Here is a 57,671-nt window from a genome sequence, read left to right on the forward strand (position 1 = left end):
CCCTTCGCGCCATTCAGCATCCATAGAGGGTGTTTGAAACGTGTTTTGTCAGGAGGAGCCGCCGGTTGAGCATACGGCGAATAGCAGCGATATCGATGAGCGTCTCTCCGACGTTGCACCCTTCGCGGTTCTTAGAGGAGCTTAGTCGGGTATTGTTATCGCTGAGCGGAATTACTTATCTGTTGGAAAGGCTCGCACACCAGATAGGGTGAGCGTACAGCCGCGGGCGTGATCCAGCTACCTCGGGAAGTCTTAGACTGTGCTGTGAGGATTTTCTGCCCATGATCCACATGGCCAATTACTATTGGTACTTCGTCGGCGCGGAAACACAGAACTGTCTGTGTTGAGTGAAATGAGATCCCGTCCTTTAAGCGCTGTCTTCCGTACATTGTGGGGGTTTGGTTTGTGTGAAAAACCAGCTTACTTATCATGTACACCTTACATATTGGGTTCCCATACTCGCCTTCATTCTTTAATAGGAGATCTCCGACCTTCAAGCGAAATTCAGCAGACTGTGCGGCGTGGAGCTCCTCCATCTTTAATTTGAGCTGCGCCTTTATGAGCCCTACTTCCTGTCTCATGTCGTCAATTTTGCACACGGCGGACTCCTTAATCTGAGAGTAGGCAGGCCGGCGCGGCGAGGCGTACGAGATATCTCGCACATCAGAGTGGCCGACTCCGACATCGTCAAGCGTCGCCCACCTACCTACCCGGCGAAGGTATCATGTGGCTTATGGCGCTTGTATGTTCAATACTGAACATGACGTCCGATTCTTTCCGGCCTTCTCAAGAACCGCAAGCAATCTCCAGCTGCTCATGAACAGCAAACCATTAGGGAATGGCACGATGTAAAGATGCATGTCTGGCGACAGGAGAAGGGTTTGGTCTGCTCTAGGTTTGCATAGCCTGCCAGTAGAGGTGATCGTTTTCTTTCGCTTCAAGTTCTTGCTCAGTCGGCATAGAGGCAACTGTCGAAAAGCAGAAGAGGCAGATCGAATCGGCCATTCCGTTTTCGTTCAAGCTGGGGGCAAAACTCTTATGGCGTTCGAGCAGGACCGGGCATGGTTCCCTCCGTTCTTCACCCATACATTTTCTCGGACGAGGATGTGCTTGAAGAGTAGATCTGGGATTGTCCGCGCCGTCTGGGCATTTCTGACCACGACCCTTCGTCCGTGGCTCCTTGCCCTGCGTCCTGCGGTCCGCCGCCCAATCCCGTCCTTTCCGGGTCCGTGACAATCTTGCGAACCGACACACTTGGTGCCGCTGATGTTTCAACAATCGACAATCAGGGCATCTTGAACAGCATTAGCTCGAATCGTGCGTTATATTAAGTGACGATCGAAAGCCAACTTGTGCGCTTTGTCGTATGTAGGAGTGTTTGAATTGCACAATCATTGCATAGAACTACAAGTTTCCATCGCCAAGGGGGGTGCCTATGCGAGCTTCAAAGATATCGGCGTCAGGGATCAGTAGTGAGGTGGTACCTCACTTGGACAAATTAATTGACATTTATGGTCGAATGCTTCATTTCATTGCCGCACCTAACCGACTGTTACCATTGATCGAGGAGGCGGATGCCACCGTAAGAGCTACGCTGAGTTTGTTGGTGTACAGAATCAGGCCAAAGCATGGCTATCTTCTGAAGTATCAACGATCATTCGCACACCTACCCGTGGTCGGCCCGCAGAGCAGGGCTAACGAAGATCTACCTTGCACCTCCAGACATGCGGATTTAAGAGCCCCGGCAATCACACGGCCTTCATCCTGTTCTGAGGTTGTCTCTCTTGCCCACCCATCTGCAATGAGTGAGCTAACAAAATAACTGAGGGCTAGTGACGAACGAAGTTCATGAGATCTGCTTCGGTTGGAAGAAGGGACCTATGGAGCCGGACCATCTTAGATCCGACTGTCGCTTTCAGAATTCTCATCTCTTACTTCGGGTCGTCGATTCCTGTGTTTCTCGGTTGCACGTTAAGTGCAGCAAATTCCTCCGCGACACTGCCACTCGTACCAAAGCTTGGTATGTTGCCGAAACTGTTCCATTCAACAGCGTTTCGCGGCGCTCCATCGCTTCTTCCGTTGCCTGAAGATGCGGGAACCTTACGTTCACTCAGATCTTCCAACTGCTGCACCCAATATAGATCAATCTCTTCAAGAAATGCATTCCCTGAGTGGCCTCTTGGCTATTCACTTGGCGATCGCTATAGCAGCGAGGAAGAAGGATGTATCACCCGGAGGCACTGGCGGTTTGAATTGGCATAAGTACACTCCTTGGCCGGTGAATATATCCACCTTACCGTTGATCGCGTCAGTCACGTAAATATTGTCCCGGTCGTCCAGCGTAAACCCAAAAGAACTTCTTAGCAATTGACCATTGATCACGCCGAATTTAATTTGCCTTTGATAATTGCCATCGGCATCCAATACCTGGATCCGGTTGCCATCGTAATCGAGGATATAAAGATCGCCACCTGAATCGACGGCAAATCCCCTTGGAATGTCGTTAAACTCCCCATTTCCGGAGCCTGCACGGAGAAAGAAACCCGAAAGATACTTCCCTGTGTTGTCGTACTTGGTAACTGAGGACTCTCCCAAAAGATAGACATTATCGTTCGAGTCTATGGTGATGTATTCTGGGACATTCTCAATGCCAACCACCGGGCAATTGGATATTTCCTCCGACGCGTTAAACGTCGTGCAGATAACATTTAAAAAGGTTCCTGAGGCGTTGAACTCCTGTACGCCTAGGACCGGATTCGTGGCCCACACATTTCCGCGACTATCCGTTGAGACCGCGCCACTCAACAAATAGAGATATCCGTACCCAAGTTGACCAAAATCAGCAGCAGGGCACAGGCCGATCTGCCCAATGTAATTACCCTTGCCGTCAAACCTATCTATCTGACATGCGGGTCCATTGGCTTTTGTGTATACTCCGGTCGCATCGACAGCTATATTTCCTAACCGGTGGTCGGTAAAGTCGTCATGAGTGAACTGACCCTTGTAGACACCGTACTCGTCGAATATTTCCACCAGCTCGTTCCCGTCGAAAACATATATGTCGCCCTTGACAGGATTGGAATAAGTGACGGCAGGCCCTGCGGCGCCATGGAGGCTTATCGTCGATCGTGGTCCTTTGTCCGGAATCAGGGTCAGAATGTCGTCATGTTCGCCAACCGCAGCCGGATCAAACTCAATCTGCAGAATGCAGCTATAGGGTGCCGATACGCCTGAGAAGCAGGTACTCTCCGGGTCGCTCACCACCTTATAACTCGGCCCGTTGATGCTTGTTTTGAGGACGGTGTATGAATGCCCTACGTTAGTGATCGTCACCGGGAGGATGGTTTTCGTGCCATAAGGAATAGTCCCAAATTGCAGCGGAACGTTCTCCTCGTCGCCGACCCCGGTCGCTATGCCCCTGAGCTTGACGGTTGAGGGTGCCGCGCCATGGCTTGGCGTAAGTGTCAGAATGTCGTCGTGTATCCCCAGGGTCGCAGGAGTGAATTCCACGGGAAGAACGCAACTCTGACCGGCGGTGATGCCTGCCAAGCAGGTATTCGCGTTCGTCTTGAGCACTTTGTAGCTGGGACCGTTCACTGAAGTGCCGATCGTGACATTACCCGTAACGCCCACATTGGTGATCGTCAGCGGAAGCACCGCTGTCTGGCCAAACGCAATCGACCCGAACTGAAGTGCAGTCTGCGCCCCGGCGCTGACGGTGCCGGCAAACCCTTGTAGGCTGGCAGACAAAGTCAACCCGCCTAACAATGCTGGACGCAACTTGCGAAAAACGGAGACCGCCAAAAACCACAAAGATTGTTTCATGTCGAGAATCTTTCTATCCGCGAGTAGGTAGCATGATGGCACAGTTAGCCGCAAATATGTCAAAATCGTTGAGCAATTCTTTGACGTTGGGAGAGCCGGTGACATTCGTGGCTACGTTCACTGCGGCTCCGGTCCAACTTCGACGGGGGTCGGTGACCTTCAAGAATGGGGCTGCCTCGGTAGGAACCGCTCCGCTGGTGAAGAGAGTGGCGACCTTCTCGCTGAGCGGGCTTAGCCTTTACGGACATAGCATCACCGCCTAACGAATACTGCAAGCGCGGTGGGATTCACTCAGGAGGTGACGGAGTAGCGCTTACGTCCTCTTGGGATTTTCGTTCTCGATTGCAAAAGCTGACGATGGTGCGAGCGCATGAGACTACGACAACTAGCTCTGCAACACGACGCCACATATCTCTAAGTGACAGGCCATGTACATTAAGGGTGGTTGGGGCAGTGTTCGAGCACCGCCCCATTTGGCCAATTGCTGACTACGCGTAGGTTGGCGTGACCTCCTGTGATGTCGCGTCGTCTTCCGGGTCTTCGGCCTTGGCTACGCGGTCAATCTGCGAAGCATAGACCTCGTACCGAATGAGCCTGAGGGTTTCGCCGCCAATGGTTTTCTCCCATTTGCTGGTTCGCAGCTCGCCTTCGAGATACACGCGATCGCCCTTCTTGAGCTTGGCCGCAAACCTTGAGAGTTTGTTGAAGACGACGATGTTGTGCCACTCCGTGCGGCTTTGGCGTTGGCCCGCCTTGTCGATCCAGCGGGCAGTGGTGGCAATACTGAAGGTGATGGGAGCGTCGGGGTTCTTGTCTTTGGCGGCATCAGCGCCGAGATAACCCATCAGAACTACACGGTTAAGATCGCTAATCATGGTTGTTCATTCTCCTGACTTGGTGTGGCTTACATTTTGTTGGCAGTCGAGACTGCGGTTTACTTGGCGCGTTGAGCACTGAGGTTGTGATCCTCAGCGAGGATCATTCCCGGAACCCGTGTTGCATGGCCCACGGATTTGAGTCCGGTCGGTTGCTGTTGCTTTTTGCGTGTCGTGGAACACGGCATGTGCAGACATGCCGAACGCCACCTGGCGAAGGCGGGGGTAGCAAACGGAAAGGTCTTCGAGCGCAGCTTTTTGGGGGGACCGCGCCTGCGCACGTTGCAGGCGTGGGGGAGCCAAAACCCGTAGGGCGAATTGGCCTTGAAGAGCGCGAGGGGCTGGCCCATTAGGGGCTTGTCTACCGAATACGGCGCGGGTCACGCGCCATGATTAAATGTTCTTTACCTCTTGGAACTACAAGTGAGGGTTTGGCAACGACTTTGAAGCAAATGCGAAGTCAGGAGGTCTCGCGGCGCCGTTAGCAAGATTGATTGAGCTAGGCTTCGCAGAAGCCGTTGGCAATGGCGTGGTGAGAGGGAGTCAGATGCTCTTTCTGAAACGGCCAGCGGGAGCACGAAGATGACACAATTACAAACGACCCAGATCGTCTCGCATCCGAAGCTCTCATCATGGCTTTGAGTTCTGCCCGCGCCCAAAGGCACCCATGCAGGGCCTTTCTATTCCGTCCGCAACGCCTGCATGGGATCGATAGAAGCCGCGCGCCGTGCAGGCACAAACGCCGCTATAAGTCCGCACACTACCAGCAACACTGAAACCGTCACGACAGTGAATGGATCGTGCTGGCCCACGCCAAACAGAAATGACTTGAGCAGCCGCGTTGCTATCCATGTGCACGCAAGTCCAAGGCCCACTCCCAAAACGACCATCACCGAAGCGTTTCTCAGGATGAGCAGCATCACATCGCGCCGCGCCGCTCCCAGTGCCATGCGTATACCCACCTCGCGCGTGCGCCGATTCACTGAGAACCTCATTAACCCCGACAATCCCACCAGCGCCATGATCAACGCAATCCCTGCAAACACCGTCAGCAGCGAGGTCTGAAAACGCCGCCGGGCGGTGGCGATCGACACCATATCTCCCATCGTGAGAACATTTGTCGCCGCAATCTTCGGGTCGATCGATCTTAGCGTCACCCGGATCTCATTCGCGACGGTCGCGGGCGGAAGAGTCGATCGCACGGCCACGCTCGCATCCCCCGCATCGTAGCTCGCGTGGTACATCTGCCGCTGTGGCTCCTCTTCAAGGCTGGTGTGGCGCACATCGGTGACAACTCCCACGACGGTCCACCAGCGCGCCCGCTTCGGATCGCCGGTGATGCGGCCTCCAATCGGGTTACGGTTCGGGAAAAACGTCTCCGCAAATTTCTGATTGATGATCACTGGCCGATTGGCCGTGGCGGAGGCGTCAGCATCCGTAAAGTATCGCCCGGCAACCAGAGGAATGTTCATCGCCGCAAAGTAATGCGGCGTAACATCGCGGCCTTCCGTCTGCTGATGATCCTTGTTGTCGAACCCGTCTACGTAGATGAAATCAAGGCTCTCCGAATTGGTCAGCGGCAGGTAATTCACTGATCCCGCCGCCTGCACACCAGGCAATGCCTCAAGCTTCGCCATCAGGTCCTTGTAAAACGCGACATGCTGCTCGGGCTTGCTGTAACGCTGGTCCAGACTCACATGGAACGTCACCGCAGACCGAGTAAACCCTGTGTCCACTGACTCCACATTGATATAGCTGCGGATCAGCAGCCCTGCTCCCGCCAGCAGCACCACAACCATTGCCGTCTGCGCAACAATCAACGCGCTCTGCAACCGGCTGTGCCCGGCGGAGCTTGCGCGTACGGCGTGCGATTTCAGAAACTCCGTCAATTCCATCCGCGAAGTGCCGATCGCAGGCATCAGTCCCGCCACCAAGCTCGTCAAAAGCGACCCACCGATGGCAACCAGAAATACCCGTGTATCGAGAGACGCTTCATTCAGCCGAGGAATATTTCCGGGATCGAGCTTCGGCAGCAACCGAAGAAAGAGCACCGCCAGCACAATGCCCACTGCACATCCGCCAACACCAACCAGCATCGATTCGGTCAACAACTGCCGGACCATGCGGCCGCGCCCGGCGCCCAGGGCGGCGCGTACACCCAGTTCGCGGCCTCTTTCGGCGGCGCGCGCCAGCAGGAGGTTGGCCACATTGCCACAGGCAATCAGCAACACCAGGCCAACTGCAGCCAGCAGCAATCGCATCAGCGGACGCACGGGCCCAATGGAGATCCCAGTGAAACTCTCGACCAGCGCACCCCATTCGCGTGTGAGACCAGCGTCAGCATCTCTGGGATCAGCCTCGTATTCTTTATCAAGCCGGGCCATAATGCCGGCCATCTCCGCCTGCGCCTGATGAATGGACACACCGGAACGGAGCCGCGCAAACGAAACATTGTTCCCAATGCCTCGGGAAGTTCTGGCTTGTGCATTAAGAGCAAGAGGCACCCAGATTTGCGTTGACTTGATATCAGAATCTCCATACGGAAGATCCGACTTAAACGGATACTCAAACTCCGGCGGCATCACTCCAACGATCTGATAATTCGCTCCGTCAAGCTGAATGGAGCGGTTTAGCGCATCTGGTCTTGCTCCGAACATTGAGACCCAAAGCGAATGGCTGATTACGGCAACCTTGGTATTTGCCTGCAGATTGTCTTCTCCGGCAAAGGTGCGGCCAAGTTCGGGCATCGATTGCAGGGTCGAGAAAAAGTCCGCATCCACCCGTGCGCCACCGATACGCTGCGTTGTGCCCTGCTGCGCCACGCTGAATTGAGCTTGTTCGAAGTTGCTCATATCCACGTACGACTTGGCTTCGCGCTTAAGATCGTAGAAGTCACCGTAGCTGGGGCAAATGACCTCCGCAGGAATCTTGAGGCTCGGATTCGGCGAAAACAGATAAACCAGGTGCTCAGGGTCTCCGTACGGTAGCGATCGAATCAGCACCGCGTTCACCAAACTGAAGATGGCCGTGCACGCGCCGACGCCGAGGGCAAGCGTAAGGACCGCGGGTATGGTGAAGCCGGGACTCTTCCTCAAGGTGCGCAGGCCATAGCGCAGGTCCTGCATCGTCTGTTCGATCCATAACAGAGAGCGCTCGTCGCGATGTGCCTGTTTTGCCTGCTCCACGCCGCCGTAAGCACGTCGCGAGGCCAGCCGTGCTTCTTCTGGCGACATGCCACGACGTTCGAAGTCGTCGGTGAGGAGGGTGAGGTGCGATGCGACTTCACGCGCAAGGTCCTCTTCGGCGCTCTTGTTGTCGAGGAGACTACGGAGCCGCGCGATGACTCTTCTCCATCCCGCCATAGTTACTGTTCCTCCGCGAGCAGCTTTTCAACCACGCCGGCCATCTGGCGCCAGCGTTCGGTTTCCTCATCGAGCGCCTTTAACCCCGCCTTGGTGAGGGTGTAATACTTCGCTTCGCGGCCGTTTTCCGTCCTGCCCCAGGAACCCTGGGTCCAGCCGTGTTGCTCAATCCGGATGAGAGCCGGATAGATGGTGCCCTGGTTCAGATTTAGGGCGTCGTCCGAGACCTGCTGGAGCCTGCTGGCGATGCCATAGGCATGCTGTGGACCCATTGTGGCAAGAGTGCGGAGGATCATGAGGTCGAGAGTGCCTTGCAAGATCTGGATGGGCATTTTCTTCACTTGGCATTCAAGTGAACATGTTAGGCACTTGGATGTCAAGTGGAAACCGCTGGACTAGTCCGTGCCAGCACCTTCAGCATCCTGCTAATATGTTTGACCATGGCGACCGTCACCCAGTTTTGGGAGCCCCACAACGACTCGGATGGACTTTATCAGGCAGACTCAACAGCCGAATGGACATGGCAGCTTGGAGACAACCAATACTTCTGGAGCTACGCCATCAGGCCGTACCAAGCTGACATGAAGGTTGAGATCACTCGTCAGTGGACAACTTCAGATAACAATCTGACCCAAGTTCAGCATTTCCTTGTGACCGTCTCCGGCTTCGCCAGATCTGAGGACGATAACGGCGGCTTGCTGCAGTTCACCGCCATAAAGGTTCAAGAGCCATGAAGCTTATCGCATTGCACGACAGAAACGGGAAGATTTTTGCGGCAGCGAAGTATTCCGCCGCTAATGCCGGTCCCATACCCATTGCTGGAGAAGGAACAGAAGTTACGGAGATTAACCTCAAGCCCGAACACGCCCAGCTAAAGCTCTATCATCTATGCCAGCGATTCCGCGTACATGCTGAGAGTCATCAGCTGGTTGAGCACGGCACTGGCCAGACCTAATTTATTCCCGCTTGGAACTCGACCCGGCCTCATTCTCTCGTTAGGGTTCTGTCGCAATCGAACGGTTTGCTATTCTTTGCACTGACGTGAGGCGTTGGCGAACGACGAGAAAGCCCTCTTTCGGGATTGGGAGATGGTGAAGCAGCCGATCGTTCTCCGCCTGCAACCTGTCAATTTTCGCTTGCAAGTCTGTTTCTGACATTCTGTTCTCCTATCTGACAACTTTGAAGTGTGCGGCGAAGGGGATCATCCGAAACATGCTGATTCCCGAAATTCTCCACAGCTCATTTGCGAGCCTTCGGAAACAGAACTTTGGATAGTCGATCGCGCCCGGTGTGCGGAGCCGTCCTAGATTGTTGGCGAATGATTCCGCTATCCGGCGAAACATCAATTCGTTCCGCCAGCGCGGCCTTTGAAAGTGGGGCAGGATAAGCGTACAAATACTTACACTGAAGTCATTAAGTGCGGATGGACGCGGTTACACGAATCCTGAAGTCTTTTGGAATCAACGAAGTTCTTCCACTAACGTACGATTTTCTGCATTTGGTGTGGTGAGCCCCTTTAGAGCGTGGGTATATAGCTGATCAATTCGAGTCGCATCGGACCTTCGAGAGCGGCAATCTCTGTGAGATTTTGTCCTGCGATGCCCTGGAGATCACCGTACATCCCGGATGTGGTTTCAAGCACCGCCAGAAGTTCAGTATCCCGCTTAGCCCATTGCTTGTTCATCCACTTACGTTCCCTGTCGAGATCGCCGCGCATCTCCGTAAACTTTTCGGCGATGCACTCGATCCGGTGCTTGAACCGTGGGCCGGTTAGATAGGCATAAATCAATTGCGCTTTTGTTTGCTGGCCTTCGCTCGAGCGGCGGACACCAGCGAGTTCAATGACGCTCACGCGAAGAGCATTGGCGACCGGGAGGATGCAGCCCAGGCTCGACACCCAAATGCCCTCCATATGGTCGAAATGGGTAACATCCTTCGGCATCGTTTGAGACACAATGACGGCCAGATCGGCATGAGCCGCCCGTTGGTCTCCTTTGAGCTTGAAGAGCCAGGAGTCCGACCAGGCTTTGGTCCGCTTCGATTCCCACAGAATCTTTCCGCAAAGCTGGCCGGATTGATCGCGGACGTGCTGCAGTACGTCTCCACCGAACTCACCCTTGGCGACCGGTTCAATGAGGTCGAAAGGGAATTGAGCGCGCAGCTGATGTTCGAGAGCAAGCTCCAAAGATTCCCCCTGGGCCTGCTGGGAACTCTGTTCTGCCTTTCGCTTGAGACTTTCGATTTGAGTGACAAGTTCTGCGATTTTATTGTCGCGGTCCTGCACCCTCAGGCCGAGATCGGATTGTGCTTCGGCCAGCGCTTTCGTCCGTTCTTCCGACCGCGCCGCCGCAATCCCTTTCTGCAAATTCAGTTCAAGTTCACGCTCTTTGTCCTCGAGCTGCTGCTGCTTTTTCAGTAGCTCCGTTTCCGCTGCCTGGGCCCGCGCCAGTCTGCTGTACAGATCGTGGATTCGTTCTCTCTGGAGAGCGGCAGTTTGCCGCTCCGTACGGAGCTCGTCCTGGACCTGTTGCCGGGCACGGGCGAGCTGCTGTTCCGCGATCTTTTCTCGCGCGCCGGCGAGCTCTTTGGCGATTCCATCCTGCACCGCTGTAACGACTACTTGTTCCTGTTTTCTGGCTGCCTCCTCCAACTCCGCAGCCCTCCGTTCGTTGGCTTCTTGCTGTGCGGCCAAGGACCGTTTCTCCGCCTGAAACGCTTCTCCTGATCGGCGAGCTGCTGTTCATATTGCGCGCGCGTTGCTGCGACCAGGGGAGCGGCCAGCGACTCAGTGAGCGGAATCGACTCACCGCATTTGGGACATGTCAGTGCCGAATCAGTGTTCATTTGCATCTCAGGGGAGCCCTCTAAGCTAGTTTAGCTTCGCTTTCTCTTCTCCCTGCTCTCGAATGCGAAAGGAGGTACCTTGGAAGCAAAGGCAAGGGCCGCTACGCGTCGGTAGAAAGAAGAGCTGACACGCCACCCTCTTCAGAAAAATCCCAGATCAAGGATGGCTAAGGTGCTAATTGTCTCTGACGGAGCTCCATTTGCGTATTATTGCATTCTTTATTCTTGATTCACGAATAAAGAATGCATAATAATAATATAAGTTCATGCTCCACTCATTCGACATTGCATTGTTGCTGAAACTGACGCTTACAGGAGCTGCAGAGTCGTCATTCCAGAAACTTGCTTCGGACCTTCACGTCGCCAGTTCCGAGGTGCACGGGGCGGTTAAGAGAGCCCGGCTGTCTGGGCTGATGCAACACGATGGGCCCAAAAAGGTAAACCGCTCAGCGCTCCTGGAGCTTTTGAGCCATGGTATGAGGTACGTGTATCCGGCGGTACGGGGAGAGCTGACGAGGGGGGTGGCAACTTCTTTCGCAGCCGAGCCATTGCGAAGTGTCATTCGCGATAGCGGAGCTGAATTGCCTGTGTGGCCTTATGTGCTGGGGAAGGTGCGCGGCTATTCCTTTGAGCCACTGTATAAACACGCTGCCCAAGCGGCTCTAGCCGACCCTGCGTTTTACGAGCTCCTTAGCCTTGTCGACGCTTTGCGGGATGGACGAGTTCGCGAGCGAAAGATTGCCCTGGACATGATGAGCGAGAGGTTACTGGAAAATGGCTAGCAATCTGCTCCTGCTAGAGGAAGCCGCTGCAAAGTTGAAACATTTGCTGCCTGAGGTCGTCTTCGTGGGAGGATCGACGCTCGATCTCATCGTGACCGATCAGGGCTCCGCTCCGATTCGATCCACATACGATGTCGACGTGATCGTTGCGGCCGACTACGCCGATTACTCGGCCTTCTGTGATCGATTGCGAGACATTGGCTTTGATAACGACACACGTCCAGGGGCTCCCCTTTGTCGTTTTCTCAACGGCGACCTGATGCTCGATGTCATGTCGACAGAAGAAGGCGCGCTCGGCTTTTCGAACCGTTGGTATGGAGGGGCGATCCAGACTGCGATGCCGGCGTCTCTGCCCAGCGGTAAAGTGATCCGGTTGATTACGGCCCCCTTCTTTCTGGGAACCAAGATGGAGGCGTTCTACGATCGTGGCGAGAACGACTTCTACATGAGCCACGACCTGGAAGACTTCATTGCTGTTGTCGAGGGGAGAGAGCAGTTGCTTGAAGAGCTTGCCGGAGCCCCGGCCGATCTCCGCGAATATTTGGGGGAAGCAATCGGCAAACTTTTAAGGAACGAGCGGTTTCTAGAGGCGCTGCCGGGATATGTTCCGGGTGATTCGATCAGTCAACGCAGAATCCCGATCATCATTGAGCGCTTACGAAAGATGAGCGAATCCTGACGGAGCCCACTTACGGGCACTCAGGTGCGCATAGTTGCCATACCCCGAATCGACAATAATTGATTAAGCTACGCCCTGTTTAGTAGGTATTCGGTGATAATTGCAGCTTCATGGTGTTTTCTCAGGGGAGTCATGCCCGATCTTGTCAAAGTGTTCCTGCTTCCCACTATAGAGTGCCGATCTCTAGATCTACTCGTCAAAAAGCTAAACCAAGCCCAGTCCGTATTCCTTTTCCTTCAAATCAAACCTCCTGGCGATCGACGGTTTCATCCAAAAGCCGTTCATAGATTGAGCGTCACAGAGCACACGCCGAATGGTCATGGAGAACAAGAGATTCTCAACTCCTACATCGGACACCGTGACTGGGCTCAGCAGATGGAGAGCTATCTCTTGGAGAATGGAAAGGTATGTACAGGTCAGGAATTCAATCGCACAAAGGATTTAGCCATTGCAGTTGGAGCTGGCGTGTATGTGTGGGATGATCCGGAAATGGTATATACATACTCTCGGGAGGACGACGGCTATACCTGTCTTTCCGATATTCATTTAAAAATCAATTCAGTGACAGCACCTCGAGAAGCCGATCCGCCAGATCACACCTTCTCTGCTTACGGAATTATCTCGTTTGTGCCATATGAGTGCCTCTTTCAGCACCCCTTTTATGAGGAGAGCGACATCAACAGAGCCAGCATAGGCCGATACTTGGTCACCAACATTGCCCACTTCTTAGCGGCACGAGCGTTCTGGTCCACTCTTGCGAGAGATCACTCAGTGAATAACTGTCTTATGGAGACAAACTGGGGAGGCGGAGACTATATCGGCCCGTACCTGACGGCTGGACTTTGCAGCGAGTGCATCGAGATCGTTGAGAGTAGACCTCTTGAGGAACGTTTGTCATATCGCTTAAAGGCACGAGCACCGAACGACATATACATCGCACTCAGACAGATTTGCGCCGTGCCAGCTCAGTGGGACATCTCTTTACGAATTGTAAATATTCTTGGCTCTAAAGTGATTCCATTCCTTTTCATAGGGATTGGCGTGGGTCTTTTTACTAACCTTTTAGCAGGTTACGGACGGTCGGACTTCAGGACCTCTCTGGGACACGATCTAGGCCAATATGCGTGGCAACACATGCTTGCTGTTACAACCGCGCTTGCAGCTATAGCGGCGATCCCGGTATGCCGCCTTGCGTTGAGTCTAATGAGGCGTACTTTGCCGTAAATTGGTCTTTCTAGCTGAATTCGATCCATGCGACATGGGCGAGATCCGCGTCTTTTACGAAGGGCGGCCCGGTTCCCTGCCCCGGCGAACAGCGTCGGTACCAGAACCCCGCCCTGTATTCCCGAGCTGGAGGATGCCGCCCATGGTCACCAGTCCCGATGCATTTCGAACGTTCCGTCGTTATTGATCTGTCGGAACTTGTAACGTCTTCCGCTGAAATAGACGGCAATGATATTTCGAAATTTGAGCTGATCCAAAATGACGGCCGGTGTGCCGACCAGCTTTCCCGCCAGGACCTCTGGAAAGTCAACCTGCGGCGAGGGTCCAACGTCCATCTCTGCCGTGAGTTTGTGAGGCACACTAGGCAGCTCTTCGCCGTCCTCGTTGGGGTCGTCCAGCCAGATCACTGTAAAAGGATGTTCCATGTGGGCCAACCTAATCCAGCCTAACAATAAATAAGCTACTACAACATAACGTCCTTTATGTTGTAGTGGCTGTGATCGGAAGACAGTAGCTTCCCGACCCTCCATTTCACCCCTTTCGCGGGTAGCTCTCCCGGTGCTCTCACCATTAGGGGCTTGTCTACCAAATACGGCGCGGCCACGCGCCATATTGGATAACAGATACCAATATCCAGCAGGAGTTGTAGTGTTGAACGCGTATTTCATGAAAGGTTTAGCGATTCGACAATGAGGGCAGCGGAGTAAATCGAGTTGAAGAGCACTTTGCGTAACCATGCTGTCTGTTGACCGCTCCCCGTTTAACTAAAGTGCAAGAATACCGCCTCATCGCTTTTTGACAGGCGCGTCGTTCGGGTGAACCCAGCACACGCCAGCCCGGGCGCCATTGCCCGGGAGCGGAACCGGCTCAACATCAAAACCAGCCGTTTGGGAACTTCCCTCTTCAAATTCTGATGACCCTGCTTGTTCTTGCAGCGATCACATCTCTCTCCTTGGGGAACTACGCCGCCGAGAACGGTCAAGCCTAGTGGAAGGGTCCTGGAGGCGGTGGTTCTTCCTTCTCGAGGCCCGTGCTTGTGTTGACCGTCGCATAACTTTTCGGCAGTGTAGCTGAGATAGAGCTCTAAGCGACAGATGGAGGCTTAAAACGTATGGCAAATATCACCTCAAGCTACAACTGCAAGGGCCTAGAAGACAGGCACTACATTATCGGGCGCTCCCCTCACGGCGGCGATATATTCCGAAACGCGGTCGGGCTGGAGATCTCCCGGTTCCCGAGCAAAGAGCGTCTCTGCATGCCAGGGTCTAAGACCACGCAGGGCCGTCCAGACACTCGCAAGAACGCGCCCGTCCGTATTGCCTTCCACCACGCTAACGGCGTCGGCACCCTCAACTAATTTAAAGCTTTCGCGGCTCAATGGCTGGCCTACAGATTCCCCTGTCAACGCTTCGCCCTGCACCTCGCGATGCACAACGCATGACTCGGGGCCAGTGTGGTTTGCTATTCCTTCACTGCACAGGACTCTCACCTGCTACTCCTTGCCGATCTCCCGGCGCACTAGCGTACGTAAATTTCCCTTTCTTGAGCTGTCCCCTAACTACGGGCTAAACCGGAATGGAGATCTTGAAGATGGAGCCGCTTCGACCAGGGCGAGCGCTGCTCCGCATTCTAATCGTTCCGCGATGGCGCTCAACAATCCTCCTCGAGATAGCCAAGCCGAGGCCTGTGCCTCGATCCTCCTTGGTTGTGAAGAAAGGCTGGAAGACACTATCCACGTGCTCATCCGGAATGCCGTGCCCGTTGTCAGCGACAATAAGGTGCACCTCGCCCCGCCGCTTCCTGAAACGGAGACACAGGGTGCCAGCTGGCGGGAGAGCATCGAGAGCATTGTGGATCAGATTGGAGAGAACCTGAAGCATCTCACCCGTATAAACAGGGGCGACGACCTCGTTGGGAAGGTCTTTCACCAGCCGCACTTGTTTAGCCTCGATCGTTTGCTGATGTATCCGCAATGCGGCCTCGGCCAACTTAATCAGGTTCACCGATCGGGGGCTAATGGAGGCCCTTGCAAAGCCAAGGGTACTATCAGCAATGTCGAGTGCGATGGCCATCTGCTCATCTGCCAGGGCGGAGTATTTGCGGACTTTGTCAGGATTGTCTGCTTCTATCGATGTCAGGTAGGTGAGGTTCCTCAGAGATTCGAGAGGGTTTCTAATGTCGTGCATCACTTCGAGTGCGAGTTGTCCGGCCGTTGCCCGTTCTTCGGACTTCCGCAAAGCTTCGGTGGCTATTGCCAGTTTGTGCTGCAGGTCGAGAATGATGGGGTCATGCATAGTCGATCTCCAGTGGGATGCGCTGGAGAGAACGCCGTATGGAAGGCGCTACGACCGGAGGAAGAATCCTCCGCAGACCAGTGTTGCCTTCTGCCTCGGTGCAAGCATACGCCACAATGCTGCATCCCTGACAGAAGAAGGGATTTTAAGACTTCATGGGATCGGGACGCGGCCAACAAACATTAGTAAAGGGTACTAGTAGCGTTTGAAGTATTTCCATCGCCACCCATGAGCCGATTCACGGCCGCAACCAACGCCCCCGGACCGGCGGAAGTATGAAAAATCTCTTCAGGGTTTCCCTCTACCGGTGGGAAAGACCACGCAGCTAAAAGAAGCTTCTTCATATGTGGTCGTAATTCTTCGGCTTTAGCGATGGCCTTTGCACGCTGCTCTGGGGAAAGCGTGTGACACAGAATGGAAAGACCCACCTTTTCAGAGCAGAGGATTCGCGCAGCCTCCGCAAGTTCCATTGCAGTCGACACTTTATATCCGGCACTTTGCAGCATTAAGCTGCGGGTTTCCAGTAAAGTAGCATCACGTCCATAAATCAGGACGTTTCCGAAGATGGACATCTGGGGGCTCTCGATTTGAAACTGCTTCGGAATATTAAACCTAATGAAATCAATGTCGTATGTCAGACATTGGAGTATTATCAAACTGGGCAGTTACCAATCTGCCAATTCCAATCAGGCGTGACCTGCTACCGTTGATCCGGACGGCGGTCCTTTGCGATCTGAAGCAAAGGGACCGCCATGTTTGTTCAGTCTTCCAATCTTCTTCTTTCTTCGCTCTCGGCCGAATGTAGGGACGCGCTGTTAGCGAACTGCACCGCTGTACCGTTGCCCATCAAGACTCCTCTTTACGACGCGAACAGAACCCCGGTCTATGCCTACTTCATGACTTCAGGAATAGCTTCCGTAGTCGCTTCGACGCAGAGTGGTGCCACTGTCGAAGTGGGCGTGATCGGGCACGAAGGCATAGTGGGAAGCTTTCATATCCTCGGACCGGCACCTGTCTCGACAGTATCCTTCATTCAACTGGAAGGCACCGGCCTCAAAATTCCCTTGATTGAATTGCGAAAAGCATTTCGTTCCTCTGAAGAGATTCGGGATCGTATCCTCGAATTTATTCAGGAGCAGGCACTGACGGTAAGCCAGATTGCGGGCTGCAACCGCTTTCACGAATTCGACCAGCGACTGGCTCGTTGGCTACTGATGGCCCAGGATCGTACCAAATCGAGCGTTCTCAACTTCACGCAAGAGTTTCTGGCCATGATGTTGGGCGCCCAGCGGACAACGGTCACATCGGTAGCAGGCGGCTTGCAGGAACGCGGGCTGATCGAATATCGCCGCGGCCACGTCCGAATTCTCGACCGGGAAAGGCTTGAGGCGGCCGCGTGCGACTGCTACCAGATCACCAAACAGCTGCACGCCAATCTATACAAGAGAGCAGTGCCTGATTGCGCGATCAGCTTACACGCCTGACGCACGCCCGTCACTGACAACCAATAAAAGTGCCCGAGAAAACGCCGGAGCTGGCAATTGTGCGCCAAATAGCGGTTGAGCCCCGAGTGTGGAGGCAGGTCCACCCGTGACGGCCACTCTGCGAGCTATGGTTATGGAAAGAGCCACCATTTTCCTGTGGTGTGCTGTCGTTCGAAGGATAATACTCGGGAGTGCGGACATGGACGATGTTAACGCCGATTTGTGACCTATGCCCACACGCCAGTGAACACAGGTGAAGCAGGTGAGCGAAAGTTTTAAAATGCGACATCGCGCACTCCTGGAAGAACTTCGTCTTTCCCGGAGAATCTTCGATTCGGTTTCGAACGGGATTACGATCTCCGATGCGACCAAAGCAGATCTTCCGCTGACCTACGTCAATCCAGCCTTTGAGCGGATGACGGGTTATCTCGCACAGGAGGTGTCTGGGCGCAATTGCAGATTCCTTCAGGGCAACGACCATGAGCAGGAGGGGTTGACAAAGATTAGGCAAGCCATCCGCGAGGAGAGGAGGAGCGGGTCCTGCTGAAAAACTACCGCAAAGATGGCACTCCGTTCTGGAATGAGTTGTATATGTCGCCGATCCGAGACGCCGACGGCTGTCTAATTCACTTCGTCGGAATTCAAAACGATGTGACGACTCAGGTCGAGTCTGCTTTAAAACTCAACCATCTAGCCCACCATGATGCTCTAACCGGGTTGGCAAACCGGGGACTTCTGGTCGAACAACTGCAGCAATCGCTGTTGAGAGCCCGACGTAGCGGAGGCGCCATCGCTGTCCTTTTCTTCGATCTCGATAATTTCAAGCATGTGAATGATGTGTTAGGCCATGACACAGGTGACCAACTACTCCAGATCGTGGCGGAACGTCTGAAGTCGGAGACACGGGCCGGAGAGACAGTAGCGCGGCTAGGGGGAGACGAATTCGTTGTCGTCTTGGAAAACTTTTCCGATCAACGACAGCCGCCCGAGGTGATGGATCGGCTGGCCCGCAGAGTAAGTGAACCGGTCGACCTGCTCGGTCAAACATTTCGCCCGTCGGCGAGCGTAGGCATGGCGCTCTTTCCTCAAGACGGAGACACCCCGGAAATCCTGCTAAAAGTCGCGGACTTCAAGATGTACATCGCTAAGCACAATACTCGGAAGGTTCAACCGACGAAGAGATCGCGAGCCAAGCGTTAAAGACCTTATATGTGCCAGAGATTAATATGTGCCAGAGATTAGGAATTGCTCTCGGCATTGTCCGCCTATGATCGAAGGGCCACCGCAGTCCAACAAATTCAGCGACGTCCCCATTAAACTCCTCTACATCGAAGTCTCTTCTGCGACGATTGCGTTTACTAAGCTCCTGCTCAAAATTCCCCATTTTCTTCGAGCGCCTACAGATACCCGACGGCCCTGGACTATTGTCAGGGATCGCGTTGAACGCGAACTGCCGGCTTCGACTTCTCTCAAAACATCGGGCTAGACGTCATGTTTGCTGGTAGCCTTCATAGGTAGACAATTTGTATGCGCATGAGTGGCCAGCCCTATTCCCCGCGGAGAAGAATGTACCTGATCGCTCAGTTGCTACATAGGTTCCGCGTCTGGATGGAGGGCTCTGTTGCAAGATTAAAGTCAAGACGCAGAGCGTTCGAGGCGTTTCCCCGCCGTGGGTCAAGCAGTCTGAAGTGTGGGTTTTTCATCGATGAGCGCGACGGCCTCCGCGAGAGCACAAGCGCCAATGCCGAAAGCGCGTTCGACGATGCGCACCTCGCCGCAGATGTCACGCGTGAGATTGAAGACTGCCGCCTGGCCCTTCCGTAAGGCACGCATTACCTCAAACCCTCTGATCGTCGCATAAGCAGTCTTCAGTGTCTTAAAACCTCGTACTGGACGGATGAGTTGCTTCAGCTTGCCATGATCGGCCTCGATGACGTTGTTCAAGTACTTGACCTGTCGATGCATCGTTGTCTGAGGACATTTGCCTTCGGCCTTCAGTTCTGAGATCGCAACACCATAGGCCGTCGCTTTGTCCGTGTTGATCACCGTTGGCTTCTCCCAGTCCTTCAAACCGTTCAGGGCCTTGCCGAGGAAGCGTTTAGCCGCTTTGGCGTTCCGTGTTGGCGAAAGATAGAAATCGATCGTTTCCCCCTGCTTGTCCAACGCCCGGTAGAGATAGGTCCACTGGCCGCGAACTTTCACGTACGTCTCATCGACTCGCCAGCTCGTGGATTGTGGGCGCCGCCACTGCCAGCGCAGCCGTTTCTCTATCTCAGGCGCATACCTTTGAACCCAGCGGTAGATGGTGGAATGATCGACGCTCACGCCACGTTCGCCCATCATCTGCTCGATGTCCCGATAGCTGATGCCATACCGACAGTACCAACGCACCGCCCAAAGGATGACCGCTCCTTCAAATTGACGCCATTTAAAATCTGACATGTCTAAGCTCCGCTCGCGTTCAGCTCATTCTCACGACACATCCGACACTTTGCAACAGAGCCGCAGCAACCCAGCGGCCCTTGGAACCACCGTAAAGTTCACCGCCACGGCGACTCTTGTGTATGGTGGAACCCCAGTCGGCGATGTCAGCTTCAGCGTCGACGGGCCTGTCGTGGCCCATATACCGGTCGATGCCTCCGGGCAAGCCGTCTTCTCGACGAGCACACTGTCTGCCGGGCAACATACGATTACTGCGCGCTTCCCCGAAGATACCGACAGTTACTCGAGCAGTAGCGCTACTTTAGTTGAGACCATCACCGGAGGGCAGGTAGCCACACCAATCTTCCCCAGACTCGGAGGAACCTATCATCCCGGAGACAAGTTCGCTATCGAGGATCCAACGCCGGGCGCGACTATCTACTACACAGTCGACGGAACGATGCCAACCCAGCCTCTACGCGGTACACCAGCCCGATCCTCATTTCCACCACTACGACGATTAAAGCGATCGCCATTCTGAGCGGGGACACCAACAGCGCGGTGGCCACGGCGACTTACACAATCGTGCCTGCCGCAGTCACAACCACAACCTCGCTGACTTCCTCCACGAATCCCTCAACCCTGGGCGACGCGGTGATGTTCACAGCGACCGTAACCGCAACTTCCGGGCCGACTCCCACGGGGTCGGTCACCTTCAAGAACGGCAGTGTGGTGCTTGGAACCGTCCCGCTAACCGGCGGTGTGGAGTCGATCAGGACCTCCAACCTTACTGTTGGCGGCAATACAATCGCCGCCATCTACACCGGCAACGCGACCGACGCGGCCAGTGCGGCCACCATCACTCAGGAGGTTGCTCAATAACCGCGTTTCACAACAACGACGAATGACTACGGCCAGAGCAGATAGAACGATCTCTGGCCATAGTTGTCACTTTCAGAATTATTTGGCGTAATATCTCGGCGCTATTTGATTTGGCGTGCTCGACGCAGCCATCGAAGCAAGCCCCACCCAGATCAATAAGCGTAGGAGCCCACGATGCTTGCATAATCAACTGCTTACGGCAGTCAGAGCTATTCGCCATCATGCGGATCGTGGCCGTTCCGGCGCATCACCTCTTTGTAAACTCCCCGATGCGCCAAATAGCTCCGAAAAACAGCGCCATTTATCGATCAAAGCTACAGTCCGTACCTCACCAACCTAAGTCTTATGCCAAGCCAAAATAAACGAGTCGGCAATCGAGGCCATTCCAATCCAGATAAGGGGGCCGCCAAGGGACATTCTTGCCACTGGAACGGCGACGCAAGAGTGACTGGAGAAATACTGACAAAGAGTCACCCCCGCGATTAACTGCGTCAACTGGAACCAAGTTGGCGATGGCGACCTGAGAACACAACATTGAAAGCCGTACTTACGACGCGGCCGGTAACATGATCAAAGACGGGTATCATAGCTACACTTACGACGCGGAGGGCAACATTTTGACGGTCGATGGCGGCTCAACCGCGTCCTACACCTACGACGCACTGAACCGAAGGGTGAGCGTGGCGACGCCAGCTGGAACCAGTGAATATTCCTACGACTATGCGGGAAGGCGCATCTCCACCTGGAATGCAGCCACGAACAATGGCACCGATGGCCGCATGTATTGGGACGGGCAGCAGATCGCCTTTCGTTCCTCCGACGACGCTACCTACTTTGAGAACCAGGATTATATCGGCACCGAGCGCATCCGGACTGACCATAACGGCACGACTTCTGCAACCTACAAGTCTCTGCCCTGGGGTGATGGCTACGTAGCCAGTATCCTCAATACCGAGGCCGATGTAGACAACTTTCACTTCGCCGACATGGAGCAGGACAGCAACGACGCCGGCGCACCTATGTCCGAACACGCTCAGTTCCGTAACTACTCCTTCTACCAGGGACGCTGGCTCTCGCCTGATCCTTACGACGGCTCCTACGACTTCACCAACCCGCAGAGCCTGAATCGCTATGCCTATGTCTTGAACAATCCCCTGAGCCTCATCGACCCCAGCGGATTGGATGACTGTACATGGGACGATAGTACGAACACTTTAACTGGCGTTCAAGAGCCATGGCAGTGTCAAGAATACGGAAACTGTCCAGGCTATGGTAACGGAAACGGCTACACTGGCAACTGACCTTGCCCTCAGAATGCGTATCCCATAGCGGTTAGGAAATTCGTAGTCGTCGAGGCTGTGGGAAAGTTGGAAAGCGTTCTTTGCTTTCCTGCTTTTCCATAGCCTGTTTTCTTTCGCCCTACCGGTCAGGCTGCGAAGGCTTGCGGGTTGTCTTGCCATCGTTGTTCCAACTGCATCGGACTGATGTAGTTCAGCGTCGAGTGCAGTCGTGTCCGGTTATACCAGAGCATCCAATCGAGAGTTTCGTCCTTGGCCTGCCGGATGGTTTCGAAGCACATCCCATGGAGCCGCTCGACCTTGAGCGAACCGAACAGCGTCTCCGAACAGGCGTTGTCCCAGCAGTTGCCCTTGCGGCTCATCGAAGGCGTGATGCCGTACTCGTTGAGTACCTGGCTGAACTCGTGGCCGGCATACTGGCTGCCGCGATCACTGTGAAAGATCAGCCCCGCGTCCTTGCCCGGCGAGCGTTGGAACCACGCCATCTCCAGCGCGTCGACGACGATCTCGCTTCTCATGTCGCCGCGCATGGACCAGCCCACAATCCGGCGGCTGAACAGGTCTATCACGACAGCCAGATACAGCCATCCTTCGTTGGTTGGAATATAGGTCACATCACCCGCCCATGCCCGGTTCGGCATGTGCGCGGTGAAGTTGCGATCGAGCAGGTTGGGAGCTACCGGCAAGCCATGCCGGCTGTTGGTGGTGATGCGAAAACGCCGTTTGCCACGGGCGCGAGTGCCATGTTGCTGCATCAGTCGCTGCACCCGCAACTTGCCCACGCGAACACCCTGACGGAGTAACTGTCGCCACACGCGCGGCCATCCATAAGCTCCCCGGTTGGCCGCAAATACGGCGCGGATATGCACCAGCAGCGCCGCATCGCTCAGATGGCGGCGCTGGGCTATCTGCTTGCGCCCGCTTCTCATGCTGGTGGTAACCGGACACGCTCACCTGGAGCACGCGGCACTGCACTGAGATCGGCCAGACAAGCCGGTGGTGTTGAATAAAGGCGTACCTCACTTCTGCCCCCTGGCAAAGTACGCCGTCGCTTTTCCCAGGATGTCGCGCTCCATCGTTACCCGCGCCAACTCGGCCCGCAAACGGCTGATCTCCATCTGCTCGGCCGACACCTGCGCCTTGCCTGGCGCCCCCTGCAGACTGCCGGCACGATGCGCCTTCAGCCAGTTGCTCAGAGTCTGCTCCACCAAGCCCAACGTCCGCGCTACCGACGCCGGACTCTGGCCCGACTCAACCAGTCGGATCGCTTCCTGCTTGAACTCAAGCGTGTACCGCCCGCGCTTCGACTTCGTCATCTTCGCTTCCCCTTCGCATTACATCAGGTCGCCAAGGGATACGTTTTGCGGGGGCAAGGTCAGACCTCCTGTAGTCGGAAGTCCATTTACGGCGGTGCCATGCCTGCAGATCCACAGTGCCCCATTGCCTCTAAGTCTTCGGTCTGCGAAACTCGACAGGTCTATGAAGAATGTGTCGGGCCGGGTCCTCTTATCGGCCAGTGATCTCAGCAATCATCTAGCGTGTACCCATGCGACACGGATGGATCTAAAAGTCGCCTCGGGGGTTTGTGAACCTCCGAAATGGCAGTCGCCCGATCTGTGGGTACTACAAGAAAGGGGAAGGCTGCACGAAGAAACATACATACGACATCTGAAAGATCAAGGCCTCTCCGTACACGACCTAAGAGTGACCGTAGCTGACGCAGTTGCTGCTGAGGCGACTCGCATTTCGATGGAATCCGGAGCTGAGGTCATTGTGCAGCCCACCTTTGTTTCAGATCTTTGGTACGGACGCGCTGACATCCTCCGGCGCGTGGGCACCTCTAGCACCTTAGGACCGTGGTCATACGAGGTTTATGACTGCAAGCTGAGTACGGAGACAAAACCTGGAACCATCCTTCAACTTTCGATGTATTCAGAAATGGTTGGTGCGATTCAGGGGATCGTCCCTGAATCGATGTACGTGGTTCCGCCTAACGACGACTTTAAGGCAGAAAAGTACCGAACACTTGACTTCGCGGCTTACTATCGATCGATCAAGGCGAGCCTCGAAAAAGCTGTCGATAGAAGCAAAGCGAAGGCAGCAACTTATCCCGAGCCCGTTGAGCACTGTGAAATATGTGCCTGGTTTTCGGTCTGTGACACGCATCGCAGGGCTGATGACCATCTCTCATTGGTCGCTGGGCTGAGCAAGCTGCACCGAAAGCAGTTGAGATTATGGGACATTCAGGCAGTGGCTGAGCTCGCCGTGATGCCCCTTCCGCTGAGAGAGAGGCCTAAGTACAGCTCAAAGGAGTCAGTCATTCGGGTGAGGGAACAAGCCCGCATTCAGTTGGAAGGCCGAGATCAAAAGAAGCCAGTTCATGAGCTGCTTCCCCTATGTGAAGATCATGGTTTTTGTGGCCTGCCCGAGCCATCGCGAGGAGACATGTTCTTTGATTTAGAGAGCGACCCTTACGTTGGAAAGTCTGGCAGGGAATACCTATTCGGATTTACCCGCAACGGTGAGGACGGCCAACCTGTATATGAGGTCAGATGGGGCCTAACGGCGGATGAGGAGAAGAGCGCCTTCGAATGGTTTGTGGATAGCGTTGTGGAGCAGCGCAAGTCCTACCCAGATTTGCATGTCTACCACTTCACCGCTTACGAACCGTCTGCCTTGAAGAGATTGATGGGCAAGTATGCGACACGGGAAGACCAAATAGATCAGCTGTTGCGAGCGCGTATTTTCGTCGACCTTCATACGATCGTGAAACGCTCTATGCGTGCTAGCGTTGAGGGCTACTCCTTGAAGGCTTTAGAGGCTTTTCATGGGTACAAACGTGTCGTGCCGTTGGAGAATGCCCGTGTAGCAATGCGCGCATTGCAGCATGGGCTAGAGCTTGGTGCAATCGATCTAGTAAACATAGCCGAGCGAGAGGTGGTTATGGGCTACAACACCGATGATTGCCTTTCAACACAATCCTTGCGTGATTGGCTGGAACGCGAGCGACAGCGACTTTTGATCGCGGGAGCTGTCATTCCTCGTCCAAAGAGACAGGAATCAATCGCTCCGGATGCACTTAAGGAGAACCAGCTTCGCGTCAATCGGCTCATCCAGGAGCTCACACGCGGAATACCTACAGACCCGACACTGCATACGGCTGAGCAAGCCGGTCTCCGGCTTTTAGCGGACCTGCTTGATTGGCATCGGCGCGAGAGCAAAGTCGCCTGGTGGGAATTCTTCCGGCTTCAGGAGCTGACGGAAGAGGAGCTATTGGATGAGAAGGGGGCTATATCGGGCCTCGAGTTTGTGACGCGCCTCGCCGAATCCCGCGGTGTTCCAACGGATCGATACAAATTTGACCGTCAAGAAACTGAGATCCGTGCCGGCGATAAGCTGCTTCAGAAAGACGAGAAGATTGGTGAAGTCGTGGCGATCAACCTTGCCACTCGCACATTAGACATCAAGAAGACTCGAAAAACTGCCGATGTTCACCCGGGCTCAGTTTTTGCTGACTGTACCCCTATAAATACGAAGACACTCGCGGATTCACTGATCCGATTGGCGGAATGCGTAACTTTCGATGGAATTGATGCGCCCGGCCCTCTTAGGGCGGCCCGAGATCTACTCTTACGTCATTCGCCTCGAATAAGCGGTCCCAGCGGCCCACTCCGCTTGCAAGGAGAGCCTGCACTTGACGCAGGGAAGCGACTTGTCGGATTACTGCAGCATTCCGTTCTGCCGATACAGGGTCCTCCTGGTGCTGGAAAGACCTTCACTGGGGCAAGCATGATCATCGATCTCGTTAGGCAAGGTAAGCGGGTTGGAGTCACAGCTACAAGCCACGCGGTCATTACGACCTTGCTCAGCGAGGTTGTGAGGGCAGCCGCGAAGGAGAACGTACAGGACCTTGTATGCCTTCAGAAATTCACAGATGCCCCCGATGTTCTGACACCGGGAATCGATGTGACGACGGACAATGCAGAAGCCCGTTTGGCGATACGTGAAGGCTGCCATGTATTAGGCGGAACAGCCTGGTTGTGGTCATCTACGGAATTTACGGCAGCCGTCGACGTGTTGTTTGTCGATGAAGCTGGTCAGATGGCTTTAGCTAACGTTCTCGCTGCAGCGCAAGCAGCTAAGAGCCTGGTTCTTCTCGGAGATCCCCAACAGCTTGAGCAGCCTCTCAAGGGAACTCACCCGGAAGGAGCAGAGAAATCGGCTCTTGAACATTTACTCGGGGGAGAGAAGACCATCGCCTTAGGCAAAGGCCTTTTCCTTGAAGAGACCTGGCGCTTGCATCCGACGCTCTGTGCATTTACGTCCGAGGTCTTCTACGAAGGCCGACTTCGATCGCGGGACGGTCTTGAGAAGCAACGCCTGCTTGGTCACCCTTGGTTGGGGGAATCGGGTTTATGGTTCGTCCCCGTGGAGCATGAGGGCAACCGAAATAGCTCGGTGGAAGAGTTGGAGAAGACTGCGGAGATAGTTGAAGGGCTGTTAGCACCTGAAGTCGGCTGGAACGATGGAAAATCGAACACGCGGCAATTACGAATAGACGATATTTTGATCGTTGCTCCATACAATGCACAAGTGGCCGACCTTGCTGAGCGGCTTCCTGAAGGCAGCAGAATCGGTACCGTAGATAAATTTCAGGGACAACAAGCACCCATCGTCATCTATTCACTGGCAACGTCTTCTCAAGAGGATGCTCCACGGGGGATGGAATTTCTTTATAGCCTCAACCGGCTTAATGTCGCCACCTCACGCGCGCAGGCGGTAGTGATTGTGTTGGGAAATCCGCGCCTACTCCAGCCAGACTGTCGCGCTCCCAGGCAGATGCAACTTGCCAATGCTCTGTGTAGATATGTAGAGCTGGCCACTCATGCATGAAGCGGCATCGACCATTTCAGCCTTAAGAGCGTCGGCCATGTATTGGGGCTCTGTTGCAAGATTGAAGTTATGGGCGGAAAGAGTCTGAGACGTTTTCACATTCGTAGGTCAAGCAGTTTGAAGTAGAAGTCTTTCATCGATGAGCCCTACCGCCTCTGCAAGAGCACAAGGGCCAATGCCGAAAGCGCGTTCGACGATGCGCGCCTCACCCAAGATGTCACGCGTGAGATTGAAGACTGCCGCCTGACCCTTCCGTAAAGCACGCATCACCTCAAAACCTTTGATCGTCGCATAGGCAGTCTTCAGCGTCTTGAAGCCCCGCACTGGACGAATGAGTTGTTTCAGCTTGCCATGATCGGCCTCGATGACGTTGTTCAAATACTTGACCTGCCGATGCGTCGTTGTCTGGGGACATTTGCCTTCTGCCTTCAGTTCTGCAATCGCAATACCATAGGCCGGCGCTTTATCCGTGTTGATGACCTCCGGCTTCTCCAAGCCCTTCAAGCTGCGTAATGCCTTGCCAAGGAAGCGTTTTGCCGCTTGGGCGTTTCGTGTTGGGGAGAGATAGAAGTCGATCGTCTCCCCATGCTTGCCGAGCGCCCGGTATAGGTAGGTCCATCGACCGCGAACTTTTACGTACGTTTCGTCGACTCGCCAGCTCGTCGATTGCGGGCGCCGCCACTGCCAGCGCAGCCGCTTCTCCATCTCAGGCGCATATCTTTGAACCCAGCGGTAGATCGTGGAATGATCAACGCTCACGCCGCGTTCGCCCATCATCTGCTTGGTATCCCGATAACTGATGCCATAGCGACAGTACCAACGCACCGCCCAAAGGATGACCGCTCCTTCAAATTGACGCCATCTGAAATCTGACATGTCTCGCTCCGCTCGCCTTCAGCTCATTCTCACGACACATCCCCAACTTTGCAATAGAGCCCTTCCACTGACAGGGGGATACATGCGCCGAAGCGAGCCTAAGCAAGCAGGTCTACCTGCTGTCAACCCGCGCCAGCACTAGAGCAACTCCATCCGGAGAGGACCTCACATATTGAAGACTTCGAAACGTCTCATAACTCGACACGTAGAAGCTTAGCTGGTCGCACGATCCCATCAGGCGGGGGCGACGCAGTACCGCCATCGGAGAGGAAGAAGGCGACCTTCCCATACTCTCCTGGGGCTCGACTCCATGCGCCACTCGAAGGTCCAATGAGTTCTTCGTCAAAAGGATCCCCTGCTACGCTCTGTGTGAATCCGCTGTTCTCGGCAGGATCCATCGAGACTCGGTCAATTGTGTTTTGGCGGTGGGTTGCAAGGTATATGACGCCAGCATCCTCGTCAATACAGAAGTCATCTCCCATCCTACCGGCGACAACCAGTTCGGGCTCTCCTGCAGGATCGTGCGTGCTTGGATCAACCGGTATACGCATGAAGAGCTTTTTGGCAGTCGCAGTGTAGTAAAGATGATTCGTCTTCGCCGCGAAACGTACACCATTGACACCCGGCTGTTCGGGTTTGAGTTGGCCGGGATAGTAATCGATGCTTTCGTGCTTCATCCAAACACGGCCGTCGGGGCCCCTCCACCTGGTGGCAGATCAATGCGCCAGATCAGGCTCGCGAAGGAATCTGCTATCAGCAACACCCCAGGCGCGATTAGGCAGCTGCCATTCAAACCCCGGGCCAAAGCGGGGAGCTGCAGCACCATCTCCGGTTGGACCGACGCCCCTACACGCCAGTTGCGCAGATCCAGTCGGTGGAGATATGCCTCGTGCGTGGTGTAGAAGTTCCCGGTAGCGATGTAGAAAATGTCCGGCTCAACTTCTGTAATGCCGCATACCACTTCAGCAAAAGTGAACAACAATACCGGCGTGACTGTTTGCTCTCCAGTCACCGATGGAACAAACCACAATTCATGATGGTTCGCGACCGTGACTAGGATCGAGTTGTCTTGGCGGACAGCAAGATTCTCCAGAAAGTATTTGTGCGGGAAATATGCGACTGTCGAGAGTTTAGCTCCATTTATCTTTCCTGGTGGCATTGTAAGAATCTCCATGGAGCGAAGGCGACTACTAAATCTTACGATGCGATGCGCAGTGAGCACGCTTCCCCAGTCGCTATAGCATAAGCGCAATCTCGTTTTGCTCTGCGAGAACGCGCAACAGGACCTGCCTGAGCATCTATGCTTTGGAACTCGCCTACACAGAAGCGCGGCTTGAGCTCCAGTCGCCGTTAGGTAGAGGCTGTTCCGCATCGACGCTCTGGCGTTGACCACAGGAGGATGTATGGCAGAAACACCTGATTTTGGGACCTTCGGCCGTTTTCAGGAAACGCCAATCGGCGAAATGTCGCCGGACATGAAAGATGCCTATGATTTCACGATGAAGCTCCGCGGGGTTGTACCCGGCCCTCATAAAATTTGGCTAGCAAACCCGAAGTTATCCAAGACAATCGTTCCGACCGGATACTACTACCAACAGGAGTCTACGCTCACCAAGGCTGAGATCGAAATCGTAACAAACATCATCAATGGGCAGTGGCGGGCGGCATACGGCAACTATGAACATGAACAAATCGGTGAGAAGCAAGGCCACCTCGAACCCAAGAGCGTAGAGGCCCTCATTGCCGGCTTGCCAACAACTTTTGCGGACTCGCGAGAGCAGTCCGTTTATGAGCTCGCTCTAGCGCTTGCCAGTCATCGCGTCGTTCCAACTGGGCTGTATAAGCGATGCAAGGATCTCCTGGGCGACGCCGGCATTGTTGACGTCACGGTGCTCATGGGTTGGTTCACGATGGTTTCTCTAACTCTGATGGCCTTCGACGTACCTTCGAATGCTGTCGGTCTCGATCAGTAAGGAGAGCGTGTGTCTAAGACTAATGATGGTCTTGGGGGCCGGATTGCGTTGTCAGAACCGACTGGGCTGACGGCTAGCCAGCAGAGCCTCTACAAGGAAATCAGCGAAACTGCTGTTCCTTGGGCCGACGCCTCCGGTTTTGTAGCGAAGATGGAGGACGGCCGTCTTATCGGGCCCTTCAATATTGTTTTAGAAAGTCCAGAACTCGGAGGTGCTTTTCTAAAGTTCCAGAATGCAGAACAGAGCATGACAAGCTTGCCGGAGCGAGTGCGTCAAATTGTGATCCTCACCGTTGGATCTGTCTGGAAGGCGCCATACGAGTTGTATGCTCATGCTGCTGTCGCGCGAACCGCGGGGCTCCAGGAGAATACCATTAAGGAGCTTGCAAAGGGTGAGGTTGCAACCGGTCTGCCGAAAGAAGAACAGTTGGCCCAGCAGTTTACAAAGCAACTCGCGCTGGAGCGAACCGTCTCACAGGAAGTATTCGATCGAGCCAAGGATGCGTTCGGAGTCCGAGGTCTCGTCGATATGGTTTTTCTTGCAGGGTGTTACGAAACCGTATGCTCGCTGTTAAACACGTTTGCTGTTCCCGTGCCCGGCAGCGAGCCTGGCAAGCAAATCGGGAAACAGGTGAGCGGATGAGCACGGGGGACTTCGACTTGATTAGTCGCGCCTACGCCCACAGAGACTATCGATATTCCTAAATACGTCCTCGGTTGCTTTGTCATCAGGTGAGACAAAAGCCAGCGTGCTTTCCGGCAGCGCCGGGTAGAGTGCGCGGATTGAGCGCAGTCGAAGAGTCCCGAACCTGGGGTGTGCAATGTCAAACGACAACGGGTCAAGCGATGCTGTCTGTTGCTCATTCCAGAAACGTCGAAATGTAGTACTGCTTTCGAGCAAAGTGGCGATCAGCAACTCGAATCCCGGCTCACCGATATGTTTGGCATAGCGCACCCTTAGCAAACCTACACCGCTGCGCAGGACACGTTCGTCATAGAAGCCGATTCTCGCGGGGTCCATAAAGTTCCTCCAAGCGAGATTGCGGCCGAAAGGTGATGGCGACTCAGACCAGTCGTAGATCACGTCGGCCAATTGATTGAAGGCGAGACAGTCAAAGCGTTCGTTCCAGAGCATCGCTGGTCCTGAAGTGAAGCCATCGAGCAAACGCTGTACGTCTCGGAGTTCCTCGCCCCTACCTTGTTCAGTCTTCGCGATCTCTTTACCGGCTAAGGACCGAAAATAAGCAGTATCCGAGTGCGAAAGACGCAAGGCCTGCGCTATGCGCTCTATGACCTCCTTGGAGACTTGGGTATCCCGGCTTTGTTCAAGCCACGTATACCAAGCCAACCCAACTTGAGCCAAGGAGGCAACTTCCTCTCGCCGCAGTCCAGGGGTCCTCCGCCGCAGTCCCCCTGCCAAGCCTACTGTTTCCGGCTGGATCATCGACCGTCGTGTACGAAGGAATCTCGCCAACTCGACCTTCCGGGCGTTGTCGTCCACTGCCAGATACTCCTAGTACTAGGATACGCCATACTCTTGTCGTGGGATGAAGTTCTGCAATACGGTAGTAGAGGTCCTTGGGTGAGGGAATTTGCCTCACCGAACAACGGATCAAGCCGAAACCCACCAGTGAAGGTCTTAATGCTAGACCTTAATGATGTGCGGGTGTTCACGGTCGTAGCGCGCAAGGGAACGTTTAGCGCCGCGGGCAGAGAGCTACGCCTTCCGACATCGACCATCGCACGTGCGACAACCAGATTGGAAAAGCATTTGGAGGTGCTTCTCCTGAGGAGAAGTCCAAAGGGGGTTTCGCTCACGGATGCAGGCACAGAGTTTCTTGTCAGCTGTAATCAAGCCCTTCGGACGATCAGGATTGGAAGCGAAACGTTACAGGAACGGCGCGTCAATCCCCGCGGTCTCATCAGGGTATGTAGTCCCATCGTTTTAGCTAATGGTCTGCTAGTCCAGATACTCCCTGACTTCTTGCACAAGTTCCCAGAAATCCGTATTGCGATCGAGACGTACACAGATGACTTCGAGCGAGAGCCAAGGGATGACGTGGACGTATTCTTCAAGATCGTGCCGCCGAGAGACTCAGTGAGGCGTATGCGGAAGTTTCCCAGTACCCTGCGAGGTTTGTTCGCGAGTAGGGAGTATGTTCAGCGTGTTGGGAAGCCGGATCGCCCCGGCGAACTGCTCGCACATGCTTGCATTGGCGCAGAGACGTGGCAATTGACGAACGGCTCGTCTCAAGTTACCGAAGTAGCCCCGACATTCCGGGTCACTACTTGCGATCCAGTCGTCATGTGCGATCTGGTGTTACGGGGTCTGGGCATTGCGATCCTACCGCTCTATATGGCTAGACAACCAGCAATTTTTCGGCGGCTCGTTCCGCTATTGCCTCAGTGGCATCCGAGACCTGCCATAATCTCGGCCCTATACTTCGGTCCAGCTGCGTTGGCGCCTAAGATCAAAGTCTTCTTGGACTTCGTGGGAGAGATCCTTGGTACAGACCGGGATCCACGTGTCAGAGATGCGCCCTTTGAGGGATTGTTCGGAAAACCCGACGAAGCGTAGCCCTGTGCCATCAGCTGGCCACAGTATACGTTTCATGCGTTGCTGTAGGGGAGTAAACGCCGGGCATGCCGTCCGATTGGAACCTCCCTCCGACCACGTGCAATGTCTCGCCAATAAATCCGGCAGCGAATCCATGACGGGTGATCTGTACGTGTGGGAGAGTCGCCCACGTTTGTGCAGAGGGGTCGTATAACTCAAATGCCCAGAATGACTCCTTAATCTTTGCTGTCTCGTACTCACCACCCGTGACATAGATGCGCCCGTTATAGGCAGCTCCATTTACGTCCCCACGGTTAGTGGGCGCGCGGCCCACGAGACTCCAGATGTCTTGTTCGGGATCGTACATCTCGATCAGATCAGTGATGGAAGCCATATTCACGAAGACTAAACCGATTCTGCCGTTGAGAGCATAAATTTTTCCTCCGACAGCAGCCGCCAAGTAGTGATTTCGAGGCGTCGGCATAGATTCCCTTTGTCTCCATGTGTCGGTTCTAGGATTGTATTCGTCGACGAATCCCGTAACGGTCTGGCCGCCGGGAGTCGCGAGGGGGATCGGCTTTGCAGTGCTGCCATCCACACTTGAACTGACTCCACCAACAACGTAGATTTTGTCCCCTACTGTCACCGCATAGCCGGCGCCATGTGGACGTGGTAGGGGGAGCAAGACGCTTGTATGTGTTGGCGCCGGGAGTGTACTCCCATGAACCATCCGTTGGTTGCCACGACATCTTTGGTTGGCCGCCGAGAGTAAATCCTCCGAAGATGTAAATCTTCCCGTCGTGCGCGGATGCCATGAGGTGATGTGCAGGCATGGGCATGTCACGCAGCGTTGACCAGTGTGAACCTTCAGAGTCGAATCGAAACGCGGCTCCATATGGGACTTCCCCAGCAGCATCGTTCAGACCGCCAAACACATACAAGCTCCGGTCCACAGTAACGCCTGCCACTTCCCCCATTGCCTTGGGCATGGGAGGGGCCATCTGCCACTTTTCCTCCAGTAGCCATTTGGCTTCGCGCCACGTCAGGTAGTGAAGCATAGAGACCCGCGCAGACTCCCGTAAACAGAGCACCGGCGGCGTGTGTATCTCGTCATCTGCGAACCCATCCCTCTGTTCTGAGTAAAGATGAAAGCGAGCTATTTGCGGCTGCCATCGCGGAGTGAATCGGGGAGGGCAACGGCTTGCATTCCTACCCTTTGAAACAAAGCCGTCATCTGCTGATCAGTCCCCGATTGCTTGAGGTCTGCAGGCGGGAGCACTCGAGACTTCGCAGGGACTCCGAATTCGGTAATGACGCGCTCGAAGCCTCCTGGTAGGTAAAAATTGAGAAGTCTTGCTTGATGCGAGTCCACTCGAAAACTATGAACACACCTAGCAGGAATGTATGCGAGAGCTCCGGCCTTAGCATTCAATCTCGTTCCTCCTGCGATCATCGTGAGTTCGCCCTCGATTACATAGATCACCTCATCCTGCTCATGAGTATGTGGCGGTGGGCCCGCGTCCTTCGGGCAAAATTCTTCCATCAGTGAGTAGGAGCCTCCCGTCTGTTCGGCTGTCGCGAGAATGGTCCACAGAACGCCCTGTGACCAGTAGGCCCGAGCGTTGTTCACATTGACCCCGTAAGGCTTGATTGGATTGACGGTGCTCGGCTTCGTCACCATGTTCTCTTTGGTTGGGGGATCCGCAAACGGCAGGGCCACGCCAGCGATTTGGCCGAATTCGCGCGAGCACTCCTCAACCATCCATCGAGGAGGCATTGGAGTCGATCCTGGTACCGGCGGTTTACGCTCTGCTGCAGGCATAGCAAGGCTCATGAGCAGCATTTCGAATCCACCAGGAGTGTAGAAATTTAGAAGACGCGAGTTGGGGGCATCCACAGTGAAGCTGTGTTCGACAAGCCGGGGCACCGAAACCAGAGTACCCGGCCCGGCTTTTACCGTCTCGCCACCGGCATTGAACGTGCAATGACCTTCAAGAACGTAGAGCCCCTCGTCCGAAGGGTGACTGTGAGTAGGAGGACCACCAATACCTGTTCCGCACACCTGCTCCATGAAGCAGAAGTTGCCATTTGTCAGGAAACTGCCCGCCAAGGGCATCCAGAGATTATCGATGAGCCAAAAAGCTGGGCTGTTTTCATTGGTGAGTACATATGGTGAAATCGGCTCGTTCACTCGGTCCTTTCGTACCCACCTTCAGGATTCGTCTCAATTAGCAGCCAAATGTGGCGCTTAGGCGAGCTCATGGATAATCACTTGAAGTGCAACATAGGTTGCTAAAAACTAGAGTCGCGCTCACTGGAATACGTAATTCATCTTACATCCCAATGCTGGACAGTAGGAGAAGCAAGTTGACGCCACCACCGGTGACCTAGGTGAGAACATGAAGAAACTGAGGACTCTCAGGAAGCTCTTTTCTTGCGAAACAGATTTGCGGGCACGCAACAGCGGGTGAACTACCCAGCAAATCGCAATGGATGATGTGCCCGTCGCGTTGCGCATAGGCGCCTTACTTTCGCTTTTGTTGAGCGATCTGGTCGGCTGCATTTCCCTGCGCGCCTGGGCAGGAACAATTAGGTGGAATTGGCTGAAGGCCCCGCATCCTTATCCTGGGCAGAGCAACCATACGAGTTTAAGGATCATCTTTATGACGACCGTCTGTTCACGCCTCCAGATGGGCGCGCGCCTTTGCGATCTCTGAACTTGTGGATGACACCAGTCTAGAGAAGATCATGCATTGGAACGCGGATCGGCTTTTTCAAAGCTTACCTACAATTAGCCGATCTTAACCCAATGTTGGGATAGATCGTCGCCCGTCCACCAGCACAGTGAAGACGCTTCTTTCAATCGAGCCTTTCTGGAGATAAGCCGATGACATAGCAGTGTTCCACGATCACGAGGCGACATTGCTCTGCCCCGAGGATTGTCAGTGAATTTGCAACATCGCGAAATTGGGATAAGCTTCCACGATGTATAGTTCCTGACCATGCGTCGAGCTCAATTAGGGAAGCTGTATGAATAGTGCCAAAGAAGAAGTATCCAGTCAGGCAATAGCCACCGAGTTGGAGCGGCTCTGCGAGAGCGCGACCTTTAGAAACTCCCCTCGCCTATGCCGCTTCCTGCGTTATACAGTTGAATCGGCGATGCGGGGCGAAGGCGAGAAGCTCAAGGAATATGTGATCGGGACGGACGTCTACGATCGTCGCCATCCGTATTATCCAAGCCAGGACTCGATCGTACGTACCGAAGCAAAGCGGCTCCGCAATAAACTCAAAGAATATTACGATACCGAGGGATTAGAGGACGAGGTCCTCATCTACTATCGCACCGGAAACTACCAGCCGATCTTTCGGCGGAGCGAACGTCGTTCAGACACGACCAAAATGCCAGCCGAAAAGACGGCGGCAGCCCCGAACGAAACGTCTCCGGGCGTCACCATTGCGGTTCTCCCTTTTAGGCATCAAAAAGGGGATAGTGAAGCCGCGGCTATCGCTGCCGGCATCACGGATGATCTCATCTTTCTCATTACCTCGACGGATGGGTGTCGCGTCATGGCCTCGCAATCTGTTGCTCTGGTACATTCGCGCACTTCAGACGTGGCGCTCTTGAGCAGCGTTCTCAACGTTGATCAGGTCATCACCGGCAGCGTTCGCAAAGATGCAACGCATGTTCGGGTTTCCGTAACAGGTGTTCATCCCTCCGGGCTTGAAACCTGGTCAGAAAGGTTCGACTTTACCACCAACAAGAACGACCTTATGATTTTGGAAGAGCAGACCGCGTCGGCCATTATGGCACGAATTGGACCCCACGAATCTGTCTTGCGCCATATGCAGGCGAGAGTCCCGACAGTCTGTCTCTCAACCTTCCCTGAGATACTCAGCGCGGAAGCAGCGATGGATCAAGGTACATCTGCGTCGCTGCGGAGCGCAATCTTCAAGTTTAAGAACTTAGCTGCGCGCCAGCCTCAATCTGCGCGTATTCAATGTGGGATGACTCAGTGCTACTACTCTTTGGCTCTACTTGGAGAGAGATTAACACCAGAGGAATTGCAAGAAGCAAAGATCGCAGCCGTAAGGGCCCTGCAGCTCGATCCAGAAATGGGAGAAGCTCATGCTGCGATGGGTTGCTCTCACCTCCTGGAGCTCAACGGCGAGGGGGCAGAAGAAGCATTTCGACATGCCCTCACCTTGAGAGAAAGTCCGAACATCCGCCAAGCGTATGCCGACCAGCTAATGACCCTCGGTCGATTCGAAGATGCTGCGATCCAGCTTACAAATTCCCGTCGTGTGGATCCATTCTCCCATCGTCAGCGAGTTTCGACAGCGCGGTTGCGCTATTTGACTTGGCATCCGAACGACGAACCCGATGTTCTTCGAGAAGAGATTCAGTACGGCCCTGCTCCTACGCAGGTGCTTCTTTTCGAGGCGGAACTGTTGCTTCGCAAGGGGAGGGAGGCCGATGCAGCTAATTTGGCTGACACGATCCTGCGGAACTCAGATCCAAGCTCCGCCATGCTGTCAGACTTAGCCGCAATCCTGGCCCTTGCGGGGTTAACAGACAAAGCTCGAGAACTGGTTGATCGTTTTCAGCTACTGAGCCAAGATGCCTTGGTGAGCAGTACGTATCAGGCTCGGCTTTGCATGGCCCTCCGTGACCGGGAAGCCTGCCGCAGTTTTCTCAAAGTTGCTGTCGCTCAACAGGAGCCGCAACTTTGCTGGCTGGCAATTGACCCTAAACTCCAAGACCTTCGAGGCGATTCCATCATTAGCCACGCCAACCAAGTTTCGCGAGGGCCAGGCACCGGCTGGGCTAACAGTTAGCTAGCCTTACCTCACTCCATTGATGCACTAGGAAATGACATGATCCTTGGTAAGCAAGGGGGATTGCCATCTGTGAGCGTAAAGCCGCGAAGCTTCATTATCCCAGTGTTGATCTTAGTTGCGGCTGGCGCTCTGTTCGCGATCATCGCGCGGCGTTGGGTGTATTGGCAGTCGAGCGCGGCGACCGAGAAGACCGACGATGCGTATGTGCGGGCCAACATCGTGCCATTGAGCACACGCATCTCTGACACGTTGCACGATTTGAACGTTAATGACTATCAGACCGTTCGTGCCGGTCAATTGGTGGCAAAACTCGACGATAAAGATTACCGGTCTGAGCTTGACCAAGCTGAGTCGAGTCTCGACGCCGCTAACGCCGCCCTGCAGGACAATCAAGTCCAGAAGCAGGTGCAGAGAGCTTCAATCGCTGCCGCTCAGCAACAGGTGGAGGAGGCTGTCAGCGCCGAGTCTACGGCAGCGGCCAACGTCGCAACTGCCAATTCGGAGGTAGTTCGAGCCGATGAGGAGCGTCAGCGGCAGGAGGCTCTCTACGCGGAGAACGCGGCAACACGCCAGACGCTTGAAAAGGCAGTCGCAGACAGCCGCCGCGCCCACGCGAATTTGGATGGGGCGGAAAGCGACCGGATGAAAGCGGCTGCGACGGTTCAGCAAGCTCGTGCGACGGTGCTGGGAGATGAACGAACCTTGAAACTGCTGAACAGCAAGGATGAAGACTATAGGGCTAGCATCCGCGAAAGGGCGGCTGCAGTTGACACAGCGCAGGTGCAGTTGAATTATACGAAAATCTACGCGCCGGCAGACGGGCGGGTGGGGGAACGAAAAGTCTTCCCGGGCCAGCTCGTTTCACCCGGACTTGAAGTGATCTCGCTCGTGGAAGGGGTCACATGGATTGAAGCTAACTACCAAGAGACACAGTTGGCCGGCATGCGTGTTGGCGACGCGGCAGACATTCACATCGATGCGATGCCTTCTTACTCCTTCCATGGCCATGTGATGGAGATTGCCCCCACCAGTGGTGCGGCTGGGTCGCTACTTCCCCCTGAAAACGCGACAGGAAACTTCACCAAGGTAGTGCAGCGGCTACCGGTTAAGGTGGCAATCGATTCGGGAAGCGTTTCGGCAAACCAGCTGCAGCCCGGCCTGTCAGCAGAGGTCTACATACACGCTTCTGGGGCAAGACATTGAGCACGTCGCGCAGCGGGAACAATCCGGCGGAGGATGTACCGGAGGCAACTGCGTCGCGGCAAGCGGCGGAAGATCGCCACGCACAGTCAGAAAGATCACAGCCACAGCAGGATACGGAGCCGAAGCAGGGCGATGAGCAGTCTCAGGAGCAGAAACGGGTTCCATGGCTTGGTATCGCCGCGGTTATGCTCGGCCTGAGCACCTCTGTCCTTCTAGGACAATTTATAAGCATAGGCCTGGCGGATATTGAAGGAGCTCAGCACCTGAGCAAAGATCAGGGTGCTTGGCTTGCGGCGGTCTACAACGCGGGGCAGATGTTCATTGGACCCATGACGGTCTACATTGGCGGGCTTCTGGGTCCTCGAAAGGTGCTGCTGGTCGCAGCGCCGACCGTGGCAATCTCAGCTTTGTTACTCGGTCTGACAACGTCTTATCCGATTATGCTCACGCTCTTAGCCATTGCAGGCCTGGGCTGTGGCAGCTTCTATCCACTCACCCTGACCTTTGTAGCGAGAAGCCTTCCGAGGCCCTTGTTTCTCTTCGGCATCGCCGCGTATGGCTTCGACGTGGTGAGTTCTCTCCACGTCGCCGCCCTGCTGGAAGGTTGGTACATGCAGTATCTTTCGTGGCATTGGATCTACTGGCAGCCGGCTCTTATGGCGCTGGGTATGTGGGCCCTGGTACAAGCCGGAATTCCGTCCGATCCTACGTCCAGCGTCGACACTGCAAAGCTTCGGCCCTCATGGCAAAGCTTCGTTTATGCAAGTCTTGGATTGGTGTGTCTATTTCTTCTTCTCAGTCAAGGGGTACGACTGAACTGGGGGACCTCAGGCGGAGTAGCTGCGCTAGCGGCGGCGGGCGCGTTTCTGCTGCTTGCGTCCCTGATCAGCCATCTCTTGCAGCCAAACCCGCTCGTTGATCTTCGTTTCATTTTCCGGCGCAATATCCTGCTGCTCAGCATCTGCCTGTGCGTCCTCCGGTTCAGTCTGCTGTCTTCCGCGCAGCTTGTACCGACGTTCCTTTCCACCGCGCAACACTTTATTCCTTTACAGACCGGGTCGGTGTTGGCCTGGGTCGCCTTGCCTTCGCTTCTCTGCGGAGTGCTGGCCGCCGTCTTCATGAAGTATGTGGACCCACGCCTCTTGCTGGCCTTTGGTTTTCTGCTCACCGGTTCAGCTTGCCTTTGGGATAACGAACTCACCTCGCTATGGTCGCGGCAAAACTTTTTCCCAACCGAGCTTCTCATCGGAGTGGGCGCAGCCATCTCGGTCGTCAGCCTGGTGGGCTGCATCGTGTTGGAAATTGTGAATTCCGGTGCGGTCAAGCAACCGATCGATACGTTGACCTTCGTGGCATGGTTCCATACCGTTCGGCTGTTCGGTGGTGAGATCGTATCGACGCTTATGGGATACCTCCTCTTCGCGCGCTTTCGCTTTCATTTCAGCAGGCTGGCCGACCTCGTCAATACGAGTCGTGCCGCGACAGCGACGCAGTTGCTTGGCATGACCAGGACCATTGCCATGCAGAGTCCGAGCGCAGGATCGTCCCTGGCGCTAACCGGGGCGCTGTTGGCGAACCGCGCTGAGAGGCAAACCGTAACCCTTACGATTGAAGACGCCTACATCCTCGAAGCCCTGGTGATTGCGATAGCCCTGGTATTAGTAGCGTTGATCGGACGCGAGCCGCTTCAATTTAAGGACTTGCTGAAGGATGAGCAATAGAGATGCCTATGCTGCCGGAGAACGGATGGATGTATCAACTGAAGGAATTCACTTGCAGGCCTGTGCCTTGCTTGTCCCTCACTCTCTGCTGTTTGGGCCTCGTAGGGCTCCTACTGCTGTCTCCTCCTGCCGACGGACAATCGAAGGCGATCAATCCGGAAAACATACCGGCCGCTCAGGCCCCCGCGGCAGAGCGTGAGCTTACGCTGAATCAAGCGATCGACCTTGCCCTGGAACACAACGGCGAACTCGAAGTGGCGAAGCTCGACGTGCAACACTTCGAAGCACTGAAAGCGAAAGCTCGAGCACAGTACCTGCCAAAGTTGACCAATAACTCTGATGCCACGTATCTCACCGAACGGGAGGGAGTGGTTTTGCCACGCGCGTCGCTCGGAGTCTTCCCGGCTACAGGACCTATACCAGCAGAGACCATAATCATCGATCAGGGGGCGCATCTCACCTATGCCAGCCGAACCTATCTCAACCAGCCAACTCTGCAGCTCTTTGCAACGCACGCCATGAACCACTCGGCAAAGATGGATGTCGAAACAGCGCGGCTCAACGTCGAGGATAAAAGCGAGAACACAGCCATCCAGGTCCGCCAACTGTACTATCAGGTCCTAGACGCAGAGTCTCAGGTTCGAGCCGCTGAGGAGGAAGTCGCTACTTTTCAGAAGAGCGACCAGGAAGCAGGGGCCGAGGTTCGAGAAGGCTCCGCGTTGCCAGTCAAAGAACTCGTCGTTCTTGCCAACCTGCTGCAAGCAGAAAGTGCGGCGTTGAAGACTCGCAACGCAGAAAGGGACGATCGGCTTGAGTTAAACAACGTCATGGGAGTTCCGCTTAATAGCCGTTTCCGGCTGGTCAATCTAAAAGCGGCCGAGCTCAGCGTCGACGCGCTTCCAACCCGTGACGAAGCTGTACGACTAGCGTTTGCTGGACAACCTGAGGTGCTTATCGCCGAGAAGAAAGTCGAGAAAGCTAAGGCTGAGGTGCGAGTAGCTGAGGACGCGTTTATCCCGGACCTGACTATCAGCACGCATCACAGTTACCAAGTCGGAATTGCGCTCCTCGTGCGCAACTACGGGGTCTTTCAGGGTGAGTTTAGCTACAACCTCTTTAACGGCGGAGCCACGCGAGCGCAAGTGCGCAGCCAGAAGTCACTGCTCGCTGAAGCACAGCAGAATCTCGCCAACGTGCGCGCGTCAACGACAGTCTCCATCGAGACAGCTTACGACAATGTAGAGAATGCGCAGCTTGATCTCACGGCTAAGCAACAGGCTGTCCTCGCGCGTGGTGAAGGGGTGCGAGTCGCCGATTCGAGCTATGCACATGGCGAGATATTGGCCTCTGAGCGGGACATGACACACGCTCAGCTTGCAGAGGCGGAGGTGTCTGAGCGTGAGGCAGAGTTGAACCTTTCATTGGCGCGCAGCCAGGTAAAACGAGTTCTAGGTGAAATACCACGGTAGGTAGGAGCCGGGTGCCGCATTGAGGCGGATGCCTACAGAGAAGGTTCGAAAGGAAGTGTATTGCATGAGCAACCGGCAGAACGGTCCATCATCGAGAAGACTAAACGTATTCGATTCTGAATCTGTCTGCTTCAGAGGAACAGCACGATGGTAGATCTTAAGAAGATCAGGGTCATAGCATTGGCAGAGATAGTCGCCCAAGGAGATCTGGTTGGCCTTCTACATTCGTTAGAGGTGAAGGTTTACCTGGCGGAGAAACTTACCGACCTTCCGAGGGTGCCACCTGCGCCTGGGTTCAGAGACATCATCTTGCTTCCAGCTGAATGCCCTGATGGGGAGGCCTGGATCATAAATGGTGTCTTAAGCCAGTACATGAGTCGTCCGGCATTTCTTGTGTATGGGCGAACTGTTGACTTCGCTCGATGGTCCGGTGTACTCGATTCCGGAGGAACAGACCTCATCACATTCCCCTTCAATGCCGAAACTCTGAGGACAGCCCTTGAACGTGCCGCAGAAAAGACTGCCACTGTCGTCGCGCAAGAGTAGCCGCTGATCCTCAGCTGAGTTCTTCCGCTTGAGCAGTTTGGCTAATCCAGGGATCTCGTTGGTAAGAGCAATCGGTTACGAAGGTCGTCTGGTGCTAACAGTTAGATAACCCACATGATGTGGAATAGACAGGAACTCCGTGGCATCATAGGTTAAATTCGTGATGGCTGAACCATGCATGCTTTTCCAAATGTGCTGTTTTGTAGCTAACTACGAGCTTGCGCCTAAGACGCTACAGAAGTATTGCGGCAAGACAAATAGAGCCTGAGGATCCTATGCGTGACCAAGCACGCTTGACAACGGAGCGGTCGTCATTGTTGAGGGCATGATTGGAGCAGAATTCCTTGAATTCGCTCCAGATCTGGTAGCGCACTTCAAACATCGAAGCTCAAATATTTCGCCTGGATCCGCACAAACCAACTGAGATGACCGTCTCTAAGAAAACCGACTGATGATCAATGACGCTAGGAGCGGCGTCCGAGCGTTGGCATCATAATCCTCGTGAAGCGCACGATCGCATGGAGAGCCTTTAGGCGAAAGCTCACCGCGAAGTAACAACTGGAAAACTCGGTCTATGACATTGATGACCCCGTCCTAGATGAACTTGTTCATTTAAGTTTGGCGAGGACCACAATACAAGCGCCCGACCAAGAACTCTTGCCGGAGGTCACCGATGGAGTGGACTGTAAACCGATCATCCCGACACTCTTTGAGCTGAGATGAAAGTGTTTTTCGATATAGTCCCTCACTTGAATAGCCCGCTCACGCGATTCAATAACCTGATCGGACGATGACTGTGCCTTTGAATAGCCTTCGACCACAATGGGCGAGTTTAGGATGGTCGCTCCTTCTTGCCCCACAAAGGCGTCGATCTGTTGCCGCCCAGCCCCAGTCAGCACTTGCCGTCCACCCGAGTCAATCGCAAAAGCATCCGCTTCTGGAAGCCAGGCGCGGGCTTTCGTCTGAACCCGAAAGTAAGCGCTATTTCTGTAGTCTTCGGGGGTCAGATCTTCAAGCGAATAGAAGCCACGCTTTTTGAAGAACCCGCGAAAGAAGAACTCATGTTTCAGAGCCTCAGTGTCGTCGGCCATATTGCTGGTAGCCGTGTTGACGTTTGCGAGTGTCCCCTGGAGATTCTCGCCTGCTGTACGGCCTGCGGCATCGGGTCCCAGGGCCTCACTCAAGTTGATGTTGAGCTGCTTGGACGACTCATCGATTTGCGCCGATGCATCGCGAATGTTGTCCATGGACTGATCTGCTTTGCCGACCAGGTCGCGCGACTGGAGATCAGTGACCATCTGACTTGCCCGGACAGACACTCCTTCCAGGGTGGCCGTTGCCTGACGTGTGTTGGCCATCGTTCCCTTTAGGTCGTCGGTGATATGCTGGTCCGTGATTAAGGCGCCCACCGGGCCATGCCCCTCCCGTATGCCGGTCACGATCCCATTCGTGTTGTTGACGGTATGGGTGATCGCGTCGAGCGCATTATCCAGGCGAGCACGGACGTCTCCCATGGTCGCATCAGCCTGATCTATCGTGCCGCTTACTTTCTGCATAATGGCAGAGAGTTCGAGTGGCTCTCTGCTCTGCAACGTTGCACCCTCGGCGACCGCACTTGCGCCATCGGTTCCGTTATGTACGAGCAGGAACTTGTCTCCAACAAGCCCGTCCGTCTCAACCGTCACCATGGAATCAGTGCGGATAAGCGCTTTTAGCTTGTCGTCAATGTGTAGTCTCAGGCGAAACTTGCCGTTGGGATGACTCGGAACTTCAATCTGCGTGATCTGGCCGGCTTCATAACCGGATACACGAACGTGCGCACCCGAGATGAGGCCATTCACATTCGCCAATTCCGTGTAGAGGTTCATCTGATGGCCGAACGCCTTATGATGATCTCCGATTAAAAAAAGGCCGAGTCCAAATAAGAGTGTGCCCAGAATGACAAAAGCCGCAACCGCGGCACGGTAAGGTTTCATGATCAGGACTCCGAAAGTAGCTTGCAAACCGTGTCGTTCTCGTTGTGCTCCAAATCCGCGAAGGAACCAAAGCCGACCAACGCACCCTCATCGAGTACGGCCACTTTATCGGCAACACGCCTAGCTCCTCGAACATCATGCGTCACGATAATCATGGTGGTATGCCGTTCCTGCTTAATCTTTAGAAGCAGATCGTCGATTTCGGAAGCTGTGATCGGATCAAGTCCGCTACTTGGCTCATCGATCAACAAGATGCGCGGATTGAGGACAAGAGCGCGGGCTAGTCCTGCGCGTTTCCGCATGCCTCCCGAGAGTTCCACCGGCATTTTCTCTTTATCGGACGCCAAGCCCACCTGCTGCAAAGCTTCATCGACCCGTCTCTTGATCTCGTCCGCTGACTTGTTTTTCTCTAACCGCTGGAGGGGAAGAGCCAGATTATTTGCAACGCTGAAGGAATCGAAAAGAGCGGCACTTTGGAATAGAAAGCCCATCTTTCGACGAACTCTGGTGAGGTCTTCCTCATTGAACTGCACGATGCTTTCTGACTCGATGAACACATCACCCATGTCTGGCTTCAGAAGCCCGATGATGAGCTTCAGGGTCACGCTCTTGCCCACGCCGCTTCGTCCCAGAATGCAAAGGGCTTCACCGTTCCCTACCTGGAACGATACGTCACATAGAATATTCCTTCGACCAAACCGCTTCGACACGTGACAGAATTCAACAACTGGGCCTTCGCTCATATGGCATGCTCCGGAAAAAGAAAGAAGATCAGCTTTACCAGGATCACGTCGCTTAAGATGATCAGCAAAGAAGAGACAACGACGCTTGTGGTTGCAGCTCGTCGAACGCCAGCGGAGCCCTCATTGATGGTATAGCCAAAGAAGCAGGAGACGATTCCGATCAGCAGCCCGAAGACAGTCGTCTTTAAGGTAGGCGGAACGAAGTTTGCCATCTCAACGGACTTGAACGCCTCGCTCAGATAAAGTTTCGCAGAGATGTGAGAGCGGAAGACCTCAGCCACATATCCGCCGGCCAGACCTGCGGCATTCTCGAATGTTGTGAGTAGAGGCATCGCCATAGCACACGCCACGATCCGCGGAACTACGAGGAATTTAACCGAGTCAACGGAGAGCGTTTCGATCGCGTCTATCTGCTCAGTAACCCGCATGTTTGCGAGCTCCGCTCCAATACCAGCCCCCACTCTTCCCGCGAGGAGTAAACCTGTTACAAGTGGTCCAAGCTCGTTGAAGAACGACATCGATTGCAGACCCGGTATCATCGCTTCCGCACCAAATTGAACGAGCGTGCTCCGCGTGTGCAGGGTCGTGACCACACCGATCGCGAAGCCAGATGCGACTACCAGCGGCAATGAGCGCCAGCCGATCTCCGCAATCTGTACCGCCAGCTGACGCCACTCGTAGGGCGGCCGCAACCCGCTACGGAGGGAAGCGACGGCAAAAAATATCAGGTCGCCAGCGACTTCCAGGAATTCCTTCACAATCACCTCATCGGCTTCACGAGTCGGTTGCGGGTCATCTCGTTGCAGAATCGAGTCACGGATTACGACTGCATTTTGCGATCGCAGTGTCTTACGGGACGGTCATCAGCTGTGACGACTTACACAGGTCCGTGTGAGCAACACATAGAGCTATCTGCCTTCGGAACTAATCTCGCGAAAACATCTTAAGAGAAGCGAGGTGACACATCGATGGGATTGCCTAAGCCTAGATACGTCGTTATGAAGCAAGCGGTTGCCCTACTTATCCGAAGGCCGCCATGGGCACTGCGTGAAGAGAAAGCAATGCCGCCGTGGCGGTTGATTTCTATTTCGTCATCCTCTTCCACTGAATAATCGATACGTCTTGAGTGTTCCCTACCGTCTCAGCTCAGAAACTGTTTATAGGGCTCTTTTGATTACGAAAGGCGGTAAGGCTGCTTCTTCCGCCTTCACTGTCCCTTCCATCCTGTCTCCTTCAGTGAAGGCTCGAGCACATCAGCTCTCACAAGCCATTTGGGATCAAGGAAGACAATCCCGAGATCCTCAACAAACGCCGATGCTCGTTCTCCGCAGCAGCTTAGTTCGAAATCATCTTTGGCACACACTATTTCGCTTCTCGCAAGAACTCCGCCGTATAAAGATCCGCCTCGGGTAGGCGTCGCCACACGTATAGGGAACCTCCTAAAAGCGTCACGTATCTTTGCCAATAGGCTTCCGGTTTTTGCATACCGGTACTCCTCAGTCTCTTGGGCACTTCAGGTATCAGGTACGAACTGTGTCTACATGGCTGCCGCACAACATCTCTCATCACGGTTTTACGCCCGACTTGCTTTGAAGCTCTGGTCGACTAGAACGGAGATCGGGAATAAGCCGGAGAACGATGGCTTTCGCGATCACATCTCTCTGCACCATGATGTTGGAGAATTGCGAACACTTGGGGGTGTTGCGCTGATTTGGCAAAAGTTACCGCGACTCTTCGGTGTTTCGCGTGATGTGTAGACCCGCTTGGCTCAACAAAATGATCGTGAATACGGCTCCAGACTGAGGAATGCTCGACCGGTATAGGTGAAGGCCGCATCTGCTCTCCCCAATCCACATAAACATCGCTCAAAGGCACACCGAGATCGATCAACTCCTTCAGTGCGAGTGACGCACTCTTGTCATCAGGAAAACAGGCTGTAACTTCATCGATCTTTGATGAAGAAGCTGAGGCCATGTGGGGTGTCCTCCTTCTCGTTCTTATTCATGATCAAGCGTAAAATTGTTACCAGCGAATAGCTGCAAGGCGATCTGGGGCTACTCTTCCTTTGACGACGGTTCAGGATGTGCCGTGTTGCTAAGCCCTTGAGCTTCCCTAAGAACCAGACCGGCAGCTTTGCGACGTCCTTTGAGCCGTACTGCTGTCGAAGGCTTTAGACCAGTGTTCCTGGCGACACTTGCTTGCTGACGTTGTTTCCCAGCATCCGCTAGATGGTAGGCTGCTCCGACAAGAGCGATATGACTAAACGCCTGCGGGAAGTTGCCCACCAGACGCTTGCGTGCAGTGTCATACTCCTCTGAAAGCAGGCCTGTTTCGTTAGCAAGCTTCAGCAAGTTCTCAAACAACTTCCGCGCATCTTCATCGCGGCCAATTAGCTTAAGGTTGCTGACCAACCAGAAGCTACAGGCGAGGAACTTGCCTTCTTCGTCAGGAAGTCCATCATTCGACTCTCGATTGTCGTAGCGCATTACCAAGCCGCCTTCCATTAACTTTCCCTCGATGGCCGAAATGGTTCCAAGGACTCGAGGGTCCTGCGGAGGAAGAAAGCCGACAAGTGCAATGAGGAGAGCAGAGGCGTCTAGCTGCTTCGTTTCATAATGCTGCACGAAGCTATTTTGACTTGGATCGAATTCCCGCGTGCACACTTCCGCGTGGATGGTATCCCTTATTTGTCTCCAACGCTTTACGGGCGTCTCAAAGCTCACCTTTTCGGCAATCTTAATCGCCCGATCAAAGGCCACCCATGTCATGACCTTGGAGTAAGTGAAGTGCTGAGGACCACCGCGAACCTCCCATATCCCCTCATCCGCTTGCTCCCAGAGAGTCTCGAGATGTTCGACGATACGACGAAGCAGGCGGAAGTCCCTAGATCGATTGCGATCTCCGAGCGAAGCGTAGGTCCAGAAGAATGCATCCAGGACCTCACCATAAGTATCTAGTTGTAATTGCTGGGCGGCGGCGTTGCCGATGCGAACCGGCGCAGAATTCTCATAGCCTGGTAAAGAGACCTCGTACTCGAGCAGCGTGCGCTCACCGGAGATTCCATACATGATTTGAATCTGTTCGGGGCTTCCTGCTACGCTTCGTTGGAGCCAATCCATCCAATCGCGTGCCTCCTGTTTGTACCCACTATTGATGAGCACAAGCAGCGTGAAAGTTGTGTCTCTCAGCCAGCAATATCGGTAATCCCAATTTCGTGTGCCGCCCATTGCCTCCGGCAGAGAGGTCGTGGGGGCCGCCACAATCGCGCCAGTCGGACGATAGATTAGAGCTTTCAATGTAATCAGCGAGCGCACCACCATCTCACGATGCGGTCCGTCATAGGCGCACTTCTCCGCCCACGTCGTCCAGAGTCGCCGGGTCTCATCATAGGCTTTTTGCACGTGCACCGGAGCACCGCTAGACCTTGCACGGTATCCATCAAAACCTTTGTAAGTAAGCACAAAGTCTACAGACTCACCCTGCCCGACGATGAATTCACTAGCTGTTCGAAGCGATTTCCCCTCCAACGGAGCGTTGGTCTGAAGCTCTACCGCGTCGGGCCCGGCTACTGCGCGCATACCTAGCTTTGTCCGAGTGACCCACGGCACGGCGCTTCCATTGTCGAATCGCAAGGCCAACACACCGAGCATCTTAACCCGGCCACTCAAACCTTTCACAGTGCGGATTATCTGCGAATGGGCACTCCGTACGGGCATGTAATCCAGCACTTGCACAGAGCCGGTGCTAGTCTCGAAGCAGGTTTCTAATATTAGTGTGTGCGGTTGGTAGCGACGCGCAACCTTCCATTTAGGGTTCGTAGGGGCCAGCTTCCAGAAGCCGTTTTGTTCGGAACCTAGAAGCTTCGCGAAGCAAGCTGCCGAAGCAAAAGTGGGCCAGCAAAGCCAGTCGATGGATCCATCGCGTCCAACAAGTGCAGCCGTTCTTCCGTCTCCGATTAACGCATACTCTTCTATAAGCACTGACTCTCCGCTGTTTTGCAGTGAGCGGAGAAGCTGCCGCAGGCTGCAAGTCCGTTTCCTTGTTAGTGCCCGACGAGTCCAGGGGTAACTCTGGTGCCTCTTCTAAGCGTCCGTTATAGGTCTGTGCCGACACTCATCAGAGTTCGGGAAGGACCTATGAGGTACAGCCTAGTAAGCTCAATCGAAGCCCGCTTCATAGAGCTGCCCTGCACACCGTCGGTTTGGCATGAAGGGATGATAATGGCAGGTTGAAAGTAGGTGAAGCGTTGCGAGGTGATCTAACAGTTAGTTCCTGTTATGTCTGGTCGAATCTTTCGCTTCTGGATGCCCGGGTCGTCTTGGCGATCCGCTGCTTCGGACGGGCTTGAGAGACTTTCAACTTCTCACAAGTTCTTCCCGGGATGGCTTTCCAACTCGCATATCAGAGCAAGATGTGGTCCGGTGATCGTTGGGCCCTCTGCGACGAATCGCTATGCAGGGCGGAGACAGTGGCAAGTGGGCCCAGACGCACTCTTTAATCTTTACAGGTGTGAAGAACCTTGTGCTCGGTCAAATCCTTGACAATCTAATTACGGTAACGGGAGAACGCAGCCGCCCTCGGTTGAGCTTGCCTTCGAATGTCTGCACAATCTTTTCCAGTCGGCATAGCAGAGTGGTCCATCCTCAAGACGCCGTTCGCGTCCTTCAGAAAGCCGATTCCGGCTCGGAGCATCGTTCGGCGGCTTAGGCCATGATATGTGACTTTCCGTTCTCTATGAAGGGGTCCTGTTCAGTACAACTGGCAGGACGAGTTTGCGAAAGTCGCGAAGATCTTTGATGAGAAGATCAGGTGCTTCGTAGAAGGGAAAGTGACCCCCAGAGGACATTTCGGTGTACTGCATCACATTGTGCGATCGCTGCGCAACCTGACGAGGAGGCATAGGGAATACAGGATCGGGAAACGCTGCCAGCCCTGTAGGCACGTTCACCCTCTGGCCGGGTGGAAGCGTCGTTATCTCGTGCCGCTTCGCCGCGCCATAGATCCATATCGAGGTTGGAAAAGCGTCCGTCACGAGGTAGAGCATGACCTCGGTCAGCAACTGATCAAACGTGAACAGCTCGGCAAAGCTGCGCTTATTGCGGTCGGACCAAGCGTGAAACGCCTCGACGATCCAGGCAGCCAAGCCGACTGGACTGTCCATCATCGCGTAGCTGAGCTTAGCGGGTTTGGTCGCGTGCAACTGCGAATAGGCCCCTTCCCGCTTCCAGATCGCGTACTCCATGGCCACGAAAGCCTGCTCCTCCTCACTGGCATCGTTGGGCACCTCACCCGTGAGCTGCTGAGCGCCCGCTTCGCGCAAAACCAGTGCGGTGGAGTGGATGCCCACTACGTGGTCGGAAAGATGAAAGCCCAGGAGGCTTGTAATGTGGGCTCCCCAGTCGCCGCCGTGCACGATGTAGCGGTCATATTCGAGCCGTCCTATCAGCTTGTCGAACAGAAAGGCGATGGCGAGCGGTTCCATCGGTTCCTGGGGCCGGCTCGAGAAATCGTATCCCGGATAGGACGGAATGACGACGCTGAACGCGTCTTCAGCACGCCCTCCGTGTCGCTCGGGATGCGCGAGCTGATCGACGATGCCATCGTACGAGTGGAACGAGTATGGCCAGCCATGCGCAATGAGCAGAGGGGCAGGGTTTGAACCCGACCCTCGTTCATAGATGAAGTGGATATCAACCTCGTCGATACGAGTGATGAATTGAGGTGACGCATTCATGGCGCGCTCCTGCTGGCGCCAATCGTAATGGTTGAGCCAGTAGGTGCAGAGCTCACGCATGAACGCTATGGGTGGACCATACCGCCAGTCTCCCGCGTCGGCGGGCTCACACCAGGCATCCCACCGAAACGCGCGAACGCGGTCACGAATGTTGTCGAGTCTAGCCGTGGCGACATCGATTTTGTACGGGAGGATGCTGGACCCTGGGGATATTTCTGATCTTGTCATGCCGTTCCTCGGACCTGCCTAAATCTATCCTCTGCGGCCCGATAGCGAAATAGAAGCGCTGCAGCGAATTCGAGGTCATCGCCAAACGTCGCCAGATTATAGCTCAGGTTCCAGGCGGCCCTCGTCGGGAGCGCATACTCTGGATTTTGATTCTCGACTTCAGGCCGAGGCACTCATCAAACCTCGCTCGGGGCTGGTGTAGTGAGTACTTTCACTCCAAGACGACGAAACCGTTGTCGCACTCCTCAGCTATTCAGCATGGATGCTTAGGGGTGAAGTGGGCGATCCAATTCGGCGAATATGGATAACCTTGGACGATCACCGGGTCGCCCTTCTTCAAACGGGGCCGAGGGCCATTCGGCGCATCCACCTCGGTAGAACCTTACAACCAAACGGTGCGGCCTTTAACCCACTTCAACAGCCATTCCCCAAAGCTTGGCAACCTATGTTGACGCAGATTTCTATGCTGTCCGAGGCTGCTGTATCGAGATAGGCACTTTCAACTGGAGCATGACCACCTTTTCCGCGTCCCACCACTTGGCCCTCCATGGGGTGTAAGAACAGCTCACGCCGCTGCGCCGCGGGAAACAGCGAACACGTTCGTTCTTCGATGGACTCTCGACCGCCTCCTCTCCCGAGGCAATGTATGGTCCGCCGCCTAATTGCAAGCATAAAGCCCAGATGAGATGAAGTGGCCTGCGGCAATGTATTCGGCCTATAGGTGAAGCTTTCGCTTCTGGCCATGATGTACTCCGCGCCCCTCTCTACCTTACAAGCTCGCCGGCATTAAAATGCCTTGCCTTGGGACAGGTTACGAGCGGGCCGGTTTGACCTGTTCTCTCATCAGTTCTTCTGCGCGCAATACCGAGGGGAAAATTAAATACAGTAGCAGCCGTGTGGTGGGAATGTGTGAATCGCGCTAGCGATTTGCATCATTTCCACCACTTCTACGCAGCGGGACGGTACTGCTGACCGGTTGTCAGAATGGCCCATGCGATACGAGCCAGCTTGTTGGCCAGTGCCACAACAGCCACATTGGAATGCTTCCTTACTGCAAGCTCGTCCATCCAGGGACCGAAGCTATGCTGAGATCGGTTTAGTCGTGCGAATGCGGCTCGAGCGCCCTCAACCAGCATTTTCCGCAAGTACTGATTTCCCCGCTTGCTTATACCCAGCAACTTCGCCTTACCACCTGAGGAGTGCTGCCGCGGAACAAGCCCCAGCCAAGAGGCCATATCACGGCCTGTCCGGAAAGCTGCTGCATTGCCCACTGCTGCGACAAGAGCGGTGGAGATGATCGGGCCGATCCCGGGAATACCCGTCAAACGTTTGCACGATTCGTTCGATCGGGAGATACGGCCGATCTCCTCCGTCACATTGCCAATCTTTGCCTCTAGCTCTTCCCACTCTTCTCGGAGTGCTGACAGAATCGTGCGTGAACGGTCGCTCAGTCCATTCTCCGCATCCTCCAAGACCGCCGGCAAATTCTTTCGAAGATGTTCGGATCCAACCCGTATCGGAAGACCGCGTTCAAGCAGAAATCCACGGATCTGATTGGTGAGCGCCACCCTGCGTTGAATCCAACGCTCGCGCACGCGGTGAAGCGCCTGCAGATCGAGCTGCTCTTCCGTCTTCATTGGAACGAAGCGCATGGTAGGCCGCAACACCGCCTCAGCAATCGCCTCTGCATCGATGAAGTCGTTCTTGTTCGACTTCACATACGGGCGCACGTACTCCGCCGGCATGAGCCTGACATCGTGGCCTTGGCTGGCAAGAATGCGAGCCAGATAGTGTGATCCGGAGCAAGCCTCCATCCCAATCACCTCCGCCCTCAGGTTCGCCGTGTACACCAGCAACTGAGGTCGCGAGAACTTCTTCTTCACTACCACGGAGCCCTTCTCATTAAGAGCGACGAGGTGAAAGACGGATTTTGCAACATCGATTCCAACGGTACGAATAGCCATAACGGTCTCCTCCTGAACGCAACTTCAGAGTGTAGCGAGCGGCGGACCATTACATAAGCTCGGGCCCCTCGCCGCCGGATGGAGCTCCCGCCAGAGGCGCCGGAGAAGTTCGGGCACATCGCGAAAGAGCACTTGGGTGCGTTCGACTAAGGCATGGCAGGCCGGACAGAGGGTGACCAGAAGTTCAAGTGAGGAGACCCCCGGCTGGCGATGATGGACGGCGAGGACGGTCGAGATCGACGTCGCCTGGCAGCCCTGGCAGGTATGACGGTCCCGGGCGAGCACCCGATCGCGTAGTCCGGCAAAGTGTCTTTCATCGGCCCGCACCCGGCTGTAACCCGCGAGTTACACTCGGTGTTCTGGGAGGTGAACGGCGACTTGATCGCATTCTTGGACTCATCCAAAGCTGCCGATATTCAATCCACGACCTCTCCCGCGTTGAGGTCTCACGAAGAACTCCACGGATCCCCAGATTTAACATGCCGTTTGAGCTTGGCCTGACTGTCACCTGGGCTAAACTCAATCCAACTCTTCACACATGGTTTGTCTGTGAAACTGAGCGCCCTCGGGTCGACCGATCCCTTAGCGACCTCGGCGGAACAGATCCGAACATTCATGATGGGACCGTCTCTGGGGTGATGCGTGAATTGTGCAACGCATTTTGTCCGCCGTAATGGTCCACGTCCTACAGTCCCTCAGATGGTGCAGAGCTACCGGATGGTGGCGCGGAGAAAACAAGAGATCATGATCGATGCTGGGGCAGATAGCTTGTTCGAAGCGAGAGTCTTCGAAGACCTCGTCTTTGCTGCGAAAGCACTCGTTGAGGTGACCTGCCCCGTTTTTCTCAACCAGTCATAACTGGAGATTCGGTTTAGGTTTGGCTTTGGAAAAACTCCGTAGCCGCCGTGGTGGCTGTGTAAATGTGGGAGGCGTGGTTGGCCTTCCACATTTGCATAGCCTGCTCTCTGCCGGAACTGCTCCGGCGTTTGGTAGCCCAGCGAACTGTGTTCGGGTAAGGAGGATCGAGAGGTCAATCGCAGGCGCAACAGATTTTGCCGGTGATTCTCTGCCGTGTGGTTGAGCTGCGTTCGCCTCCCATTGCTCGCCTCCTGACTTTGAGACAGGATAGGCGAATAAAAGGGGAACTATGTTAGTGGACCCACTTAAGCGTTTAGCAGTTTAAGTGTTTAACATTATATTCGGGCAGCTGGTCGAAGATGGGGCCTAGCCAAGCCGGCCTAAACGTTGCGGAACGGAGCCGGGATGGCTACGCTTAAGAACGGCCGGCCGCTACAGCCGCCAACCCTTTAAGGAACAAACGCCGTGGCGACCAAGGCCTTGATAAAACCCGAACTGCTCGTCTGGACTCGAAACCGCGCCAAGGTGACGGTTGCGGACGCCGCCAAGGCCGCGAACGTACGGCCGGGGATATCGAGGCGTGGGAAGCTGGGGACGGCGCGCCGTCGCTCAATCAGCTGCGGTGCCTCGCGGCGAAATATCATTTTCCCCTCGCTGTCTTCTACCTGCCGGAGCGGCGGGCGATGTTCCAGGAACTCGATGACGCCGTGCAGATCGAGGCGGCGCAGGTCCTCGCCCAATTGCCGCGCCTGGTCGGCGAACGCAAGCTGCGCACCTCGGCCGATCCGTTCGTCATCGCTCTGGCGCGGGTCGAGGGCCTTCAGCTGGTGACGGATGAAAAGCCGACCGGCTCGATGTCGAGGCCGAATATCCCGGACGTGTGTAACGAGCTGGGCATGACCGCGATCGGCGTCCTCGATCTCATCCGCCGGGAAAAATGGATGGTCGGCTAGACCTCAAAGCGCTTTTGCTTCAAGCTAGAAAATACGAACTCTTGGCCAATTTCCTAGCGGCTCTGTCTTAAGCGAAATTCATCGATAAGATGTGGTCGCGCTGCCAACAATTTTTAGAGATGACTGTCTGACCACATGTGAATATGCAAGGCGCGGTCGGCTTGGTTATGCTGCTCAACAAGAGAGATAGCATCCACTGTGAAGCGCCATGTCGTCGCAATGATTAGGTCATCGACACGCGGCGGCTGCCAAAGCTCCATCTGACTCCGCACATCGCTCACGTCGCCAGGGCCGACGCTTTTCGACAGCCAGTGCTTGCACTGAATGATGACCCGATGCCGCCGCACGCCGCCTAATAGTCGATGCAACCTTTCATTTGGAAGGACGCACATAGTATAAGTACTTGATTGCGTGCAGGCAGTGCGAAGAATACCACGGAAGGTAGCCCATTCTGCAAGTTGTGCTGTCGACCTAATCTTAAGACAACTTCCCGCTTTGTTTCCATCATCTCCGCAGTAGCGCAGCTCCGGGCTTCCACGCCCATATCGCCACCGAGAGGATTTTTCTATGCCAGATACGAGTAGCCCCAATATTGTGGCCGCTTTTTTCGACACCGAATCCGTCGCCGAATCCGCTGTCGGCGCGCTGCTAAACGCAGGCTTTACTTCCAACCAAATCGGTGTGGCCTCGCGCGCCAGCAGTGCGGCCGATTCTTCAGCCCCCGCCGATCAAAAGCTTGATCCCGTAGGCTCCAGCGACAACACCGCGCACACCACCGGACATGCCGTCGGTGCAGCCGCCGGCAGCGCCTGGGACAAGGTAAAAAACTTTTTCAGCTCAGACGCCGTTGAGCCCTGCGCGGACGAGAAGAGCAAGGGTGATTTCGCCAGCCATGAAATCACCTCTGATTACGGCGACTACTCTTCTGAAGACATTCATTCTTCACTCTCCGGAATGTCAGTTCCCGAGGAGCGGTCGAGATACTTCGGGTCGCGCTTTGGCAGGGGCAACCAGGGAGCCATCGTCACCGTCTCGGCTGCAGGTCGCGAAGCAGAAGCTGAACAGATCCTCGAAGCTAGTGGTGGCGATCTGGGCAACAATTCCTCGAGCTACGACTACGCTGAAGCCGATAGCGCACCAATCTCAGGACAACAGCGCATTCAGCTCCTTGGAGAAGTCCTGCGTGTCCACAAAGATCGCATTAGCCGCGGCGAAGTCCGTATCCGCAAGGAAGTGATCACCGAAACTCAAACCATCGAAGTGCCGGTTACCCGCGACGAGCTGGTCATCGAACGCTTTTCGCCAACCAGCTCCACCACAGCGCAGGGTCAGGTCGGAGAATGCTCCGAAATCCGCATTCCGCTGACCGAAGAAGTGGCCTCTGCTGATAAGCACACTATCGTCCGCGAAGAGGTCGCGGTCGGCAAGCGCACCGTAGAAGGCGTCCGCAGCGTCGGCGATAGTGTCAGCCACGAAGAACTTGTCGTCGAGGATGAGACCAAGCGCAGCACCTAACGCTTGGGATTGACAGCCAAAAAGGGTGCCCCCTCAGGTGCCCGTTGTATCAACTGGAGTTAATCGAGGCGCGCTTCGTGTGGCCGGTCTAATCTGTCGGTCACCGATCTGCCGGACGCGACCCCTCATGGGCAAGGCGACATTGTGTGCCGAGCGCCTCTTCGATTTTCCACCGATAGGTGCACTAGATCCAGAGTGAGATAGTTGAGCAGACTCGAGGCTAACCCGTATTTTCTTCAAAAATGGGACAAACACTATGCAGGCCTGATTCAGTTCGTGCAAAAGGTTAGCTCGATGTGCCGGGGCAAGGCCTACTTCACCACCCCGGACACGCTCGGCGAGTATCTGCTGATGGACTACATGCAGCGGAAGATGAAAAGCATCCACTAGGAAATCTAGGCTGGGAAGGGACTCGCGCCGCCGGCTTCGAGCCATTCATAGCGTGCGCTCGCGGATCCAGCGCCTTTCGGTTGTGTCCACTCTTCCGGGGTGCGCGAGTTCAGCCAGTCGATGGGGGTTGCTCCTGTCCCAGCTTTGGCCGCGATCGCAAAGGCTCTGCGTACAGCCTCTTTCTGCGGGGCGCCCATGGTGCCTGCGCGGGGCGAGATCACGACGGATGCGCCGGCCGCCGCGACCGCGTCGAGCCAGCGTTCGGTCAACGTCCAGGGAATGGCCTCGGTAATCGGGATGCAGTCCGGGTCCATGGCGAAGAAAGTCGTGTGCTGGGGGAGGCGGAAGGCCAGCGTGTTCACGCCCATGCGGCGCGTACGCTCCCAGGCTTTCCCGCTGACATCGTCGCCGGTGCGCTGGAGTTCGAAGATCCCGGCGCTGAGATGGCCGACAACATTGCAGCCGACGAGGATGGTCTGGTCTCCGGCAACCTTGCGGATGTCTTCATAGAGATCACGAATAATCTCCGCGTTGGTCTGGGAGCGGTCGTGGAAGCTCCAGCCATGCACTGTGGGCGAGGCCCCCATGTCGTTGCCCCATTGACCGAGCAGGTCGTAGGTGGAGAAGTCATGCTTTACCAGTTCGTATTTCCATTCAGCCGCCAGCCGAATGGTCTCGAGCGTTTTTCGTCTTGCCTCAGGGATGGTCGGGTCATAGGCGAGATCGGTAGAATGATCTTTGAATCGGCTTGCGGGTAGCAACAGGGAAGCGTCTTTTTCGCCGCGAGCGCGAAGGGGGCGGACCCAGATCCCGGGACGAACACCTTTGCGAACGATCTCTGCCGCCAGTCCGGGCATAGAAGGAAACTTCGGGCTGTGCTCCCATCCCTCATCGGTGACAACGAAGGGTCTCGGCCCAGAGGCGGGCGCGAGCTCCGCGACCAGGTCGGCATCGCGCAGAATGTCTTGCGCGGAACTGTCTCCGTAGGCGTAATACCAATCATTGCTGCCGTAGACCGGCTCCTTGGAGAGACGCGGCGTCGGCGAAAGAATTCGGCAGAACGCTTGCGCTGCTGCAAAGGGACTCTCGTCCGCATGACCCAGGCGGGCGACGACTGTTGCGAGTGCGATCTGCCGTTGACCGAGCAGAACGCCCTTGCCGCCGTTGCGCACGTCGAGCCATAGGGAGACGCCTTCGCGGTCGCACTGCCAGAAGGCCAGAGCGCCCGCTCCGGTTTTGACTCCATACCCGTGGGTAGTTTTGC

At 55.0% G+C, this 57,671-nt stretch carries 49 protein-coding genes and 5 pseudogenes (2 of these 54 running past the window's edge); 26 read left to right on the top strand and 28 right to left on the bottom strand.

The genetic code is table 11. The features are described from left to right. Positions 1 to 26: the 3' end of a Crp/Fnr family transcriptional regulator gene (locus tag ACPOL_RS12205; protein WP_114207309.1), read on the top strand. Its footprint begins 748 nt before the window's first position; the window shows 26 of its 774 coding nt (coding positions 749-774); its start codon lies beyond the left edge, outside the window; the stop codon is at positions 24 to 26. 2,161 nt (positions 27 to 2,187) lie between these two features. Here ACPOL_RS12205 and ACPOL_RS12225 read toward each other — a convergent pair. Next, the gene (locus ACPOL_RS12225) at positions 2,188 to 3,825 is read right to left on the bottom strand and encodes a choice-of-anchor D domain-containing protein (protein ID WP_161557315.1); all 1,638 of its coding nucleotides are present in this window, start codon (positions 3,823 to 3,825) and stop codon (positions 2,188 to 2,190) included. Between the two features lie 32 nt (positions 3,826 to 3,857). On the opposite strand from ACPOL_RS12225, the gene ACPOL_RS33515 reads away from it, so the two are divergent. Further along, positions 3,858 to 4,088 carry an Ig-like domain-containing protein gene (locus ACPOL_RS33515; protein WP_236657431.1) on the top strand — a complete coding sequence of 77 codons (231 nt, stop codon included), beginning with the start codon at positions 3,858 to 3,860 and terminating at the stop codon, positions 4,086 to 4,088. Positions 4,089 to 4,313: 225 nt separating this feature from the next. Here the strand turns inward: ACPOL_RS33515 and ACPOL_RS12235 are convergent, their stop codons facing one another. The 3 genes from ACPOL_RS12235 to ACPOL_RS12250 form a co-directional block, all read right to left on the bottom strand. After that, a complete protein-coding gene (locus ACPOL_RS12235) occupies positions 4,314 to 4,700 on the bottom strand; it encodes a single-stranded DNA-binding protein (protein WP_114207314.1) in 387 nt (128 codons plus the stop codon). A gap of 680 nt (positions 4,701 to 5,380) precedes the next feature. Beyond that, the gene (locus ACPOL_RS12245; protein ID WP_114207316.1) at positions 5,381 to 8,062 is read right to left on the bottom strand and encodes an ABC transporter permease; all 2,682 of its coding nucleotides are present in this window, start codon (positions 8,060 to 8,062) and stop codon (positions 5,381 to 5,383) included. 2 nt (positions 8,063 to 8,064) lie between these two features. Further along, positions 8,065 to 8,394 carry a PadR family transcriptional regulator gene (locus ACPOL_RS12250; protein ID WP_114207317.1) on the bottom strand — a complete coding sequence of 110 codons (330 nt, stop codon included), beginning with the start codon at positions 8,392 to 8,394 and terminating at the stop codon, positions 8,065 to 8,067. A gap of 48 nt (positions 8,395 to 8,442) precedes the next feature. Here ACPOL_RS12250 and ACPOL_RS12255 point away from each other — a divergent pair, with 48 nt between their 5' ends. After that, positions 8,443 to 8,796 carry a hypothetical protein gene (locus ACPOL_RS12255; protein WP_114207318.1) on the top strand — a complete coding sequence of 118 codons (354 nt, stop codon included), beginning with the start codon at positions 8,443 to 8,445 and terminating at the stop codon, positions 8,794 to 8,796. Next, positions 8,793 to 9,017 carry a hypothetical protein gene (locus ACPOL_RS12260; protein ID WP_114207319.1) on the top strand — a complete coding sequence of 75 codons (225 nt, stop codon included), beginning with the start codon at positions 8,793 to 8,795 and terminating at the stop codon, positions 9,015 to 9,017. The genes ACPOL_RS12255 and ACPOL_RS12260 overlap by 4 nt, the downstream gene beginning before the upstream one ends. 561 nt (positions 9,018 to 9,578) lie before the next feature. Here ACPOL_RS12260 and ACPOL_RS12265 read toward each other — a convergent pair. Further along, a complete protein-coding gene (locus ACPOL_RS12265; RefSeq protein ID WP_236657432.1) occupies positions 9,579 to 10,754 on the bottom strand; it encodes a DUF2130 domain-containing protein in 1,176 nt (391 codons plus the stop codon). A gap of 673 nt (positions 10,755 to 11,427) precedes the next feature. Here ACPOL_RS12265 and ACPOL_RS34710 point away from each other — a divergent pair. The 3 genes from ACPOL_RS34710 to ACPOL_RS12280 all read left to right on the top strand — a co-directional run bounded on the left by ACPOL_RS34710 (position 11,428) and on the right by ACPOL_RS12280 (position 13,591). Continuing rightward, positions 11,428 to 11,688 carry a hypothetical protein gene (locus ACPOL_RS34710; RefSeq protein WP_236657433.1) on the top strand — a complete coding sequence of 87 codons (261 nt, stop codon included), beginning with the start codon at positions 11,428 to 11,430 and terminating at the stop codon, positions 11,686 to 11,688. Next, positions 11,681 to 12,367 (top strand): hypothetical protein, encoded by a 687-nt coding sequence (locus ACPOL_RS12275; protein ID WP_114207321.1) that lies wholly within the window; start codon positions 11,681 to 11,683, stop codon positions 12,365 to 12,367. The genes ACPOL_RS34710 and ACPOL_RS12275 overlap by 8 nt, the downstream gene beginning before the upstream one ends. A 132-nt stretch (positions 12,368 to 12,499) precedes the next feature. Further along, positions 12,500 to 13,591 carry a hypothetical protein gene (locus ACPOL_RS12280; RefSeq protein WP_114207322.1) on the top strand — a complete coding sequence of 364 codons (1,092 nt, stop codon included), beginning with the start codon at positions 12,500 to 12,502 and terminating at the stop codon, positions 13,589 to 13,591. Between the two features lie 146 nt (positions 13,592 to 13,737). On the opposite strand, the gene ACPOL_RS12285 is transcribed toward ACPOL_RS12280, so the two are convergent. After that, positions 13,738 to 14,016, bottom strand: a complete 279-nt coding sequence (locus tag ACPOL_RS12285; protein ID WP_114207323.1) for a hypothetical protein — start codon at positions 14,014 to 14,016, stop codon at positions 13,738 to 13,740. Positions 14,017 to 14,702: 686 nt separating this feature from the next. Between ACPOL_RS12285 and ACPOL_RS33520 the strand changes: the two genes are divergently transcribed. Then, positions 14,703 to 14,948, top strand: coding sequence for a hypothetical protein (locus ACPOL_RS33520; protein ID WP_161557317.1), 246 nt, complete (start codon positions 14,703 to 14,705; stop codon positions 14,946 to 14,948). A 208-nt stretch (positions 14,949 to 15,156) separates the two neighbouring features. Here ACPOL_RS33520 and ACPOL_RS12295 read toward each other — a convergent pair whose 3' ends face one another. Continuing rightward, positions 15,157 to 15,885 (bottom strand): sensor histidine kinase, encoded by a 729-nt coding sequence (locus ACPOL_RS12295; protein ID WP_114207324.1) that lies wholly within the window; start codon positions 15,883 to 15,885, stop codon positions 15,157 to 15,159. A gap of 182 nt (positions 15,886 to 16,067) precedes the next feature. Next, positions 16,068 to 16,457 carry a hypothetical protein gene (locus ACPOL_RS12300; RefSeq protein WP_150132977.1) on the bottom strand — a complete coding sequence of 130 codons (390 nt, stop codon included), beginning with the start codon at positions 16,455 to 16,457 and terminating at the stop codon, positions 16,068 to 16,070. 180 nt (positions 16,458 to 16,637) lie between these two features. On the opposite strand from ACPOL_RS12300, the gene ACPOL_RS12305 reads away from it, so the two are divergent. The 3 genes and pseudogenes from ACPOL_RS12305 to ACPOL_RS34055 all read left to right on the top strand — a co-directional run bounded on the left by ACPOL_RS12305 (position 16,638) and on the right by ACPOL_RS34055 (position 18,569). Beyond that, complete coding sequence (locus ACPOL_RS12305) at positions 16,638 to 17,369, top strand: Crp/Fnr family transcriptional regulator (RefSeq protein WP_114207326.1); 732 nt, start codon at positions 16,638 to 16,640, stop codon at positions 17,367 to 17,369. A gap of 280 nt (positions 17,370 to 17,649) precedes the next feature. Beyond that, positions 17,650 to 17,984 (top strand): annotated as a pseudogene (locus tag ACPOL_RS12310) (PAS domain-containing protein); the annotation flags it as partial. After that, entirely contained in the window at positions 17,961 to 18,569 is a 609-nt protein-coding gene (locus ACPOL_RS34055; protein WP_201759177.1) for a GGDEF domain-containing protein, read from the top strand. The pseudogene ACPOL_RS12310 and the gene ACPOL_RS34055, both read left to right, overlap by 24 nt. A 474-nt stretch (positions 18,570 to 19,043) precedes the next feature. Here ACPOL_RS34055 and ACPOL_RS12320 read toward each other — a convergent pair whose 3' ends face one another. After that, entirely contained in the window at positions 19,044 to 19,811 is a 768-nt protein-coding gene (locus ACPOL_RS12320) for an IS6 family transposase (RefSeq protein ID WP_114207328.1), read from the bottom strand. On the opposite strand from ACPOL_RS12320, the pseudogene ACPOL_RS12325 reads away from it, so the two are divergent. The 3 genes and pseudogenes from ACPOL_RS12325 to ACPOL_RS12335 all read left to right on the top strand — a co-directional run. Then, positions 19,810 to 20,315 (top strand): annotated as a pseudogene (locus ACPOL_RS12325) (chitobiase/beta-hexosaminidase C-terminal domain-containing protein); the annotation flags it as partial. The gene ACPOL_RS12320 and the pseudogene ACPOL_RS12325 overlap by 2 nt on opposite strands. 36 nt (positions 20,316 to 20,351) lie before the next feature. After that, positions 20,352 to 20,672, top strand: coding sequence for an Ig-like domain-containing protein (locus tag ACPOL_RS12330; RefSeq protein WP_114207330.1), 321 nt, complete (start codon positions 20,352 to 20,354; stop codon positions 20,670 to 20,672). Positions 20,673 to 21,238: 566 nt separating this feature from the next. Beyond that, complete coding sequence (locus ACPOL_RS12335) at positions 21,239 to 21,973, top strand: RHS repeat-associated core domain-containing protein (protein WP_114207331.1); 735 nt, start codon at positions 21,239 to 21,241, stop codon at positions 21,971 to 21,973. 125 nt (positions 21,974 to 22,098) lie between these two features. Here ACPOL_RS12335 and ACPOL_RS12340 read toward each other — a convergent pair. Further along, positions 22,099 to 23,286: pseudogene (locus ACPOL_RS12340) on the bottom strand (IS3 family transposase). Positions 23,287 to 23,449: 163 nt separating this feature from the next. Here ACPOL_RS12340 and ACPOL_RS12345 point away from each other — a divergent pair. After that, entirely contained in the window at positions 23,450 to 26,863 is a 3,414-nt protein-coding gene (locus ACPOL_RS12345) for a TM0106 family RecB-like putative nuclease (RefSeq protein ID WP_114207332.1), read from the top strand. A 108-nt stretch (positions 26,864 to 26,971) separates the two neighbouring features. On the opposite strand, the gene ACPOL_RS12350 is transcribed toward ACPOL_RS12345, so the two are convergent. The 3 genes from ACPOL_RS12350 to ACPOL_RS34065 form a co-directional block, all read right to left on the bottom strand. Continuing rightward, the gene (locus tag ACPOL_RS12350) at positions 26,972 to 27,739 is read right to left on the bottom strand and encodes an IS6 family transposase (protein WP_114207333.1); all 768 of its coding nucleotides are present in this window, start codon (positions 27,737 to 27,739) and stop codon (positions 26,972 to 26,974) included. A 191-nt stretch (positions 27,740 to 27,930) separates the two neighbouring features. Further along, positions 27,931 to 28,416, bottom strand: a complete 486-nt coding sequence (locus tag ACPOL_RS34060) for an SMP-30/gluconolactonase/LRE family protein (RefSeq protein WP_201759178.1) — start codon at positions 28,414 to 28,416, stop codon at positions 27,931 to 27,933. Beyond that, complete coding sequence (locus ACPOL_RS34065; protein ID WP_201759180.1) at positions 28,413 to 28,898, bottom strand: hypothetical protein; 486 nt, start codon at positions 28,896 to 28,898, stop codon at positions 28,413 to 28,415. The genes ACPOL_RS34060 and ACPOL_RS34065 overlap by 4 nt, the downstream gene beginning before the upstream one ends. A 244-nt stretch (positions 28,899 to 29,142) precedes the next feature. On the opposite strand from ACPOL_RS34065, the gene ACPOL_RS12360 reads away from it, so the two are divergent. Then, complete coding sequence (locus tag ACPOL_RS12360) at positions 29,143 to 29,712, top strand: carboxymuconolactone decarboxylase family protein (RefSeq protein ID WP_114207334.1); 570 nt, start codon at positions 29,143 to 29,145, stop codon at positions 29,710 to 29,712. Positions 29,713 to 29,721: 9 nt separating this feature from the next. After that, positions 29,722 to 30,354, top strand: coding sequence for a carboxymuconolactone decarboxylase family protein (locus ACPOL_RS12365; protein ID WP_114207335.1), 633 nt, complete (start codon positions 29,722 to 29,724; stop codon positions 30,352 to 30,354). A 21-nt stretch (positions 30,355 to 30,375) separates the two neighbouring features. On the opposite strand, the gene ACPOL_RS12370 is transcribed toward ACPOL_RS12365, so the two are convergent. Then, positions 30,376 to 31,212, bottom strand: a complete 837-nt coding sequence (locus ACPOL_RS12370; protein WP_114207336.1) for a helix-turn-helix transcriptional regulator — start codon at positions 31,210 to 31,212, stop codon at positions 30,376 to 30,378. Between the two features lie 141 nt (positions 31,213 to 31,353). Here ACPOL_RS12370 and ACPOL_RS36165 point away from each other — a divergent pair, with 141 nt between their 5' ends. Beyond that, complete coding sequence (locus ACPOL_RS36165; protein ID WP_150132978.1) at positions 31,354 to 32,289, top strand: LysR family transcriptional regulator; 936 nt, start codon at positions 31,354 to 31,356, stop codon at positions 32,287 to 32,289. A 10-nt stretch (positions 32,290 to 32,299) separates the two neighbouring features. Here ACPOL_RS36165 and ACPOL_RS12380 read toward each other — a convergent pair whose 3' ends face one another. The 4 genes and pseudogenes from ACPOL_RS12380 to ACPOL_RS12390 all read right to left on the bottom strand — a co-directional run bounded on the left by ACPOL_RS12380 (position 32,300) and on the right by ACPOL_RS12390 (position 34,459). Further along, positions 32,300 to 32,752: a Kelch repeat-containing protein gene (locus ACPOL_RS12380; RefSeq protein ID WP_236657434.1), complete on the bottom strand. Its 453-nt coding sequence runs from the start codon at positions 32,750 to 32,752 to the stop codon at positions 32,300 to 32,302. A gap of 6 nt (positions 32,753 to 32,758) precedes the next feature. Further along, positions 32,759 to 33,184 (bottom strand): annotated as a pseudogene (locus ACPOL_RS36170) (hypothetical protein); the annotation flags it as partial. Then, positions 33,114 to 33,326: pseudogene (locus tag ACPOL_RS36175) on the bottom strand (hypothetical protein); the annotation flags it as partial. The pseudogenes ACPOL_RS36175 and ACPOL_RS36170, both read right to left, overlap by 71 nt. 98 nt (positions 33,327 to 33,424) lie before the next feature. Beyond that, entirely contained in the window at positions 33,425 to 34,459 is a 1,035-nt protein-coding gene (locus ACPOL_RS12390) for a cupin domain-containing protein (protein ID WP_114207339.1), read from the bottom strand. A gap of 839 nt (positions 34,460 to 35,298) precedes the next feature. Between ACPOL_RS12390 and ACPOL_RS12400 the strand changes: the two genes are divergently transcribed. From ACPOL_RS12400 to ACPOL_RS12420, 5 genes are all read left to right on the top strand, one after another. Next, positions 35,299 to 37,104: a hypothetical protein gene (locus ACPOL_RS12400; RefSeq protein WP_114207341.1), complete on the top strand. Its 1,806-nt coding sequence runs from the start codon at positions 35,299 to 35,301 to the stop codon at positions 37,102 to 37,104. A 39-nt stretch (positions 37,105 to 37,143) separates the two neighbouring features. Next, positions 37,144 to 38,310 (top strand): HlyD family secretion protein, encoded by a 1,167-nt coding sequence (locus ACPOL_RS12405; RefSeq protein ID WP_114207342.1) that lies wholly within the window; start codon positions 37,144 to 37,146, stop codon positions 38,308 to 38,310. After that, positions 38,307 to 40,031 carry an MFS transporter gene (locus ACPOL_RS12410; protein ID WP_114207343.1) on the top strand — a complete coding sequence of 575 codons (1,725 nt, stop codon included), beginning with the start codon at positions 38,307 to 38,309 and terminating at the stop codon, positions 40,029 to 40,031. Before ACPOL_RS12405 ends, ACPOL_RS12410 begins: the two co-directional genes overlap by 4 nt. 29 nt (positions 40,032 to 40,060) lie before the next feature. Continuing rightward, a complete protein-coding gene (locus ACPOL_RS12415) occupies positions 40,061 to 41,500 on the top strand; it encodes a TolC family protein (RefSeq protein ID WP_161557320.1) in 1,440 nt (479 codons plus the stop codon). A 147-nt stretch (positions 41,501 to 41,647) separates the two neighbouring features. Beyond that, entirely contained in the window at positions 41,648 to 42,046 is a 399-nt protein-coding gene (locus ACPOL_RS12420; RefSeq protein WP_114207345.1) for a hypothetical protein, read from the top strand. A 608-nt stretch (positions 42,047 to 42,654) separates the two neighbouring features. Here ACPOL_RS12420 and ACPOL_RS12425 read toward each other — a convergent pair. From ACPOL_RS12425 to ACPOL_RS12465, 8 genes are all read right to left on the bottom strand, one after another. Continuing rightward, complete coding sequence (locus ACPOL_RS12425; protein WP_114207346.1) at positions 42,655 to 44,022, bottom strand: MlaD family protein; 1,368 nt, start codon at positions 44,020 to 44,022, stop codon at positions 42,655 to 42,657. Between the two features lie 2 nt (positions 44,023 to 44,024). Beyond that, positions 44,025 to 44,765, bottom strand: a complete 741-nt coding sequence (locus ACPOL_RS12430; protein ID WP_114207347.1) for an ABC transporter ATP-binding protein — start codon at positions 44,763 to 44,765, stop codon at positions 44,025 to 44,027. Next, a complete protein-coding gene (locus tag ACPOL_RS12435; protein WP_236657435.1) occupies positions 44,762 to 45,523 on the bottom strand; it encodes an MlaE family ABC transporter permease in 762 nt (253 codons plus the stop codon). Before ACPOL_RS12435 ends, ACPOL_RS12430 begins: the two co-directional genes overlap by 4 nt. Before the next feature lie 1,296 nt (positions 45,524 to 46,819). Continuing rightward, a complete protein-coding gene (locus ACPOL_RS12445; RefSeq protein WP_114207350.1) occupies positions 46,820 to 48,745 on the bottom strand; it encodes a glycoside hydrolase family 15 protein in 1,926 nt (641 codons plus the stop codon). Between the two features lie 752 nt (positions 48,746 to 49,497). Beyond that, positions 49,498 to 50,727, bottom strand: a complete 1,230-nt coding sequence (locus tag ACPOL_RS12455) for an epoxide hydrolase family protein (protein ID WP_114207352.1) — start codon at positions 50,725 to 50,727, stop codon at positions 49,498 to 49,500. A gap of 947 nt (positions 50,728 to 51,674) precedes the next feature. Next, positions 51,675 to 52,691, bottom strand: a complete 1,017-nt coding sequence (locus ACPOL_RS12460; protein ID WP_114207353.1) for an IS110 family RNA-guided transposase — start codon at positions 52,689 to 52,691, stop codon at positions 51,675 to 51,677. 24 nt (positions 52,692 to 52,715) lie between these two features. After that, positions 52,716 to 53,018, bottom strand: a complete 303-nt coding sequence (locus tag ACPOL_RS33135) for an HNH endonuclease (RefSeq protein WP_150132979.1) — start codon at positions 53,016 to 53,018, stop codon at positions 52,716 to 52,718. 980 nt (positions 53,019 to 53,998) lie between these two features. Next, entirely contained in the window at positions 53,999 to 54,193 is a 195-nt protein-coding gene (locus ACPOL_RS12465; protein ID WP_114207354.1) for a hypothetical protein, read from the bottom strand. Between the two features lie 39 nt (positions 54,194 to 54,232). On the opposite strand from ACPOL_RS12465, the gene ACPOL_RS12470 reads away from it, so the two are divergent. Next, entirely contained in the window at positions 54,233 to 54,502 is a 270-nt protein-coding gene (locus tag ACPOL_RS12470; RefSeq protein ID WP_114207355.1) for a DUF4411 family protein, read from the top strand. A gap of 113 nt (positions 54,503 to 54,615) precedes the next feature. Here the strand turns inward: ACPOL_RS12470 and ACPOL_RS12475 are convergent, their stop codons facing one another. Continuing rightward, positions 54,616 to 54,870 carry a restriction endonuclease gene (locus tag ACPOL_RS12475; protein WP_161557321.1) on the bottom strand — a complete coding sequence of 85 codons (255 nt, stop codon included), beginning with the start codon at positions 54,868 to 54,870 and terminating at the stop codon, positions 54,616 to 54,618. Between the two features lie 199 nt (positions 54,871 to 55,069). On the opposite strand from ACPOL_RS12475, the gene ACPOL_RS12480 reads away from it, so the two are divergent. Continuing rightward, positions 55,070 to 56,017, top strand: coding sequence for a YsnF/AvaK domain-containing protein (locus ACPOL_RS12480; RefSeq protein ID WP_114207357.1), 948 nt, complete (start codon positions 55,070 to 55,072; stop codon positions 56,015 to 56,017). A gap of 204 nt (positions 56,018 to 56,221) precedes the next feature. Continuing rightward, positions 56,222 to 56,407: a hypothetical protein gene (locus ACPOL_RS12485; protein WP_114207358.1), complete on the top strand. Its 186-nt coding sequence runs from the start codon at positions 56,222 to 56,224 to the stop codon at positions 56,405 to 56,407. A gap of 5 nt (positions 56,408 to 56,412) precedes the next feature. Here the strand turns inward: ACPOL_RS12485 and ACPOL_RS12490 are convergent, their stop codons facing one another. After that, positions 56,413 to 57,671, bottom strand: the 3' portion of a protein-coding gene (locus tag ACPOL_RS12490) for an alpha-amylase family protein (RefSeq protein WP_114207359.1). 454 nt of this gene lie beyond the right edge of the window; the window shows 1,259 of its 1,713 coding nt (coding positions 455-1,713); its start codon lies off the right edge, out of view; the stop codon is at positions 56,413 to 56,415.

The organism is Acidisarcina polymorpha (genome assembly GCF_003330725.1).
Taxonomy (GTDB): Bacteria; Acidobacteriota; Terriglobia; order Terriglobales; family Acidobacteriaceae; genus Acidisarcina; species Acidisarcina polymorpha.

Coding starts and splice junctions, on each gene's coding strand:
- ACPOL_RS12225 (WP_161557315.1), bottom strand. CDS start 3,825: ATGAAACAATCTTTGTGGTTTTTGGCGGTCTCCGTTTTTCGCAAGTTG.
- ACPOL_RS33515 (WP_236657431.1), top strand. CDS start 3,858: ATGATGGCACAGTTAGCCGCAAATATGTCAAAATCGTTGAGCAATTCT.
- ACPOL_RS12235 (WP_114207314.1), bottom strand. CDS start 4,700: ATGATTAGCGATCTTAACCGTGTAGTTCTGATGGGTTATCTCGGCGCT.
- ACPOL_RS12245 (WP_114207316.1), bottom strand. CDS start 8,062: ATGGCGGGATGGAGAAGAGTCATCGCGCGGCTCCGTAGTCTCCTCGAC.
- ACPOL_RS12250 (WP_114207317.1), bottom strand. CDS start 8,394: ATGCCCATCCAGATCTTGCAAGGCACTCTCGACCTCATGATCCTCCGC.
- ACPOL_RS12260 (WP_114207319.1), top strand. CDS start 8,793: ATGAAGCTTATCGCATTGCACGACAGAAACGGGAAGATTTTTGCGGCA.
- ACPOL_RS12275 (WP_114207321.1), top strand. CDS start 11,681: ATGGCTAGCAATCTGCTCCTGCTAGAGGAAGCCGCTGCAAAGTTGAAA.
- ACPOL_RS12280 (WP_114207322.1), top strand. CDS start 12,500: ATGCCCGATCTTGTCAAAGTGTTCCTGCTTCCCACTATAGAGTGCCGA.
- ACPOL_RS12285 (WP_114207323.1), bottom strand. CDS start 14,016: ATGGAACATCCTTTTACAGTGATCTGGCTGGACGACCCCAACGAGGAC.
- ACPOL_RS33520 (WP_161557317.1), top strand. CDS start 14,703: ATGGCAAATATCACCTCAAGCTACAACTGCAAGGGCCTAGAAGACAGG.
- ACPOL_RS12295 (WP_114207324.1), bottom strand. CDS start 15,885: ATGCATGACCCCATCATTCTCGACCTGCAGCACAAACTGGCAATAGCC.
- ACPOL_RS12300 (WP_150132977.1), bottom strand. CDS start 16,457: ATGTCCATCTTCGGAAACGTCCTGATTTATGGACGTGATGCTACTTTA.
- ACPOL_RS12305 (WP_114207326.1), top strand. CDS start 16,638: ATGTTTGTTCAGTCTTCCAATCTTCTTCTTTCTTCGCTCTCGGCCGAA.
- ACPOL_RS34055 (WP_201759177.1), top strand. CDS start 17,961: ATGTCGCCGATCCGAGACGCCGACGGCTGTCTAATTCACTTCGTCGGA.
- ACPOL_RS12320 (WP_114207328.1), bottom strand. CDS start 19,811: ATGTCAGATTTTAAATGGCGTCAATTTGAAGGAGCGGTCATCCTTTGG.
- ACPOL_RS12335 (WP_114207331.1), top strand. CDS start 21,239: ATGATCAAAGACGGGTATCATAGCTACACTTACGACGCGGAGGGCAAC.
- ACPOL_RS12345 (WP_114207332.1), top strand. CDS start 23,450: ATGAAGAATGTGTCGGGCCGGGTCCTCTTATCGGCCAGTGATCTCAGC.
- ACPOL_RS12350 (WP_114207333.1), bottom strand. CDS start 27,739: ATGTCAGATTTCAGATGGCGTCAATTTGAAGGAGCGGTCATCCTTTGG.
- ACPOL_RS34060 (WP_201759178.1), bottom strand. CDS start 28,416: ATGAAGCACGAAAGCATCGATTACTATCCCGGCCAACTCAAACCCGAA.
- ACPOL_RS34065 (WP_201759180.1), bottom strand. CDS start 28,898: ATGCCACCAGGAAAGATAAATGGAGCTAAACTCTCGACAGTCGCATAT.
- ACPOL_RS12360 (WP_114207334.1), top strand. CDS start 29,143: ATGGCAGAAACACCTGATTTTGGGACCTTCGGCCGTTTTCAGGAAACG.
- ACPOL_RS36165 (WP_150132978.1), top strand. CDS start 31,354: ATGCTAGACCTTAATGATGTGCGGGTGTTCACGGTCGTAGCGCGCAAG.
- ACPOL_RS12380 (WP_236657434.1), bottom strand. CDS start 32,752: ATGCCGACGCCTCGAAATCACTACTTGGCGGCTGCTGTCGGAGGAAAA.
- ACPOL_RS12400 (WP_114207341.1), top strand. CDS start 35,299: ATGAATAGTGCCAAAGAAGAAGTATCCAGTCAGGCAATAGCCACCGAG.
- ACPOL_RS12405 (WP_114207342.1), top strand. CDS start 37,144: ATGATCCTTGGTAAGCAAGGGGGATTGCCATCTGTGAGCGTAAAGCCG.
- ACPOL_RS12415 (WP_161557320.1), top strand. CDS start 40,061: ATGTATCAACTGAAGGAATTCACTTGCAGGCCTGTGCCTTGCTTGTCC.
- ACPOL_RS12420 (WP_114207345.1), top strand. CDS start 41,648: ATGGTAGATCTTAAGAAGATCAGGGTCATAGCATTGGCAGAGATAGTC.
- ACPOL_RS12425 (WP_114207346.1), bottom strand. CDS start 44,022: ATGAAACCTTACCGTGCCGCGGTTGCGGCTTTTGTCATTCTGGGCACA.
- ACPOL_RS12430 (WP_114207347.1), bottom strand. CDS start 44,765: ATGAGCGAAGGCCCAGTTGTTGAATTCTGTCACGTGTCGAAGCGGTTT.
- ACPOL_RS12455 (WP_114207352.1), bottom strand. CDS start 50,727: ATGACAAGATCAGAAATATCCCCAGGGTCCAGCATCCTCCCGTACAAA.
- ACPOL_RS12460 (WP_114207353.1), bottom strand. CDS start 52,691: ATGGCTATTCGTACCGTTGGAATCGATGTTGCAAAATCCGTCTTTCAC.
- ACPOL_RS12465 (WP_114207354.1), bottom strand. CDS start 54,193: ATGATATTTCGCCGCGAGGCACCGCAGCTGATTGAGCGACGGCGCGCC.
- ACPOL_RS12470 (WP_114207355.1), top strand. CDS start 54,233: ATGTTCCAGGAACTCGATGACGCCGTGCAGATCGAGGCGGCGCAGGTC.
- ACPOL_RS12480 (WP_114207357.1), top strand. CDS start 55,070: ATGCCAGATACGAGTAGCCCCAATATTGTGGCCGCTTTTTTCGACACC.